Below are 52,115 nucleotides of genomic sequence, written 5' to 3'. Positions count from 1 at the left end.
TCTGTAATCAACTGATTCTCAAAACATCCCCCCTGCCCCCCCTCAAGGGGGGAGTTAGTAAGTGGTAGAGGTTCAATAAGTTATAGAAGGGAAATTTTCTAATTTAATAAACAAATTAGACCATCTCAACGCCCTTAAAGCTCCCCCTTTGGAGGGGGGTTGGGGGGAGGTTTTTACAAATAATTGTTTATCAGTTACTTGCAATTTCAATAGCAACCTAAAAACAACTTGCGAAACTTAAATAATATTTTAACTATTGATTTGAATAACTAATTACTGATGAGTAATCGTTGTTTAATTCCCTAAAAATATTTGATATTTTTCAAGAAAGTTAGTTGTTTTTTCGTATTTATCACTTTTTTGCATTTATGAAACCGTATAAAAACAGGATAATATAGTAAAAAAGTAAAGTTAGTAGAAAATAACTTTAAAAACTGATGAAAGTGTATATTTGTGGTTGTGTAGTTAAATATAATTTAAAAAGTTCTTTTTTTCTCTTTGTTTTTTGTAATTTTGCCTTTGTTAAAATAGTTGATATATGAGAACTAAAGTGATGTATCTTTTGCTCCTATTTTTAGGGGCTTTGCAAGTGTCCTTCGCTCAGGAGAAGACAGTCTCAGGAGTGGTGAAGGACGAGAACTTAGAACCTATGTTAGGTGCCTCTGTCATTGTCAAAGGTACTACCAAAGGGGTTTCTACCGATGAGAACGGAGCCTACTCCCTCAAAGTAAAAGATGGGGATGTGTTGGAGTTCACGGCTGTCGGGTACAAAACGCAAGACCACAAAGTAACGGGTAAAACCCGCAAGATAGATGTGGCCTTGCTCTTGGATGTAGAAGAAATTGACGAGTTCGTATTCGTTGGTTTCGGACAGAAACAAGCCGTAAAGGAGGCCACAGGTTCCATAGGAAAAGTGGATAATGTCTCCAACAGTGCGGCAGGTTCTGTGGATAAAGCCCTTTCTGGGAAAATCGCAGGGGTACAAGGAGGGGTGACCACAGGACAACCTGGAGGTGCCGCCAATATTCGTATCCGTGGTTTGGCCTCTATCAATGGACGTACCAATCCTATCTATATCATAGACGGGGTACGTGTCAGCCAAGGACAACTATCCTCTGCGGCTACTTCTTCCAACATCTTGGCCAACCTCAACGATGAGGATATAGAAAGTGTAACTGTTCTTAAGGATGCCGTTTCTACTGCCGCCTATGGTGCCGATGCAGGAGCAGGGGTGATTATCATCACTACCAAGTCTGGTAAAAAAGGAGAAGCCAAGTACAGTTTCAATAGCGAAGTGGGTATGGTCTCTCGTGCTCTTACAGGAGAGAAAAACCTCACTACAGCCGAATGGCTTAACATGATTTATGATGCCTATCTCAATTCAGAAGAAGGAGCTGCACTCTTCCCTAATAATAATAAGGAAGCTCTCTTGGCTAAACTTGCTGCTGGACAATTGGCAACTGCAAAATTGGGTAAAACTGTTCAGGGATTGTACAATAAGAGAGATATAAGTACCGACTGGCGTAAGGAAACAGAAAATAGCTTTGCGCTTCTTCAGAAAGTAAATGGTACCGTATCAGGCGGGAATGATAGGTTCGACTATTATTCATCTTTGGGCTATTACAAACAAGATGGGATCGTAAAACAAACAGGGTTCCAACGTGTAACCAATAGTAACAAGATCACCTATCGTGCCAATGATCGCCTTACCTTGGCTACTGATCTCCAGCTTTCCTATGGGCAAACTCTTTCCCAGCCTGATGGGGGAAAATTTGGTAACTCTATCTTAGGACAGTATCTGCTACAACCTACCGACCGTGCTTACAACCCTGACGGGACACTTTATTTGGGAGGAAGTAATAGAAAAATGTCTAATGGGCTTCAGAATAGTGTGGCAAACCAACAGATGAACTATATAGAAACCCAGACAGCTAGAGCATTTGGAAATTTTCAAGCAGATTATAAGATCCTAAAGAACCTTACTTACAAATTTGTCTTTGCTCCTGAGTTTATCAATATCATGGAAGATAAATACTATAACCCACTTCATGGAGATGGATATAGTAATGGGGGAATTAGCGAATGGTATGCTACTCGTTATTTTAACTTTAACGTACAGAACATACTCTCCTATGACTTTAAGTATAAGGAAAAGAACAATTTCTATGTAAACCTAATCCAAGAAGCCTATAAGTCAGATTATAGAAGAGTTGCTGCTGAGTCACATAATGTAGGCCCTAGTGGACTGACTACCTTGTCTAACTTTATTAAGCCTGTAAGTACTTCAGGGTCTAGAGTGGTAAGCTCTCGTGGTGGATATGCAGTAACTGCCCACTATGACTATGATAAGTTTTTCCTCTTTGATATCTCTGGGCGCCAAGACCGTATCTCTAACTTTTGGGATGACAACAAGACAGGCTACTTTGGCTCTGTAGGGGTAGGGCTTGACTTTGCTCGCTTGGAAGCGGTTAAAAAGTGGAAAAAAGTATCTCAATTGAAACTCTCTACCTCCTATGGTTCTGTAGGTAATATGGTGGACGTATCCCCTTATGCAGTCCACGCTTATCTTTCAAACTACAATGACCAAGTAGGAGGCTACATCAGTGGAGTAGATAACAAGGATCTTCGTTGGGAAACCCTTTCTCCTTTTAACTTAGGCTTGGATATGGGCTTCTTAAAGGATCGTATCACCTTCTCAGTGGCTTACTTCCACAAGAAAACTTCCGATATGATCTTTGCCGTGCCACTCTCTAGAGCACAAGGAAATACCAGTGTGTATAAGAACATAGGAGAGATGGTTAACAAAGGGGTAGAACTAACCTTCAATACCAAAATTGTAGATAACGAAGGCGATGGTTTCAGATGGAACTTAGGAGCCAACTTCACTTCTCTAAAGAACGAAGTAACCAAGCTCTACGGTGGTAAGGATGTGATCTCAGGCAGCCGTATCATGCGTGAAGGAGAAGCCGCTAGAACTTTCTATATGAAGAAATGGGCAGGGGTAGATCCTCAAAATGGAGACCCACTATGGTATGTCAATGGAGAAGGCGGAGAAACTACCAATGATTACAATAAGGCCGGATATGGCCTGCAAGGAAGTGCTATGCCTACCTACTATGGTGGGGTGGATACCAAGCTCTCTTACAAGAACTTTACCCTTTCGGCTGATCTTACCTATTCAGGAGGAAATAAAATCGTAGATACTTTTGCTTCCTATGTCAATAGCGATGGTGGTTTATTGAGTTCTTATCCAGGAAATGGCTCTCAAGTGGGTAACTATTGGACACCTGAGAACAAAAATGCAAGAGACCCTAAACCTATATTGGGTAAAGGGAATAGAAATGCTACTAGCTTCTCTACCCGTTACCAATACAAGGGGGATTTCGTAAGATTGCAGACTGTTAGATTCTCTTATAGAGTGAAACCAGAGTTCTTGGATGGTACTTATCTTAAGGGATTGGAATTCTATGTGTTGGGTAACAATGTATGGACACATAATTTTGACAAGAACTATAAGGGAGACCCAGATTTGAATATCGGTGGAGAAACCTCTTTTACCCTTCCAACCTTGAGAACCTATAGCTTTGGTGTAAATGTTAATCTATAAAATACTAGAGAAATGAAAAAAATTATATATACCTCTCTTTTTCTTACAGGCGGTTTGCTGCTTACCTCATGCCGTAAGGACTTTACAGAGACCCAATTTTTCCAATCCAAACAAGCAGAACCCCTTAAAACTGTAGAGGAAGCCTCTTCCTTTGTCAATGGTACCTATGCCCAGATGAGAGTAAAGGAGTATTTAGGGGCTTATTACTTGGCCTATGGCGAAGTACGTTCTGATGAGATATATAATGATACAGGTGTAGGCCGCTTTAGAGCAGAGAGCCTTTATACAATGGATGCTAATAACGGAAATGCACGAGATACTTGGACAACAATCTATGGAGTGATTGCCAATATCAACAATGTGATCAATGCACCTGATAACCTTTCCTCTCAAAAAGCAGGAGGAGGGGCAGCTAATCCCAGTGAAGTTAAGGCTATAAAAGCACAAGCTTATGCGATTCGTGGTATGGCGTTCTTTGACCTACTTCGCCTCTATGGACAGAAGTATACAGGAGGTACCCTTGGCGTACCACTGCCCTTGCAGTACAACGCTTTGGCTAACACCACTCGTCCTACTATAGAGCAGACAGAAGCACAAATAGAGGCAGACTTTAACATGGCTATACAATTATTCCAAGAAGCTGCTACAGCACAGCGAAAAACGCTTGCAGGCTTGGTAAATACCACTGATAAGACCAAACTGTCTCCTATGGCGGTAAAGGCCTACCAGTCACGTTTTTACCTCTACAAAGGCGATTGGGATAAGGTAGCTACCCTTTCCAAGGAAATTATAGACTCACGCAAATATGAAGTAGTACCTGCAGCAGACCTATCAGCTTCCTTTGTAAAACCCAATACCAGCAATAGTATCTTTGAATTGGCTGTAGGAGTGAGTGGCTCTCTTGGTGCTTCAGGATATGGATACTTATTCAATAGTGGAGGCTATGGAACGCTCTTACCTACCGATTATGCACTAAGCCTCTTTGATAATGCAGATGCCAGAAGAAATCTCTTTGCAGGGAATAGTAGAGTTGGTTATTTCTTGAATGGGAAGTTCTCCGACCTACAATCCCAATCTAATCTAAAACTCGTACGCTATGAAGAGGTTTTGCTCAACGCTGCCGAGGCTTACCTTAACAAAGGAGACCAAACTACAGCACTTACCTACTATAATCGGCTCAGAGCACAAAGAGGATTTACAGCAGCACCAGCAACCTCTCTTACCCTTGAGGAACTCAAGAAAGAAAGACTAAGAGAACTCTTAGGTGAGGGCTTCCGCTATTGGGACTTACTCCGCTGGGGAGATGCTGTACCTCAATATGAAATCACAGGAGCGGTGGATCCTGCTAAGAATAGGACGGTACCTAATAAGGCTTTTGCTTTCCCTATTCCTCAAGCAGAGCGCAATAGTGAGTACAGCAATGTCCCTCAGAATGATGGATACTAAACGAAAAAGCAATCCCTTTATACTTTAGTTCGGAAAACTGTTCCATACAATGGAACAGTTTTCTCCTTTTTTTGAATATGTATTAAATATCAGATATTTTTTCTATGGATAAGTAACCCTGTAGAAATTATTGTTTTCATATTTAAAAATAGCTACTTTCTATTGTGTAAGAGATTAACAATCAGTCAGTTAAGTGTTAAGTAAATAAGAGTGGTATTTTATTTTTTATCTTGTAATTATTAATAGATTAAAAATCTATTTTTTTAAATAAATGCAAAAGATAATTCTGTTTAGAATATTTTTTGTAATTTTGCAGCGTCTTTAAAATAGTTGATATATGAGAATTAAAAAAGTTGCTTATCTGCTGCTCTTATTCTTAGGAGTATGTCAGTTGTCCCTCGCTCAGGAGCGTACTGTCTCTGGGGTGGTGAAGGACGAAAATCAAGAACCCCTATTCGGTGCCTCTGTTATCGTTAAGGGTTCTACCAAAGGGGTCTCTACCGATGAGAACGGTACTTACTCCCTCAAGGTAAAAGAGGGGGAAGTTTTGGAGTTCTCTTCCATCGGGTACAAGACCCAAGACCATAAGGTAACGGGTAAGACCCGAAAATTGGATGTGGCCTTACTCTTGGACGTAGAAGAGATTGACGAGTTTGTCTTCGTCGGTTTCGGTCAGAAACAAGCGGTGAAGGAGGCCACAGGTTCCATAGGAAAAGTGGATAATGTCTCCAACAGTGCGGCTGCCTCTGTAGATAAAGCCCTTTCGGGTAAGGTAGCAGGGGTGCAAGGAGGGGTTACCTCTGGACAACCTGGGGGTAATGCCAACCTACGTATTCGTGGACAGGCCTCTGTCAATGGGCGTAACAACCCTATCTATATCATTGACGGGGTACGTGTGAACCAAGGAAATCACTCCCAAGGAGATACTTTCTCTACCAACGTGCTAGCCAACCTCAACGACGATGATATAGAGAGTGTAACTGTCCTCAAGGATGCCGTTTCTACAGCCGTATATGGGGCAGATGCTGGTACAGGGGTGATTATTATCACTACCAAATCAGGTAAAAAAGGTGATGCTAAGTACAATCTAAGCAGTGAAGTAGGTCTGGTCTCTCGTGCTTCAGCAGGAGAAGAACTCCTTACCACAACCCAGTGGCTTAGTATCCTATATGATTCCTATCTTAACTCTGAAGAAGGAGCGGCTGCTTTTCCCAACAATGACAAAACAGCGCTCTTGGCTGCTCTTAATGCAGGTACTCTGACAGGAGATATAGGGGAGTCCTTGCAAGAGCTTTACAATAACAGACATATCAATACTGACTGGCGAAAAATCACCGAGAATGCTGCTGCTCTTATGCAGAAAATCAATGCTTCTGTATCGGGAGGAAATGAAAAGTTAAGCTACTACTCCTCTGTAGGATATTATAACCAAGATGGTATCGTGAAATCAACAGGATTTCACCGTGTAACTAACTCTAACCGAATCAATTATAAAGCAAGTGATCGCCTTACGTTGGCTACCGATATTCAGCTCTCTTATGGGCAAACCGTAACCCAGCTTGATGGGGCTAACTATGGAAACCCTATCTTAGGGCAATACCTCTTGCAGCCTATTGATAGAGCTTATAATCCCGATGGTACTTACAACTATGGGGTTAATGGGGAATTGAGGAATGGACTCCACAATGTGGCTGCCCTACAAGGCATCAACCAGTATAAGGCTGAAACAGTCAGAGGCTTTGGTAACTTCCAAGCCGATTACAAGATTTGGGACAACCTTACTTATAAGTTTGTTTTCGCCCCTGAGTATATAGACCTTACCCAAAAGAGTTACCTCTCTCCCTTACATGGTGATGGGAAAGAAACCAGAGGAGAAAGTACTTGGTATACCACTCGTATCTTTAGCTTCAACGTACAGAACATTCTCTCCTATGATTTTAAGATCAAGGATAAGAACAATTTCTCTGTGAATCTGATCCAAGAGGCTTACCGTACCGATAAGCAAGTCTTAGGAGCTAAAGCACAACAGGTAGGTTCCGATAAGCTCAAATCTTTGTACAACTTTATCTCTCCTGTAGCTACTACAGGTACTGACAATGTGGATTCTCGTGGCGGTTATGCACTCACTGCTCACTATGACTATGATAAGTTCTTCCTACTTGACCTCTCTGGCCGTCAAGACCGTGTGTCCAACTTCTGGACAGATAACCAGACAGGTTACTTTGGTTCTGTAGGGGTAGGGGTGGATTTTGCCCGTTTGGAAGCACTCAAACAATGGAAGAAGATATCCCAATTGAAACTCTCAGCCTCCTATGGACAAGTAGGTAACTTGGTGGATGTTTCTCCTTATGCGCTATACCGATATAGTTACAACTATAACAATGCCCCAGGGGCTTATCCTGTAGGGGTAAATAATAAGGACTTGCGTTGGGAAACACTCTCTCCTCTCAATATTGGTTTTGACTTAGGGTTGTTCAAGGACAGAATTACCTTGTCTGTGGCTTACTTTAATAAGCAAACCAAGGATATGATCTTTGCCTCTCCACTTTCTATTGCTCAAGGGGCTTATGATGAAAAGACAGAGGATGCAGTAAGATTCATCAATATAGGGGAAATGGTCAACAAAGGACTTGAATTTACGCTCAATGCCAAAATACTTGAAAGCGAAAACGGACTTAACTGGAGCCTTGGTGGAAATATCAGTACACTAAAGAATGAGGTTACCAAGATGTATGATGAGAATGATATCATCACAGGTCGTCGTATTATCCGTAAGGGAGAAGCAGTGAACTCTTTCTACCTTAAGAAATGGGCAGGTGCCAATCCTGAAAACGGAAATCCTCGCTGGTATATCAATGGAGAAGGAGGAGCGACCACAGAAAACTATAATGAGGCTCACGAAGCTATACAAGGTAGCGCCATTCCTACCCTATATGGTGGATTTGATACCAAGCTCTCTTATGAGAACTGGACACTCTTGGCACAATTCTCTTATGGTTTTGGGAACAAAATCTATGATGCTTTAGGCCAATTCGGACGTAGCGATGGTAGAATTACCCATATCTACCCAGGTTACAAGTCTCAGTATAACAACTATTGGACACCTGAGAACCGCAACTCCGACCATCCAAAACCTATATGGGGTGAAAATACAGGTTCTACAGCTGTTTCCTCACGCTTCTTATACAAAGGCGACTACTTGCGCTTACAGACTGTAAAGCTCTCTTACAAACTCAAAACTGAATGGTTAGAGAAGACATATTTCAAGGGCTTAGAGTTCTATGCCTTAGGCGACAACCTTTGGACACATAACTTTGATAAGAACTTCAAGGGAGACCCTGACTATTCAGTAGGAGGACAAACAGCATTTGGACTTCCTTCCCTTAGAACCGTAAGTTTTGGAGTAAATGTTAACCTATAATACTGATTTACAATGAGAAAAATTATATATACCCTCCTTTCTCTTACTACAGGCTTTGCACTGACCTCCTGCAGTAAGGACTTTACAGAAACCCAATTTCACCAAGGGGAACAAATGGCACCGCTCAGCTCCGTAGAGCAGCTTACCTCTTTTGTCAACGGGACTTATGTGAAAATGCGTGATGTCAATTACTTAGGCACCTACTATCGCGCCTATGGGGAAGTACGCTCCGATGAGATGTACAACACCGAGAAGACGGGTCGTCTCTTAGGGGTCTCTACTTATACGATGAAGACGACCGAACAAGAGGCAGAAAGTACTTGGAAGGCTATCTATAGGGTAATTGGAAATGCCAATATTGCTATCAATGCAGCTGATAACCTCACTTGGGGAGGCAGCAACGACCCCGTAGAAACAGCCAATGAGATTAAGCGACTCAAAGGGCAAGCCTATACCATACGTGCCTTAGCGCTTTTTGACTTGCTTCGCCTCTATGGTCAGCAATATGCTGGGGGTACTCTAGGGGTGCCTATACCATTGCAGTACGATCCTAATGCCAGCTCTACTCGTGCCACTGTAGCACAGACAGAGGCACAGATAGAAAGCGACCTTAATCGAGCCAATGCCTTATTTGAGGCCATAGGAGATGTGGTAGAGCAGACCAGTTCATCCGAGAAAAACTATATTTCTCCCTTGGCGCTCAAGGCCATCGCTTCTCGTTACTACCTCTACAAAGGCGATTATGCCAAAGTAGCTGAACTCTCCGAAGAGATTATCTCTTCAGGAAAGTATGCCGTAGCGGCCAAAGATGATTTGCAAGGAACTTTCTCCAAACCCGATGCGGAAAATAGCGTCTTTGAACTTACCGTAGGTACTACCAGCTCTTTGAGCTCTGATTCTTATGACTTTTTAGTACACTACTCCCCAGGTTATGCACAATTGGCAGTATCTGAGCAGGCAGTAAATCTTTATGAAGCAGGAGATGTGAGAAAGAATCTGATTACCTCAGGTAGATTAGGAGGACAAACTAAGTATTTTCTTAATAATAAGTTCTATGGTACACAAGGAAGTAATAATATCAAGGTCATTCGTTACGAAGAGGTCTTACTCAATGCCATAGAAGCCCATCTCAATACCGATGACCCAGCAGGTACAGGTCATAAGACCAAGAGGTATTACAACACGCTCCGCCACGAAAGAGGCCTTTCGGATGTTAGTGCTGTAACCTTAGACGATCTTAAGAAAGAGCGTGTAAGAGAGCTCGTAGGTGAAGGACAACGCTATTGGGATTTGCTCCGCTGGGGAGCAGCTATTCCGCAGCTTAACAGTGCAGGCAATGTTGTCCGAAGCCGAAATATAGGAGATAAGCTACTGGCATTCCCTATACCTAAGTCTGAAGTAGATAGTCCTAACAGTGGCGGAGTGTCTCAAAACGAAGGATATTAAACGTTATACATTTCTTATATCATTCATCATTCTTCAAAAAACCGTTCCCTATAGGGGAGCGGTTTTTTTCTTAAATAAGAGCGGTTGATTTTTTATCAAAGAAAAACATTTTTATAGGTTTTTCTTTGATTTTTTTTTCTTACCTTTGACGGCTAAAAAATGTCTCTTCTCCAATAGTGAGAGAAGAGACCCAATAGCCGACAATAGTATATATTTATTTAACATAGATAAAAGGTTTTACGATGGGATTTTTTGATTTCTTAACAGAAGAGATAGCCATTGACTTAGGGACAGCAAACACACTTATTATTCACAAGGATAAGGTGGTAGTGGATAGCCCTTCCATAGTGGCTCGTGATTTAAGCACTAATAAGATTATTGCAGTAGGTAGAGAAGCACAACTGATGCAGGGAAAGACCTACGAACGTATCAAGACCGTTCGCCCGCTTAAGGATGGGGTTATTGCCGACTTCGACGCCTCCGAACAGATGATTAATGCTTTCATCAGAAGTATTCCGCCGCTTAAAAGGCGCTTCTTCTCTCCTTCGCTTAAGATAGTGGTATGTATCCCTTCAGGTATTACCGAGGTGGAAATGCGTGCTGTACGAGAATCTTGTGAAAGGGTCAATGGTAAGGAGATCTTTCTTATCTATGAGCCTATGGCCGCTGCCATTGGGATAGGCCTAGATATCATGCAGGCCAAAGGTAATATGATTATTGATATAGGGGGCGGTACGGCCGAGATTGCGGTGATTTCCTTAGGAGGCATTGTTTGTGATAAGTCTGTAAAGATTGCAGGGGATGTCTTTACCAACGATATCATCTACTACATGCGTACCCGTCATAACCTTTATATAGGGGAGACAACAGCTGAGAATATCAAGATCAACACAGGCGCAGCTATTGAAGATATAGATTCTCCACCTGATCCTATGCTTGTACAAGGGCGCGACCTACTTACAGGAAAGCCCAAGCAGGTAGAAATCTCCCATCGTGAAGTGGCCAAAGCCTTGGACAAATCTATCCTGCGTATAGAGGACGCTATTATGGAAACACTTTCCCAGACGCCACCAGAGCTCGCCGCCGATATCTACAATACAGGTATTTATATGGCAGGAGGAGGCTCCATGCTTCGTGGGCTTGATAAGCGTATTTCTATGCGTACCGACTTGCCTGTATATGTAGCCGAAGATCCACTACGTGCTGTGGTAAGAGGAACAGGAATTACACTCAAAAATATAGAGAAGTTCAAAACTATCTTGATGAAATAGATGCGGCTGATTTTATTGTTTTTTAAGCGACAAAAAGATTTCCTGCTTTTCCTGCTTTTATTTGCTTTTTCTTTTTCCTTTGTGCTCGGAGGGAATTCTTTCCAGCAGTCCAAGTTCCTATATATAGCCTCCGATGTAGTAGGGGATATCTATCTCTTGCGCAGTGGGGTACAGGAGTATTTCTCTCTCAAGCAGCAGAACGAACAGTTGACCAAAGAGAACAAACAGTTGCACGAACAGTTGCTCAGAGAGCGCGCCCAGAAGTTGGAACAGCTTTCTAAGGATCCTATACTGTTGTACTCCCCAGAGCAATATGCCGTCTATAGGGCGGAGGTGATTAAGAATAGTTGTCATCTGTCCAAGAACTATTTGATAATAGACAAAGGACTACGCGATAGTATCCGTGAGGATATGGGAGTGGTTTCTCCCAGAGGAATTGTAGGAATCATAGACAAGGCAACCACGCGGTATGCCTCGGTGCAGTCTGTCCTTAATACACGTTCTAAAATCAGTGCAACTCATAAGAAATCGGGCTATTATGGTACCCTCTCTTGGGATGGGAAAGACCCTACCATAGTGCAACTGACCGATATACCTAGCCTAGCACCTATTTCTGTAGGTGACTCCATTGTTACCGCAGGTCATTCGAGTATATTCCCCAAAGGGATTCCTATAGGGCGTGTACTTAGTGTCAATGCCAATACACGGGATAACTCCCTACTCTCCCAAGTGAAGTTGTTTACCGATATGCAACAGCTGCAACATGTGTATATTATCAAAAACAAAGACCAAGTCCCTATCCAACAATTAGAAGAACAGATACAAGAGCAAGCCAATGAATAGTTTGTCTTATATTTTACAGCTCATAGGCTGGGTACTTTTGCAAGGCATACTGCTGAACAACATGAACCTGTTCGGGTATGCCAATCCTGCTTTATACCTGCTTTTCTTTATGACCTATCCTGCGGTAGCCGATAGGGCACTTTTGCTGCTATTGGCCGCCCTCTCTGGTCTTGCTATAGATGCACTCTCCAACACTAGTGGACTTTATAGTTGTGCGACCCTTTGTGTGGTCTTTCTTCGTCCTTTGCTCATTCGCTTGTTCTTCGGGCAGAGTTTTGAAGACCAACCGGTCAATCTGTTACAAGTAAGCTCTACCCTGCGAGTGCTTTATGTACTTTCTTTCTCGCTAATCTTTCATCTGATTTTCTCTCTATTAGATACCTTCCAGTGGCAGCTATGGCTCTATTGCTTGAAAAAGACCTTGATCAATGTAGCCTTTACTACCATTGTTTGTCTATTAGTAGCACTGCTTGTCTCAAGTCGTAAAGAAGTGAAGTATTAATACATTAAAGATCAATCCCATGTTAGCCAAATTCAAAGTATCCAATTTTAAAAGTTTTCAAGATGATTTTCAGTGGGATCTTACCTCTAGGGAAGATAGATATGATTTCAATGAAAATTGTATAAAGAATCATCTTGTTCGCAGTGCTATTGTATATGGTAAGAATGGAGTAGGAAAATCTAACTTGGGTTTTGCTATTTTTGATATAGTGGAGCATCTGACCGATAAGAGAAAGAGCGAATTGGATTATAACCATTACATGAATGCCTATAGCAAAGAAAATTATGTAGCATTCTATTACGAATTTGTGATTGATGATATAAAAATAGTGTATAAATACAGGAAAAAGGACTATAAAACCATTATCTATGAAGAATTGTTAATGGATAATGTATGTTTAGCTTATATTGATAGGCAAAAAAGTAATAAAGCACTTGTAAGGTTTAAAGGAGCGGAGACTTTAAATACTGATTTGGCTGATAACTATGAAATATCTGTGCTGAAATATGTAAAGAATAATGCGGTATTAGAGGAAAATGTGATAAATACAGTGTTCAAAAAGTTTTTACTCTTTGTAGATAGAATGCTATTCTTCCGTACGCTCAGAGATACTAACTATATAGGCCTTGAGACAAAAGAAGGTTCTATAACAGAAGATATAATCAAAAGGAATAATGTAGCTGATTTTCAAAATTTTTTAAATAGAGCAGGAATAGAATGCAAATTGAAGGTAGTCAATACGCTAAATAAGCAAGTGTTAGCTTTTGATTTTGAAAATAAGAGTATTCCTTTCTGGGATATAGCTTCCACAGGAACAGAATCTTTGGCCTTATTCTATCTTTGGTTTCAGGATATACGAGAGCAAGGGAAGGTCTCTTTCCTATTTGTAGATGAGTTTGATGCTTTTTATCATTTTGAGCTTTCCAAACTCATTGTAGAAGAACTTAAAAACACACAGGTACAGTTTGTTCTTACCACTCACAACACCTCTATAATGACCAATGATTTATTACGTCCTGATTGTTATTTTCTAATGGATAAGCGGTCAATTGTTTCTTTAGCCAATGCTACAGACAAGGAACTGAGAGAAGCGCATAATCTTGAAAAAATCTACAAAAGTAATGGATTCCACATCGCATAAAATTCTTTTTGTAATGGAGGGAGCCAAAGAGGAAGTTGTAGTAAAGAGTCTTCAGGAAAACTTCTTTGTAGGCAGAACAATGATTACTTGTGTATTTGGTACAGTAATCTACGCACTATATAATGAGATAAAGCAAGACGCTTCTTTAGATGTTTTTTCTATTTTGAAAAAGCGTATAAGGGACTTAAAGGATTATAACCGAGATACTTTCTCTGAAATTTATCTCTTCTTTGATTATGATGCACATGCCTCCAATGCTTCTCCTGTTAAGCTGGAGGCACTACTGAAAACCTTTGATAATGAGACAGAAAACGGCAAGCTCTATATCAGTTATCCTATGTTAGAGGCACTGAAGCATTACAATAATTGGCAGGATTTCAAAGATAAAATAGCAGCGTGTACACCTGATTATAAAAGGATAGTCAATAAAGAATGTGCTCAGAAGTATATTGATTTTAAGACCTATAACAAAGAGACATGGAAAGCACTTATCATGGCACATCTTTGTAAGATGAATTATATAGTGTTAGGCCTTTATCAGTATCCTATAAAATATTTCTCCCAATTACTTATTTTTGAGAAGCAAAAAGAAAAATATGCCATAACTCAAAAGAAAGTAGGTGTACTGAGTGCGATACCTATTTTCCTGTATGAGTATTATGGTATAGAGAAAACCAAAACAATTATTCTCTAAACATTCCTTGTTTTTTTCGTATTATTTTTGTAACTTTGCGCTCCCAATGAAAAAGAGGAAGCTACATATTCGTATCTTTGCTTTTTTACTGCTATTGAGCATGTTAAAAATAGCTTTTCCTGTCGGTGAATTTTTCCATAATCACCACTCAGGAAAGGAATTATGTACCTATGCACATGGTAAAAAGTGCGAACATGATACCCATATCTCGCAGGCGGAAAAGCATCACGACTGCATGTTTTTCCAGTTGCACCAAAGTTTCGTCTTTACTACTTTTGTCTATCATCTTCTATCAACGAATGATGCCCTTGTGTTTTTCTTAAAAGAAGAAAAAACACAATCTTCTTCTATTCAACTCCTCTTAAGAGGCCCTCCTTTTTATAATGTTTAATGATTCAATGATTAGTGATTAATAACCAAGTTTTCGTTAGGCTATTAATCATAGGGCATTATTGACCTTAATCATTAATCATTATTGACCTTAATCATTATTGGCATTAATCATTAATCATTATGAAAAAGCTATTAAGTCTTTTTCTATTAGCCATGGGCTTTTCCCTCTATGGGCAAGAGACCCTCAGCCTAATAGTAGAAGACAAAGCAGGGCAGCCCTTGCCCAGTGCGGTTGTCCATTTCGTAGGAAAGCACTTTGTAAGTGATACCAAAGGTAGGGTGAATATTCCCAATTTAGCCAAAGGGAAATATCCTATCAAGGTGAATTACTTAGGTTTTTTGGACTACGAGGCAATCGTTGCCATTCCTGCTGTTAATCCTTATAAAGTGGTCATGCAGGAGGAAGTCAATCAGCTTGCAGGAACAACCCTTATTGGACATGTAGCCAAACCTGTAACAGCCTCTGTGGCTATAGATAAGCCCAAGCTCCAACAGAAATCAGGCGAGGAGTTAGCCAAAGTACTCACTACAGTGGCGGGGGTTTCCATGATACAAACGGGAGCTACTATAGCCAAACCTGTTATTCATGGGCTACATAGTAACCGTATTTTGATTCTCAACAACGAGGTGCGCCAAGAAGGACAGCAATGGGGGGCTGACCATGCCCCTGAGATAGACCCTGCTGTAGCCGATAAGATTACGGTGATCAAGGGTGCCGATGCGGTGCGTTATGGCTCCGATGCCTTGGGAGGCGTAGTGGTGATTGCACCAAACCAGCTTCCTTATGGTGATGGGCTACATGGGCAGCTCTCTCCTTCCTTTGCCTCCAATGGACGAAAGTCGGCCACAACCCTCAAGCTGGAAAGTGGGCTGCCTGGGCTGCTCCACTGGGCATGGCGTGTGCAGGGAACGCTCAAGCGTTCGGGTGATGTACACACAGCCGATTATATGCTGAACAATACCGCTGCTGCCGAGGCCAACTTTTCCGCAGCTATAGGTATGCGACAGGAAGCAGGTAGTACCGAGTTGTTCTATAGTCGATATGAGAATGAGAGTGGTGTCTTTTATGGATCACATATAGGCAACTTGGATGACCTATTAGCACGCTTTGAAATTGGTCGGCCACTTACCACCTATCCTTTTTCCTATAGTATAGAAGCTCCTAAGCAGAAAGTTATACATCATCTGCTCAAGGCTAAGGCTTACTATTTTCTTCCTTTCGGAGGAAAACTCACAGCCCAATATGCTTTCCAAAAGGATATTCGACAGGAATTCAGTGTGCGCCGATTGGATAGAACGCGTATTCCAGCCCTTAATATGTGGTTAACTACCCATCTGGCGGAGGTCTTTTGGGAGAATATAGATACCCAACATTGGAAAACTTTGGTAGGAGGTAGTTTTTCCTTACAAGATAACTATAACCAACCTGGAACGGGAGTGGTACCTGTGATTCCCAACTTTGCTTCAGTGGGCTATGGGGCTTTTGCAATAGAGAAGTATCATAAGGACAATTGGAATGCTGAGGCGGGTTTGCGTTATGACTATAAGTACCTCAGTGCCGATGGCTATGATATGTATTCCCAACGCTATGGGGGCGAACATGATTTTCATAATATCACCTATAGCTTAGGGGGAGCATGGCAGGCAACTCCTCACATGGCACTCAGTAGCAACATAGGCGTGGCCTGGAGAGCACCTCAGGTCAACGAACTCTATAGCAGTGGCTTGCATCACGGAGCGGGGACTTATAATCTGGGTGAGGCCTCACTGAGTCCTGAAACAGGCGCCAAATGGATTACCTCTCTAAGCTATACCCACCCAGAGAGAGGTATATATCTTACAGCCGATGCCTATGTACAGCTCATTAAGAACTATATCTATGACTATCCTACAGGGGAGACACGCACCTTGTTCTCTGGGGTATATCCTATATTCCAGTATACCCAAGCCGATGCCCTCTTCCGTGGAGTTGATATAGATGCTTCACTAAGGCTTGCTCAGTGGGGAGCGTTCGCTCAGCGTCTTTCCTATGGACTACGGGGGGCGGTAGTCTTTGCCAATGAGCTAAAGACAGATAGGTATTTCCCTTTTATACCTGCCCCACGCCTGAGCCAGTCTTTGGAATGGAAAGCCCAACCCAAAGGCTTATTTCAGACTTTGGAAGCAAGTATAGGCCATACCTTTGTAGCCAAGCAGACGCGCTTTGAGCCTTCTCAGGAACTGGTAGCCACCACCCCCGATGCCTATCATCTCTTTGAGGCAGCCATAGGAGGTACCATAGCCATAGCAGAGCAGCAGACCCTCTCGGTACGGCTCTCCTGTGAAAACCTTTTCAATCAGCTATATAAGGAATACACCAATCGTTTCCGCTATTACGCCCACGACTTAGGGCGCAATGTATATCTGAGGTTGAATTATAATTTTTAATTTAGAAATAAAATGAAAAGAATATTACATTATTTAAAAGCTATTAGTCTGGTAACTTTACTATGTTTTGTTATGGATAGTTGTAGTAAAGATAACACCAAACCTGCCCCTCCTACTGATGAAACAAAGGATAGAGGACATGAAATGCCTGATAGGGTACAGTTTGTTATTACAGATTTGACTACAAAACAAGTACAAGAACGTATAGCAGACAAATCACCCAAAGGAATAGTGTATAATATAACGGAACCTATCAAATGGCAAATAGGACATCAGTACCGTTTTGAAATAGTGTATTACAACAATGGTTCACGGATGAATCATGAGTTTGTAAATGATCAAATGGCACCAATTCACCAACACTTCTTTCAGTTATACCAGGGTAACTACCCCAAAAATGAAGAAGGAAGAACAGCTATGGTAACCGCTATGAACAAAATGGTAAGTTATCAGTATCAAGATACGGATCCGGAAAATGCTAACTATGGAGAACAAGGAGTAACTTTACGTTTGCGTAAGTGGGATGGAAAGAATCCAAAGCAACCCGACCCAATTGGACTAAAAGGGGTCTTTTATATCAAGGATGAAGCTACAACTGGAGACTATCAATTACGTATCAAGTTGGCTCACTTCCTTATAGCTAATAAACTTAATCCTAAAACGCAAGAGGAACGTCCTTATAATATAGTGGAGTATTCTAATGCCTTTCAATTAGACTCGGATATGACACTTCCTATTCAAATCATACATTAAATTATAAACCCTTTAAATATTAAGAACGATGAAAAAAGTATATCACATCTTAAAAATCAGTTTGTTTCTGCTATTTGTAGTAGTAACACTAAATGCTTGTAATAAAGAAGAAAGCACAACCAATACGTCAGATCTTGCATGGAGCAAGCTTGAAGTACGTTTTACCAAAGGACATTCTCATGGATATTTTCATGGGAATCCTGATTATCCTGTAAAATATCTTAAAACAGTACAACGTTTCTATTTTGAGAACAAAAATGGGGTAATAACACCCGCTGCTGATAACCCTACTGCTATTCGTTGGGAAGGGGCTAATGTACAAGAAGACCATCATGATGATGGCGATGAAGAAGATCATGATCATGATCACCACCACCACCATAGTACAGGAGTGAGCTTATATGGTATAGAACTTATTTTCTATGATAAAGATGGTAAGCGTGTTAATACACAACTAAGTACAGGCGAAGCTCCTAAACACTATCAATTCTTCTTTAAGGCAGATAATTTTGCAGCTATAGCAGATAATACTACAGTACCTACCCAAGCAGAGGCACTTGATTACAAATATCGAGATACCAATCCTGAAGATCTCTATATTAAAGGAGGAAAAAATATTGATAAGAATCCCAATGCTCCTAAAGGAGTGCTTAGAGACGAAAAAATAGGTCTAAAAGGCTTCTTTGAGGTTAAAAGAACCTATATAAATTTTGATTTACATATTATATTAGGTTATTTTGATTCTAAACCAGCTGATCTAAGTTATAATATAGTACCTGCTAATAAAAAATTAGATATAAAAATTCCTATCCATATCTATACAGATATTCTGCAGGAAGATAAATTAGTGCAAGATGCTATGCGTGAGTTTGGAGCAACTAAGGAGGAAATAGAAAAAGACCAAAATGATATTTTAGCCTCTGATCTTTCTCCTGAAAGTAGTGGTACCTTCTTATAAATAGACTCAAAAGGATAAAAGTACAGAGTATATATTGTAGGGGCGAATGACAATTCGCCCTTACTGTTTTTAGTCCTAACTCTAAAAGACCAAATACTAATCATTAATCAGTTATTAAAGAATCTTAATTTTATTCATAAATAAAACTTAAACTTAGCTACTAATTCATTTTTTTATTTTACTTTTGCGAAAAATTCGGTATGAAAGGAATTATTTTAGCAGGAGGTTCAGGCACAAGGCTTTACCCTATCACCAAAGGGGTTTCCAAGCAGTTGCTACCTATCTATGATAAACCTATGATTTACTATCCGTTATCGGTGCTTATGCTCTCTGGTATTAGAGATATACTCATTATAACTACCCCTGAGGATGCCGCAGCTTTCCATCGTTTGCTTGGAGACGGAAGTCAATGGGGACTTAATCTTTCTTATGCTGTACAGCCTTCACCTGATGGTTTGGCGCAGGCCTTTATCATCGGAGAGGAATTTATCGCAGGGGATGATGTGTGCTTGATCTTAGGAGATAATATCTTCTATGGACAGTCCTTTTCTCAAATGCTCTCTCAGGCAGTAGTCAATGTGCAAGAGGAGCAAAAGGCAACCGTCTTTGGCTATTATGTAAAAGATCCTGAGCGCTATGGCGTGGCTGACTTTGATGCGGAAGGTAATGTTCTTTCAATAGAAGAAAAACCTAAAGATCCAAAGTCCAATTATGCTATTGTAGGCCTATATTTCTATCCTAACAAAGTGGTAGAGGTAGCCAAACAGATAAGGCCTTCTGCACGAGGAGAATTGGAGATTACTTCAGTAAACCAAGCATTCCTCCAAGCAAAAGAACTTAAAGTGCAACTCCTGGGTCGTGGTTTTGCTTGGCTGGACACAGGTACACATGATTCTCTGACCGAGGCAACCAACTTTGTAGAGACCTTGGAAAAACGACAAGGATTGAAAATCTCTTGTTTGGAAGAGATTGCTTACCGAAAAGGTTGGATTAGTAAGGAAAAGCTCAAGGAACTGGCCCAGGAGCTCTCTAAGAATGGTTATGGGCAGTATTTGTTAGACTTAGTAAAATAAATCTAAATAGCTAAAAATGAATATTATACAGACAGATATAGAAGGAGTTGTTATCATAGAACCCAAAGTCTTTGCCGATGAGAGGGGCTATTTCTTTGAATCTTTCTCTCAGCAAAGATTTATAGAAAACGTGTGTAGTACCACCTTTGTGCAAGACAACGAATCCAAATCTACCTATGGGGTACTTAGAGGCTTGCACTTTCAAAAGCCACCTTATGCACAGTCTAAACTTGTTAGAGTAGTTAGTGGTGCCGTATGGGATGTAGCAGTAGATATACGCGAAGGGTCGCCTACCTTTGGGCGTTATGTAGGGGTAGAGCTTACAGGGGAGAACAAGAGACAGTTCTTTATACCGCGCGGTTTTGCTCATGGTTTTGTAGTGCTAAGTCCAGAGGCAGTTTTCCAATATAAGTGTGATGCTTATTATGCACCCGCCCATGAGGGTAGTGTTCTTTGGAGCGATGCGACTATTGCCATAGATTGGAAAATTCCAACAAAAGATATCATTCTGTCTGAAAAAGACAAGCAAAGTCCTCTTCTAAAGGGAGCTTGGTTATTTGATTACAAAGAAAAATTATATTAAAACATATATGAAAAATATACTCATCACAGGAGCAAGTGGACAACTTGCTATGGAAATTCACCAAGAATTACCTAAGTCCGCTACAAATCACTATATTTTTACCACAAGAAATGAGTTGGACGTAACCAATGTAGACAAGATCAATGCTTTCTTTAAAAAGCATAACATAGAGCTTGTGATCAATTGCGCTGCTTATACCAATGTCAATGGTTCTGAGATAGATAAAGAAACAGCCAACTTGGTCAATCACTTGGCTGTAAAAAATATCGCCCAAGCGTGTACAGAACACAAGAGCGCTTGTATTCACCTCTCTACCGATTATGTATTTGCAGGAGATAAGAATACCCCTTATACAGAAACCGATGCCACTTCTCCTCTAGGAGCTTATGGACAAACGAAGTTATTGGGAGAGAGTGCGTTGCAACATTCCGATATTGATTTCTTAATCCTAAGAACCTCTTGGCTTTACTCTGCCTTTGGAAACAATTTTGTAAAAAATATCTTGCGTATCAGCAAAGAACGCAAAGAACTCAAAGTGGTATTTGATCAGGTAAGTACACCTACTTATGCCAAAGACTTAGCACGCTTTATTATCTTTGTGATTGAAAATAAGCTATATAGGGGCAGACAAGATGTATATCACTTCTCTAATGAAGGGGTGTGCTCTTGGTACGATTTTGCTGTAGAAATACTCAAGCTTGCCGGTAGCGATTGCAAGGTAATTCCTTGTAGAACAGAAGATTTCCCAACACCTGCAGCGCGTCCTGCCTATTCTGTATTGGATAAAAACAAACTCAAAACGGATTTCAATTTCTTCATTCCTTACTGGAGAGATTCTTTAATATCCTTGATGTCTCAAAATACCTCATTAATATAATATGAAGCATATTTTAATCACTGGCGGAGCAGGCTTTATCGGGGCTAACTTCGTAGTGTATTTTGCACAGAAATATCCCGATTATCATTTGGTAAATTTAGACAAACTCACTTATGCAGGGGATTTGGCTAACCTTACCGAGGTAGAACATGCTCCTAACTATACTTTTGTAAAGGGGGATATCTGTGATAGAAAACTCATAGAGTCTCTCTTTAAGCAATATGATTTCCAAGGAGTGATTCACTTTGCAGCCGAATCACATGTGGATAACTCTATTGCTAATCCTGATGCATTTATCACCACCAATATACATGGGACTTTTACCCTCTTGGATGTAGCACGGCACCACTGGATGGAGGCTCCTTTTGTAGTCAAAGAAGCCTACAAAGGGGCGCGTTTTCACCATATCTCTACCGATGAGGTATATGGTACTTTGGGGGAGATAGGTCTCTTTACCGAGACAACTCCTTATGCGCCTAATTCACCTTATAGTGCCTCCAAAGCCTCTTCGGACATGATTGTCAGGGCTTACTTCCATACTTATGGTATGAATGTAACTACTTCCAATTGCTCTAATAACTATGGGCCTAAGCAGCATAAGGAAAAACTGATTCCTACTATTATTCGCAAGGCCCTACAGGGAGAAGCTATTCCTATCTATGGAGATGGAAAGAATGTGCGCGACTGGCTTTATGTCTTAGACCATTGTACAGGGATAGACTTAGTCTTCCACAAAGGAAGAGCAGGGGAGACCTATAATATAGGCGGGCGCAACGAACGTGATAACCTCTTTATTGCAGGGCATATCTGTGAATTGTTAGATCAAAAACGCCCCTTGGCAGAAGGCAAGTCTTACAAAGACCTGATTACCTTTGTCAAAGACCGTGCGGGACACGACCGTCGCTATGCTATTGATGCTACCAAACTCGAAACCGAACTTGGCTGGCGTGCTCAGGAAAACTTTGAAACAGGGATTGTCAAGACCATTGATTGGTACCTCTCTTATTTTAAGGATTTGCTATAGCCACAGTGGCTTTTTTATTATGAAAGATATTGTCAAAGGCTACTTATGTGCCTTTATCTCGGCATTTACCTATGGACTGATTCCGCTTTTTATGATTCCTATCAAGAAAGCGGAAGCATTCTCGGTAGATGCCACTCTTTTTTACCGCTTCCTAATCGCCAGCGGATCTATTCTCTTATTTCTTTTCTATCAGAAGGAAAGGCTTCGTATAAGTTTTCGTGAAGGACTTATTATGAGTGTCTTGGGCTTGCTCTATGCGCTTTCAGCAGAGTTTCTATTCTTAGCTTATGACTACCTCAGCCCAGGGATTGCTTCTACTATCTTTTTCTGTTATCCGATTATTGTAGCTTTGGTATTAGTGCTCTTCTATAAGGAGAGGATTACCTTGCCAACAATACTCTCTCTACTCTTGGTAGTGGTCGGGGTAGGAGTGCTGAGTATCAAGGAGGGGGCTGTTATCAACTATATAGGGTTGGGTATCTCTTTGCTTGGTGCTTTGGTATATGCGCTTTATATCTTAATTATCAATAAGGTACGTATAGAAGCCTCAGGAGTGAAAGTCTCTTTCTATTCCATGTTGTTTTCTTCGCTGTATTTCTTAGTCAAAGCGCTTATCTTGGGAAGAAGCATTGCGATTCCTTCCTTATCCTTAGCAGGAGACATTACTTTATTTGCCCTTGTTACTACGTCCCTTTCCTTAGTAGCCTTAGTGTATGCAGTACGCTATATAGGCTCTACTCCTACGGCGATTATGGGGGCCTTTGAGCCTATTGTGGCGGTACTTATCAGTGTGGGACTCTTCGGAGAAGCACTTACCTCCTCCTTGGTGATAGGCGGTGTGGTTATCATCACTGGGGTACTGATAGATATTGTCTTTAGAAAGCATTAAATAAGGCACTAACATTCTTCTGGATAAAAAGTCCAACCTTTTAGTTTCTCCTTCTTATACTTCTTCATAAAAGCTTCCTCTACCCATATGCTACGAAGGCTATCCTTGTTATAGAAAAAAGTGCCTTCTTTAGAGTGATTCGTGATATGTAGTAACTTGTGCTCTGTTTCTATAAGGGTATTATTGGAATATATCTTCGCAGGCACCCACTCAAATGTCCCTGAACACTGTTTTTCAAAGAAATCCATAGCTCTTTTGTTTAGCAAATAGATATAGACTTTATCAATGGATATACAATCCCATTTGGCAGCAATAGCTTCGAAGTCAGTAAAGTCAATCCGAATGTTCAAGTGTATAGGTTCAGGATCTTCGAACATAATATAATCGGCAATAGAACCTTTTACAGACTGAAAAGCACCGTATGCTCTACTTGGGTAATTGTTGGAAGTGCTTATGGTATATAGCATTTTTCTAGGTATTTGATTGTTAATGAGAGTTATATTGTATAGTATACTCAATAATCTATCTGTTCTGTGTTTTTAAAATGGTGTCCATATCTTTTTCAGTTAATTCAATAACACCTTATGAGGTGTATGTAACAGTACTTTTATAAGTATGCTTTCATTTATAAGATTTTGTAAAAAAAATAGACGTTAGAGAATAGTGTTATTTATGTTATAATATTTTTGATTCTATTTGCTGTATATTACCAAGTATAAGCTACGAACTTACGCTATCATAAGAGTCTTTAAGTTCTTGTTCTAATTTGTGAATTGTGTTTAAGTAAATCTCTATAGAATAATCACTCATTTTTGTTGTATTTATATGGTTTTCTAAGATAGTTAATAACTCTTTTGTTACTTGGAGAGGAATTTTTTCTTTAGTAGATAATACTTTTTTTACTTCTGTATGAAAATTTTCAATTGATTTCTTTTTAGGGCTTATATTAGGTATCGAAATCAAATAGTTCCATCTTCCCTTCCAAGAGCTATATTGAGGGAAAGAGGAAATGTTTAATGATACATAGTAATTTACCTTTTTGAGAGTGGTAGATTCCTTAAAGAAATTAAAAACCTTGTCAGAAGGATATAGCTTATATCGCCAAACCATATTCCCTATACTTGATATAATATTAATTAGCATACATGTATTGGTTGAGAATGTTTTCCCTATGGCAACTAAGTGTTCCGCCAAAATAGCGTCTGTTAGTATGGGAATGTAGAATGTAGAAAACTCTTTTCTTGGGAATCTTTCAAAAGCAGACGTTATTTTTTCCAAATCCTCCTCATTATATGATTTCCAAAGGTATAATTTATCCCTTAAGTCTTCTAATATCTTTATTTTCTGTTGCATAAAAGTTACTTTTTGATTGATATAGTCATTCAAAATATTCGTCAAATTCACTCATATTTCTCTGTATTTAAAAGAGGAACGCCGATAATAGAAAGGATTATCGGCGTTGTAAATTATTAATCATTAGTCATTAGTCATTAACTAAGGAAATCAATGATGTCGCTAGCAATCATGGTACTTTTCTTGGTATTCCTTACATAGGTATCGGCGGCTTTTCCGTGGATATATACTCCCACAATAGCGGCATTGAGTGGTGTATATCCCTGAGATAGAAGCCCCGTGATGACCCCTGTAAGCACATCACCACTACCTGCGGTGGCAAGGGCAGGGTTTCCGGTGGAGTTCACCCAGAAGTGCTCCCCATCGGTAATCATGGTGAAAGCTCCTTTGAGCACCAAGATGATTTTGTGTTTCTTGGCAAACTCTTTGGCTTTTGCTTGGCGGTCAAGGTCATCAGACCATTTGCCAATGAGGCGTTCCAATTCCTTGGGGTGTGGAGTGAGGATCGCATTTTTAGGGAGTGCACGCTGTAGGTCTTCGCTGGAAGCAACAAGATTAAGTGCATCGGCATCAATAACAAATGGTACATTAGGGAATGTTCTAAGCAGGGCGGCTAAAGTTCCCTGTGCATAGGCGGAAGTCCCCATACCTATACCTATACCTATAGCATTGGGAGAGAAAGGAATATCAGTAGGGGCAAGTTCTTCTTCTTGGGAGGAGGTCAGCACCATAGCCTCTGGTAGGGCAGTTTGTGCGATTTGATAGCCACACTTAGGCAACAGTAGGGTGAGCAGGCCTGCACCACTACGTAGGGTGGCCTTGCCACTAAGTACAGCGGAGCCTATCTTGCCATAGCTGCCTCCTACGATAAGGGCATGGCCATAGGTGCCTTTGTTGGTAAAGCGGTGGCGGGTACGTAGTAGGCGCTTGAGTTCTTTCTCCGTAGTATAGTCGTATTCGGTATTGACTTCCTTGAGATAATCAAAGGAGAGGGGCAGTGGTAGTACTTCCCAATAGGGGATATAGCGTCCTGTTTGTGGAAGAAGGAAGGGGAGCTTGGGCGCAAAGAAAGTTAGTACCACATGAGGAGTTACAAATACATCTTTGTCTTCTCTATCACCGCCTAAGAAGAGACCTGAAGGTACATCTATACTGATGATGAGTCCTTTTTGGCGGTTGATTTCTTCAAAAACGCGTTGTACCCAAGGGGAAACCTTACGAGAGAGACCTATACCAAAGATAGCATCAATGGTGATAGGCTGGGTACCATTGTATTTGTTAGCGACAAAGTCTTCAAAGCCCTTAGCGGGTTTGCCCTTGATGGGTTGGAAGTGTTTGTCGTTGGCTTGTAGATAGTCTTCGGAGGTTGTAGGCTGGGAGACGGAGGTGATTTCTACCTGAGGGAAATTTTCCTTAAGCAGTTCTAAGTTTTTGGTAAAGTCAGCCGAATGAATTTCGCTAAAAGGAACAATAGTTACTTTTACTTTTTTACCAGCTTGCGAAAGTAGGCGTGCCAGCGCTAGGCCATCGCCGCCATTATTGCCTACCCCTGCATAGATATGGTAAGGGTTATCATTGGGAAGGTTTTTCTTGATCCATGCCATAAGGTTATTGGCGACTCTTTCCATCTGATCCCAAGAGGTAATTTGTTGTTCCTCAATAGTGTGCTCGTCCGCAGCGCGCATTTGCTCATTAGTAAGTATTTTCATAAGTGAATTATTTAAAGAATTAGTAAAATGTTCTTTGTCAAAGGGTTAAGTAATCGATATCTCTAAAATAAGATAGGATCGCTTCCTTGAGTAGCACTTGTTGTTCCTGCTCTGTCAAGCTCAGGTGATCCTTTACTCTTTTATAAAAAGGCCAACCTTCCTTGTCTTTGTACTCCAAAAAGTAATATCCAAAAGGAGCTAGTACGCAGCAAGTGGCTATATGAATAAGGTTGATTTTGTCCTCCTTGGAGAAGACCTCATGAGGTTTTCCAAGTTCTTGAATACCAATCAAATAGAGGATTCTATCTATATCTAACTGCATAGGCAGAGAGAAGTCCTCCTTGAGCTTTTGGGTGAGGATTTCCCACTGCTGACTAAGTGTTTTTTCAGTTGTCACAGGGTTGTTCTAAGGGAGAGCAAATATACTAATTTTTATGCAATTTAAAGATATGAACAGTTTTTATAATTTTGTTAAAAACTTTTACTTATTGATAATCAATTGGTTAAAGGTGTATGTGAAATTATTTTTTATCTATTGTTGGTGTTTTCAATTTTTTTTTATAATTTTGTAGTTCAGTTTAGAACATAGAAAAAGAAGAACATGAAAAAAATTGTTACAAGTATAGCTGTTATTAGTTTGCTCGCTGCTTGTGGCGAAAAAGCTGCTGAGGGGAAGGTTGATTATGCAGTACTCTCTGGTAAAGTTTCCTCTGTAGATGCCAAAGGGGAAAACCAAAAATTACTTCTATTACAGAATGATGAGGTTGTAAAGGAGATTCCTGTACAGGCCGATGGTACTTTCCGTGATACCATTCGCGAAATCGGAGACAATCATTTCTACTATCTTGTAGAGAATCCTGCAGTACAGACGCCTCTCTATCTGGCCAATGGTACCAATATGGAGCTTACGCTTAACGAAGAAGTGAGCAAGACCATGGTGTCTGGTAGCCAGACTAAGCAGACCCAATATTTAATAGAGCGTAATAGCTTTATTAATGACCGAATCAATGGGGCTGATTCCAACCTCTTTGGGCAAAAACCACAAGAATTTAAGGAAAATGTCAAGGCTTTCTTTGCAGAACTTGACAAAAAACTAAAGGCTTACGGCTTTGACGAAGAGTTTGTAAAGAACCAAGAGAAATGGACAAACTACAAGTTCGTAGAATACCTAACTATATTCCCTACTTATCACAGATATACCTCTGGCAATGAAGCTATTTTGCCTGATGATTTCTATGCAGAAAGAGATGGTATTGACTATGACAATGCTGAAGAGTTCCGCACTATAGATACTTATCGTGATTTAGTGCGTAGTAAATTCTATACCATTATTAATAATCCTAATGATGCAGAGAATATAAAGAAATTTATCTCTGAGGTGAATGCTTTGAAATCCGACAATATCCGTGCTGATTTGGCTAAGGGGACTTTTCAATTAATCTCACCTAATAGTACAGTGAACAAGGAAATATTTGATTTTATCAATAAGAATGTAACTGATGAAAAGGTGAAAGAAGCTGCCAAAAAAGCCTATGATGTAGCTACCAAGCTAACCTCAGGCAGTCCTTCTCCTAAGTTCTCTAACTATGAAAACTTCAACGGAGGTACTACCTCTTTGGACGATTTCAAAGGTAAAGTAACTTATATAGATATATGGGCTACTTGGTGCTTACCTTGTCGTGGAGAAATTCCTGCTCTTAAGGAATTAGAAAAGAAATTCCATGGCAAAGATGTTGCTTTTGTAAGCATTTCTATAGATCAGAACAAAGATGAATGGAAAGAGTTCGTTAAGAGCGAAGACCTAAAAGGGGTACAACTTTTTGCTGAAAATGCTTTTGAGTCTCAGTTTATCCAAGACTATGGTATCCGCCAAATTCCTACTTTTATTATCATAGACAAAGAAGGTAAAATCGTTAATGCTGATGCACCACGTCCTTCAAGCGATGAGATCACAGGTCTCTTAGAAGGATTATTGAAAAAGTAATAGACATAATTTTTATACCTAATAAGAAGGCTGTCCTCCAAGGGCAGTCTTTTTTTTCGGAGAAAAGTAAAAAGTAAAAAAGGTAAATAATGTGAGTTCGATATAACGAAAGCTCCCACAGATTTTCACGGATTTCACAGATTTTCTATGTTTGTGTAATTGTGCTGTTGTGATTTTCACAGATTTTTATAAGGCCAAAGGCCTTATTTATCCGTGGAAATTAAGGAGTTATACTTAGTTGTTGTATCATTCTCTCCGTGAAAATCCGTGGAATCTGTGGGAGAAAAATATAATTTTGCTTACGTCGAACTCACGTTAAATAGGTTCAGTATTCTAGTGAGGTATCTAAACTCCTGTATTCCTCTACTTCTAATAGTTAAAAAACATCTAAATTTTTGCTTATGCAAAAACATTGCGCAGCGACATCGTATCTTTGCACACGTAAAACAAAGAACTCATGTTTGAAAAACAGCTAATCTCTCAGGCTTTTCCTTCTTATCTGAATCAAGATGCCGCCATATTGGTCGATTTCCTTATCAAAAGAGAAGCTTGCTTTGAAGAAGTCTTAGCAGAAGAGAGGGTAGTACTCAAGGGTGAGCGTCTTATCATTCCTAAGAGAGTGTATTTTGGTCAATACCATACACAATCTCTTACTTATTTGCAGGAGATGATGCTCAATTGCTTGTATCTGTGTCATCATAATGGTTTCCTTAGGGAAGCCTATCTTAGGAAGGTTTTGCAAGCAAAAGAGGATTTTACCTTACCCTATATAGCTTTGTTATTCGGTGACTATGTGTATGAAATATTAGAGGTACTTGCGAAAAGTCTTTCCAATAAGAATAAGGAAAAACTCAGGAACTTTTTGACTGAAAACCCTCTTTTCAAAAAACGGATAGAGAGTCGTATGGTTAGCTATTGGGATTGTTATTATAGAGCGCTTTACCCCAACCTAAAAGAATATATAGGATATCAACTTTTGAAAATTACTAACTCAAGTTTCGTAAGTTAGTTGACAATATGGATGCTAGAAAATTACATGGTATACGAATCTTTTACTTTTTACCTTATTACTTTTTACTTTATATAACATGGAAGATAAAACTTTACTCAAAAAACGTATAGATTGGTTTTGTAGGAACAAAATCAATGCCTTTTCCCCAACCATTTCTCCAGCACCTAAGTCAGTGGAGCGCAATGAGATAGAGAGTCTTTATGAGGGGCTATTATGGTTTGTCCGCAATGGCATACATGAGGTGGTCATTGAGAAAAAATACATGGGTTCCTATTGTGATATTTACCTACATAAGCACTTGGAAGATAGCTATTTGGTAAGTAGGAATGGGTATAAAATCACTTATTTGGACAGGGAAAAATGGCTTGCTGCCTTACGTCCCTTGCATGCTCGTCTTTCTTGGGAGGGAGTGACGCTAAGGATTATCCAATCAGAGCTGATGCCTTGGTCAGTCTTAGGGAAAGGCCTTATAAACAACGAGTTTGCAGCTTATTATATCTCTCATGAGATACATGCCAATTATTTGGAACAGAGTTCTTTGTATGACAAGCTCCATAAGATACAGCAGACTCCTGAGTATCAGGCTTTCGTCTTAGATGCTAAGGTGCTTTCTGACAAGGAGTTGAAGGAGAAATATCCCAACCATATCATTCGCCAATACCAGTCAGTACGTGATTTCAAGTTCTTGGATTTGCCGCACTACCAGCAGCAAATAGCGCTTTTTAAGCGGCAATTGGATATCTTTGGTAAGGAAGCCGAACTTTTCTTCAAGCCTTTCAATATCCTAAAGGAGGTACACAGTGATGGTACGGAGCACTTTGTTAATGACAATCTTAGTTTCCGTCAGGTCAATGATGATGAATGCTTACATTACCTTTTCACTGATGAGGCAGACTTTCAGGCTAAGTACCCAGAGATACGTGCTTGGGTGGACAAGGTCAATCAGAGTGACGAGGAGGGAGTGGTCATTAAGCCACGTACGGCTTTCCTCCCTAGCATGCCTCCTGCTTTTAAGGTACGTAATAATGATTACCTAACCTTAGTCTATGGGGTGGATTTCCAAGATAGACTACAAGAGCAGATCGCCAAGAGAAACATCAAAGGGAAGCTCCGTTGTTCTATCAATGACTGGGCAATCAATGCCAAGCTACTGGCTATTCCTTATAGTGAGTTACATGAGGAAAACTACGAACTGAAAAACTTAGTGCTTGACCGTATATTAGGTGAAGAAATAGAAAACCAATTAGATAGCAGACTATGAGTACCAAAAATAATCCCCATTACTTTCCTAAACTCCTTATTCTGGTGGGAGCACCAGGGTCAGGTAAATCTACCTTCGCGCGCTACTTTATCCGTACCGAGGACAATTGGGTACGGGTCAATCGTGATGATTTCCGCCTAATGCAGTTTGGCGATACTCTTATGTCGCCTTTCTATGAGGAACGTATTACCAAGATGGTAGAGGCTTCCGTTATTACACTTCTGAAACATCATACCAATGTGATTATAGATGCGACCAACTGTTCTTTGCGTACCCTTGAAGATATGATACATGCCTACACCGAGTATGCTGATATTTCTTTCAAAGTCTTTGATCTCTCGGTGGAGGAGCTAGTCAAGCGTTGTGATAAGCGTTGCGAACAAACGGGTAAGTTTATCCCCAAGAGTGCTATAGAAAAGCATGTAACCCAATTGCAATATACCAAGGAAAAGTTTGATTTTAAGTCGATTCCCCGAGCAGTGAAGGAGGCTACTCTTACTTATGCCACGCAGGATAGCTCTTTGCCCAAGGCCATAATTTGTGACTTGGACGGTACGCTTTCCTTGCTCAATGGTCGAGACCCTTATGATGCTTCCTCAGCTGATGAAGATGGGCTTAATGCCCCTGTAGCAAGTGTACTTGCTATGGCCAAAGCACAGGGTTACAAGGTGATCCTCCTTTCAGGGCGAGAGCAGCTCTACAGAGAGCCTACCGAGCGTTTTCTTTTGAAACACCAAATCGCCTATGACCTACTACTCATGCGTACGACCAATGATTATAGAAAGGACAATGTGATCAAAAAAGAACTTTTCCAACAGGAAATAGCGGGTAAGTACTTCATAGAGTTCCTTTTAGATGACCGCAACCAAGTCGTGGATATGTGGCGCAAGGACTTACACCTGCCTTGTTTTCAGGTGAATTATGGGGATTTTTGATAGTAATTAGTGACCTGTTTAGAATTATAAAATATTAAAATACAAATAAATAAGATGAAAAAAATCATTACAAGCCTAACAATAATAGGCCTAGTAGTTGCTTGTGGTAAAAAGACTGAGCAACCTAAAGCTGATTATGCCGTGATCTCAGGAAAGGTATCGGTTACTGAAAACGAGAAATTACAGCTTGTCCACAATAACGAGGTGATTAAGGACATTGCTATAGCTCCTGATGGTACTTTCCGTGATACCATACGCGCAATAACCGACAATCATGCTTATTATCTCTTTGAGAACCCAGCATTGTTAGTACCACTTTATTTAGATAAAGGAACCCAAATAGAATTCACACTCAACCAAGATCTCTCCAAGGTTACTCTCTCTGGTACTCAAGCTGATCAAACCCAGTACTTTATAGAGAGAGAACTCTTTGTCAATGATAAAATATTCCGTTCCGATGGTGCCCTATTCAAGCAAGAACCACAGACTTTTAAGGAAAGCCTTAAAAAGTTCTTTGCTGAACTCGAAACCAAGTTGAAGAGCTATAACTTTGATGAGGATTTTGTGAAAAACCAGCAAAAATGGATCCAATATAAGTATATAGGGGCACTAACGGATTATCCTAGTTCGCATGAGTCCTTCTCAGGCAACCAACCCTCTCTACCTCAGGATTTTTTTGCCGAGAGAGACCAAGTAGATTTTGATAATGCTAAAGAATATGAGACCGACGAGGCTTATAGGGATTTGGTACAAGGTAAATATTATTCTCAGCTAAGTGATGCCTCCGATCCAGAACAAGTAGGAAACTTTATAAAACTTGTATCAGCGCTTAAGTCCGAAAATATTCGTGCCGATTTTGCCAAAGAATTGGCTACCCTAATTCTCCCAGGCAATACCAAAAACAAAGAGGTATTGGATTTTGTAGTTGCCAATGTAAAGGATGAAAAAGTAGCTAAGGAGGCGCAAGAGACTTATGACAAGATTACAAGGCTCGCTGTAGGCGCACCCTCTCCTGTTTTTACAGGCTATGAAAATATCAATGGAGGTACCTCTTCACTCTCTGATTTCAAAGGAAAACTAGTATATGTAGATGTATGGGCTACCTGGTGCCGCCCTTGTTTGGCTGAAATTCCTGCACTAAAGGCTTTACATGACAAGCTCAAAGGGAAGAATATTGAGTTTGTAAGTATCTCTATAGACGAGGACAAAGAGGCTTGGCGTAAGGCCGTAAAGGAAAAACAGCTCAAGGGAGTACAACTCATAGCCGACAAAGCTTTTGATTCTCAGTTTATTCGTGACTATGCGATCAACCAAATTCCTACCTTCCTTATCATAGACAAGCAGGGTCATATTGTCAATCCCAATGCCCCCCGCCCCTCTGACCCTGATATAGAGAAAATTTTGACAGATAAAAAGTAAAGGGTAAATAATGTAAATCAATAACTAAAATATAATTTACTAACTTTTTAACACGCAGTAAATTGCGTTTCTATGCTAACGCTGGCTAAGACAATTTTTTGCTTAGTATAGTCTTCCGTAGAGACGCAATTTATTGCGTCTTAACTAACCCCTAACCTCTAATCATTATTCACTAATCCCTAATCTTTATTCATAACCTCTAATCACTAAATTTAACATTCTAAAAGGTTATAATTAAATAAAAAATTGTACATTTGCCTCGTCTTAAAATCACAACCATGTCCTTAACGCTCATAGCTGCCTTAGACCTTGACAATGGTATAGGCAAGGAAAACCAACTACTATGGCACTTGCCTGATGATTTTCAGCACTTTAAGCACCTCACCATGGGTCATTGTGTGATTATGGGGCGTAAGACCTTGGAGTCCCTCCCTAAGTTGCTGCCAAAGCGTACTCATATTGTACTCTCTCGAGATAAGAATTATCATAGGGAGCATTGTATAGTAGTATCCTCTATGGAGCAGGCAATTGCCATAGCACAGGAGCAGGACGAACAGCCCTTTGTAATAGGCGGGGGAGAGGTATATAAGCTAGCGATGCCTTATGCAACAACCCTTGAACTCACACATGTACAAGCACACTTTCAGGCAGATACTTTCTTCCCTGAGATTGACCCACAACGCTGGCAATGCGTAAGACGGGACTTTCACCCTCAGGACGAAAGACATGCCTATGATTTTTATTTTGAAACCTATAAACTTTTATAAGATGAAAAAGCTATTACTAACGCTTTTGGTGCTTCTCTCTGCTCGTATGGGAGCACAAATAACCTCCGAAAACTTGGGTTCCAAGGATATGGATGGTACTCGTAAAGTAACTGTCGTACTGCCCGACGGCTATGACAAACGTGAAAAATATCCACTCTTTGTGGTGCTCAATGCTAGCCGACTTCTGGAGCCTACGGTAACAAGCTTTCGCTATTTCTCTCGTACCGGAGAGGTGCCTCCCTCTATCATTGTAGGAATCTATAACGATGAAGACGATGTAACTGTACCTGAAGAAACAGGGGTACCCTTTAATGATACAGCGGTCTTCTTTGAGTTTGTCGGACAAACAGTCATTCCTCGTGTGCAAAGCAAATACTCCACCAATGACTTTAGAGGAATCATTGCCGATGGCGAAGCGGCCAACTTTATTAACTACTACTTGCTCAAGGAAAATTCGCTTTTTAACGCTTATATCTCCCTCTCTCCCAATATGATGGAGAAAATAACCAACTCTATTCCAGAACAATTGGCTTCCTTCAAGACACCTATCTTCTACTATCTCGGTTGGACACAAGACGAGGACAATGCAACCTTGAAGAAGATAACCGACTTAGACAAGCTTATGAGTGTCAAGAAGTTAGATCGTAGTTTCTATTTCTCTCAACCCTTTCCCAAAATCACCACCAGTACCGTTTCTATTATGGGAATCTCTGAGGCCTTGAACCTCTTCTTTGAGGAATACCGCCCTATCTCCATGCGAGAATATGCAGAAAAGGTACTCAAGGTACAGAACAATACCACCCAGTATTTGCAAGATAAATATAAGAAAATAAAGGATTTATATGGTATAGACAAGGAGCCACTCTTGGATGATGTCAAGGCGATCTATGCCGCTATTCTTAAGAATGCCGATTTCGAATCCATTCCTATATTAGTCAAGTATATCAAGCCTTATTATAAGGATACTGCCTTACCTGACTACTTAGAGGGGGATTACTACTTGCGTATTCAAGAACCACAGAAGGCATTCCGTTCTCTTCAGCGTGCTTATGGGGCTAAGGAAATAGACTTTGTAACCAAAGAACTCGTTAGCCAGACCCTCGAAAAGCTCCAAAAGGACTATCGAGGTAGTCTAAAAACCAAAAAAGGTGATGTCGTTGTAAAGGAGCAACCTCAAGAGCAACCTGCTGATACAGAGAGTAATAGTACAGAAACACCTGCCGAAGGACAGCAATAAGTTAGGCAAAGAGGAAATTTGTTCAAAATAAATTTGGTGTATATCCAAAAATGTTATATCTTTGCACCTCAAATTAAATAAAAAGTTTTTATGAATCATTACGAAACTGTTTTCATTTTGAATCCCGTTTTATCTGAAGCACAGATAAAGGAAGCAGTTGAGAAATTTGAAAATTTCTTAACCTCAAAGGGTGCTGAAATGGTAGCAAAAGAAGATTGGGGCTTAAAGAAATTGGCCTATTCCATTCAAAACAAAAAGAGTGGATTTTATCACTTATTTGAATTCAAAGCACCTGGCGATATTATCGAGAGCTTTGAAGTAGAATTCCGCCGCGATGAGCGCGTGATGCGTTACCTCACCGTGAAGCTCGAAAAAGAAGCAATCGCTTGGGCTGAGAAAAGAAGAGCAAAGTTGAACAGTAAAAAAGCCTAAAACATGTCTATCGAACAACAAGCAAAAGGAAAAAAAGAGGGAGATATCAGATATCTAACCCCACTGAATATAGATACCAACAAAAACAAAAAATATTGCCGTTTCAAAAAGTTAGGTATCAAATATATTGATTACAAAGACCCTGATTTCTTATTGAAATTTATTAACGAACAAGGTAAGTTGTTGCCTCGTCGTATCACTGGTACTTCTCTGAAGTTTCAACGAAAGATCGCAGTAGCCGTTAAGCGTGCTCGCCACTTAGCTCTATTGCCTTATGTAGCCGATTTGTTAAAATAATTAATTCAAGGAATCAATGGAAATTATACTTAAAAATGATGTCCCTAACCTAGGGTTTAAGGACGATATAGTAACCGTGAAGAACGGATATGGGCGTAATTATCTTATTCCTCAAGGCCTTGCTCAGCTGGCTACTCCTTCTGCTAAAAAGGTGTTGGCTGAGAACTTAAAACAAAGAGCTTTCAAGGAAAAGAAAATTATTGAAGATGCTAAGCAATTGGCTAAGGCTCTCCAACAGTTAGAAATAAAAATTGCTGCTAAAGTAGGTGCAGGTAACAAATTGTTTGGTTCTGTAAACCACGATGACCTTGCAGAAGAACTCCTTAAGGCTGGACACCAAGTAGATAAGAAATATATCTATATCGCTGGGGGTAATATCAAGCAAACAGGTAAGTACGAGGCCTCTGTACGTTTGCACAGAGAGGTAATCGTTGCACTACCTTTTGAAATAGTAGCCGAAAATAACTAAAGTTTTATTCATAGATTTTGGATTTAAAGCGAAAACCATCTCCTTGTGAGATGGTTTTTTTATATAACCTATTGCTATGACGCTTTTTTCTGTTTTTAAGGATATAGGAGCGTTCTTATTTCCTCGTTATTGCTTGGGCTGTGGCCAAATAATCAGCCGCCAAGAACAATTCCTATGTGTGACTTGCCGCCATGAGCTTAGGCAAACCCACTTTCACTTACTCCCTGATGAGCGTAACCCTATGATTAGGAAGTTCTTCGGGAGGGTAGTGGTACAGAAAGCCTCTGCCTTACTCTATTATGATAAGGGAGCCGTCTCCCAGCGACTGATACATGCCCTCAAGTACCATGATAGGGAGCAGGTAGGTCTTTGGCTGGGACAGTGGTACGCTACAGAGCTGGTGGCCAATGGCTATTTCTCACAAGTGGAGCTGGCCCTGCCTGTTCCTCTACACCCTAAGAAAAAGAAAAAAAGAGGTTACAATCAAGTAACACTCTTTGGTAGTACGCTTGCCGATGCCTTGCAAGTGACTTATCGTGAGGATCTTTTGCTCAAACAAACGTATAATTCGGCTCAGGCCAAAAAACACTGGTTGGAGCGACAAAGAACCTCTGCCGAGACCTTTGTACTTACTGACCCCAAAGCCGTTGCAGGCAAGCATGTGCTTATTATAGATGATATAGTTACCACCGGCGCCACCCTCGCCCAGTGTGCAGCCTTGCTTATAAAGGCAGGAGCAAAGGTGAGTTTTGCCTGTATGGCCTATAGCAATGATGAGTAACTAACTAAGTAACAATTCTTTGTAATCCTTATAAGAATTGGGAATACTCTTTTTATGACAAGTACTCAAATCTACTTCAGGGACAGGAAAAGAAGGAATTACTTGGCGGATCACTTGGTCAAACTTCTTAGGGCTGGCGGTACTTAGTACGGTGCCGTATTGGGAAGGAAGTAGGGTTTTTTGCAAAGCTAAGTGTCCCACTGCCGAATGAGGATCAAGGATATAGCCTAGGGTATTATGTATATAAGCGATTTCGTCCAAAGTTTCTTTGTCAGAGATCACCACAGCAGTAATCATCTTGCGAATGGCCTCAAGGCTATGTCCAAAAAGCTCTTGGATACGTACAAAGTTGCTCGGATCCCCCACGTCCATGGCATTGGAGAGGGTTGCAACTGAGGCTTTGGCCTGATAGCTTCCTGTTTGTAAGTATTGGGCAAAGGTATCATTGGCATTGTTGGCGGCTACAAACTTGCTTACAGGTAGTCCCATAGCGTGAGCATATAGGCCGGCGGTGAGGTTACCAAAGTTTCCACTGGGGACAGCCACCACCCAATCCTTGCCGTCTAAGAGGTCTTTTACCTGCTTGTAAGCAAAGAAGTAGTAAAGCATCTGAGGGAGAAAGCGAGCAACATTGATAGAGTTGGCACTGCTCAGCACGCGTTCTGCCTTGAGAGATGCATCGGAAAGGGCTTGCTTTACAAGGGCTTGGCAGTCATCAAAAGTACCCTCTACCTCTACCGCTTGTATATTGGCGCCTAAGGAGGTCATTTGGTATTCTTGGAAAGGGCTTACTTTTCCTTTGGGGAAGAGGATGACCACTCTTACTCCCTCCACTTTGTAAAAGCCATTGGCCACGGCACTCCCCGTATCACCAGAGGTAGCCACCACTACTGTAGTGGGGTTGTCCTTATCGGAGAATTTGCCTAAGCAACGCGCCATAAAGCGTGCTCCTACGTCCTTGAAAGCCATGGTAGGCCCATGGAATAGTTCCAATACAGAGGTATTACTTAAGAGTTCCTTTACAGGCGTATCAAAGACAAACACCTCTTCCAAAACCTTTTGGAGTTCTTCTTTGGAAAAACTGTCATTGACATAGGGGTAAAGCGCCTCTGTAGCGATTTCTATATTGTTTTTTTGAGTAATTTCCTCAAAGAAAGAAGTGGGTAGGGAGGGAATATGTTCGGGAACAAAAAGTCCTTTGTCCTTTCCCAATCCTCTTAGGGTAGCTTCCTTGAAGGAGACGATTTCGTCCTTATGCTTGATATTGTAATAGTTCATGTGCAATGTGTTTGGTGTGGTTCTGATATTTTTCTATGATTAGCCAGCAAAGTCGTCCAACATATCTAATGAAGGGACAAAGAAGAGGGTACCTGTTTGGGCAGTACTGAAATCCAACAAGCGATCGTAATTACCCACGGGGTCGCCTACAAACATGTTAGTAAGCATTTTCTCTACAGTACTGAAGGTGTTTGCATAGCAAATAAAGTAAGTACCCATCTGGTGGCTCGCAGGGTCATGGAAAGGCATATTGTCTCTGACTACTTTTAGGTCGTCCCCCACATTGGCAAGCGCAGAATGGGCATTGGAAGGCTTGGTATCATCGTCCATCTCTATATCCATCTCTTTGCTGCGACCTATGACTTTTTCTTGTTCGCTTACAGGGAGCGCATGCCATGCGCTCATATCATGTACATATTTTTGGACAAATAGGTAGCTGCCTCCTTGATAATCAGGATCTTCTTCACCTACTACGGCAAATTGTTCTCTTTCTTCACCTTGAGGATTTTCAGTACCATCTACAAAACCGATGATAGCACGTCCGTCCCAATACCTGAACCCTTGTACATTGACTACACAGTCGGCTATAGGCTGCATCACCTCAGTAATAACGGCGGCCATGTCATAAGCCAAACTGGGGTTATGTGCGCGAATATGAAAATGTAGGTCACCTTCGGTGGCTACCGCTGTATGCTTGCTGCCTTTGATAGGTTGAAAATCTTTGAGTTCCTTAGGTAGGGGGGTAGGTAAGCCCAAAGTAAGCCACCCGATATGGCTAATACCAATAGTTACACTTGCACGGGCTTCAGGGAAGCGATCGGCTACCGAGTTGTTGAGGTTTCCTACCAAACCACATACCTTGGAGAAAGCAGCCTTGAGTTGAGCTTTGTCCGCCTCTTTTTTGAATGTCCATACCAAGAATATGGTATTATTATTAGGCAAATCAGTTACGTTCTGATAATTCTTCATACTTTTATTCTGTATAAGATTTTAATTAATAGCAAGTTACGCTATCTATTTCAGATTGTTTTCTTTAAGGCACAAAGATAAGATATTTCTTTGGGCTTTGCAAAGAGTTTTTGCCCTTGTTTTAGGAAGATAGGTTATATACTGCGTACCAAATATAATAGGATATTTCCATTGATTTTCTTAAAAAGATATTTGATGCTATATCCCCCTACAACATCCTCTTCCATAAAACTGATACTTATCTGGAAAGAATCTTCCGATAGGAAAGAAAAGTCAATAAGGGTAGTTTTTTCCTTATTCCAACACTTAAATTCTTTCTCTTTGACAATCTCCTCTATGCTTAATTTTTCAAAAAGGGCTATATACTTCTTAGGAAATAATTTGTGGTAGATTTTTATAAAGTCTTCTCTGACAATGGGTTTGTCTTCTGTTGTAAAGTCATCTCTATAGACGATATCTCCGTATAACATTTCATAAAGCGGTCCTTCGTCTTTGAGAGGATAATGTATCATAGTATCGGCTATCTTTGTGACCTGTCCTTGTGATAAGCACACCTGAAGTTCTTTCAGAAAAGAGGAGAGTTCTGTATCATTAATCTTTTCTTCCTTTTCTGTGTTTTTGATTATTCTTTGGGTATGTCTATTAGATGCTTCTTCAGTATTTAAGATAGTAGTGTTATTATCTTTATCAAAGGTTACTCTTTGCTGGCAGCCCAAAAAGAAAGGCATAAGGAAAAGGTATAGGTACATTGTCATATTCTTATAGGAAAACTTAGTTGATATTGATTTCAGGGGTCGTTACCTTCAAGTCATAACGCTTTTTCTGGTAGATATAGAAAGTTTGTATCTCAAAATAATAGGTTCCATAGGATAAATAAGGAAAATAAGTACTAATACTGCTCTGAGGTGCTATCTTTATGGTGTTATTTTTGGTATTTCCTAAATAAAAATAATCCTCAAGGCACTCATAGCAGCTATACAATACCTCTTCAGTATAGTGTTTTCCCTCTTTCCTAAAGCCCAAGATATGAGTACTTGCTTCTTTGCTTTCTTTTTTCAGTTTAGAAAAGAGCTGTATGGTATCCATAGTGGCATTCCTAATCTCCATAAGGGGTGTGTGCTCTTGTACTCTTAGTGTTACTTTCAAAAAAAGTTCATTTTGACTATATATAAAAGCAGGAAAGCAGAGGAAGTAAAACAGAATACTAAGGAGTTTCATAAAAAATCATTTCTTTTGTCTGTTTTTATGGGAGATTTGAAATAATTCGTTGTATTTTCTCTCTATATCATCTTTTATATTTTCCCAACTTTCATTTATAAGGCTAATAACTTTATTATTTCTTTCTTTTTCATTATTTGCATCTTCAAAATATATTAGAGACCTTTTTGCCATTTCCAAATTATCAATATTATATTTTCTTTGATAGTCATCAAAGATCTCTTTTAAGGTAAATTCTTTTAATAATTCATGTAAATCATAAAAATCTTTACGAGAACCTCTGTTGGTTATGGCGCTAATTTTCATAGCACTGATATCAGATTTTGAGGCTAAGCGAATCCCCTTTATTGTTTCTACCTCGAAAAAAGGGAAAGGATATTCAATGATATCGACTTTTACCTCACCTATGTACAGGAAAATACCTATTTTATTAATACTAATAATCTCAGCAGTAGGGAAAACCTTTTTAATCATATTTGAGATCGCCATATTTTCTTCTATATTAGGAGAAGGATTATATCTAAATATATCTAAGTCTATTGATATTCTGTGTTCATACCTTAGAGCCAGATTAGTTCCTCCAACCAAACAATATTCGGAAAGTTCCTCTAATGACATTAATTTCTTAAGTAACTCTATTTGAGATTTTCCTACAGCCTTATTGTCTTTTATCTCCATAGTTGTATAATTTTTCGTAATAATTTATACATACATCATCGGTTTCAGTAGATTTTTCCACAGCTTCTTTTATCTCCTTCAAAGAAAAGTTGTCTTCTATAAAATGGATTTCCCTATCTGTTCCTCTCATCATAATTCTACCGATGATAAAGATTTTATCTTTCTCTAAATCTAAATCTTCAAAAGAACAATCCCAAAAAACTCTTGGATTTATATTTTTTCTGAATTTTTTTTCTAAATCTTTATTCATAAATTTTTATTTTTTTAATCTATTTTAATTTGTACAGAAGTAAAATATTAATTTCCTTGTGCCATTCCATACATAGCTATTAGTGGAATACAAAGTAATTCATAAGATAGGCGCCAAAAAGCACAATGGCTATTGAAATATTATATTTCCAAAAAAACTCTTATTGAATCACCTATCATTAGTTATAGACCTTTTATGGATAAATAGAAGCATCAAACAGCATATAATCAAGCTAAAAATGAGAGATGTAAAAAGTCCTATGGTCATATCATTTATATTTCCCATGACGTTAGCGCCTATTATATTTTGTTGGCTATTAGATTTTAATCCATAGTAGCTATAAAATATAACTGATAATTGTAGGACAATGTATATACAAGCAAAAATAGGGATAGACTTATTTTTTCTCTCAACTATGGTTCCCTTGTTTCTAAAAAGAATATATCCCCCCAATAAAGAGATGATTAAAGCATTGACTATTGAAAAAACGGCAACTTTATCAACAAAATTGTATATTACATCTGTAGTTGTGGAGCCAACATTGTCTTCTATTTGGAATTTTAGGGATACATAACACCCCATAAGATACATAATATCAAATACAATAAAGAGCAACAACCCCAATATAATTAGTATTTTGATGATATTTTTCTTCATAGTAATTCTTATTGCGTCTTAACGAATGAGACTATACCATCATTTCCTACTATTAATTAGCATTACTGTCCTTTAGCTTCCAGATTGCCTCAAAGTAATCACGGGTATTGGAAAGGCGCGGAATCTTATGTTGGCCTCCTAACTTGCCGTTTTCTTTAAGCCAATCGTGAAAGAGGTTCTTTCGGGCAATGTGTATCTTGGGCATAGCAAGGGTCATATCGTTATAGCGCTTGGCCTCGTAATCGGAGTTAAGTGCTTTTAGTTCAGTGTCCAAGGTGCGGGTGAAGGCTTCTATATCCTCAGGGGCGGTTTCGAACTCAATGATCCACTCGTGTCCGCCGCTCTTGTTGCCTTGCATGAAGATAGGTGCCACGGTGTATTCTATTACGCTACAATGATGCTCATGGCAGGCTCTTTTGAGCGCTTCCTCGGTATTTTCTATGATAAGCTCTTCCCCAAATACATTGATATGGTGCTTGGTGCGTCCTGTAATCTTGATACGATAGGGCGAGGTGGAGGTAAAGCGTACCGTATCACCTATCTGGTAACGCCAAAGTCCTGCATTGGTGGTGATCACCATGGCGTAGTTCTTACCTATCTCTACCTCCCATAGGGGAATAGCCTTTTGGGAAGGGGTACCAAAGCTGTCCATAGGGATAAACTCATAGAATATACCATAGTCCAGCATCAGCAGCATTTCGTCACTGTTATTTCTGTCCTGTATGGCAAAGAAACCCTCGGAGGCGTTGTAGGTCTCATAATAACGGAAACTATCGGAGGGAATAAGTTGCTTATATTGGTCTCGGTAAGGGACAAAGCTCACCCCGCCGTGGAAATATACCTCTAAGTTTTTCCATATCTCTAATATGTTTTCTTTGCCTGTATAGGCAAGCGCTTGTCGAAGGAGCACCATCATCCACGAGGGGACACCTACCAGGCTGGTTACATTCTCACGAGAGGATTCCGCTATAATAGCCTTCATCTTGGCTTCCCACTCGCTCATTAGGGATACTTTGGTGGAGGGGGTACAGCTGAACTCTGCCCAGAAAGGGAGGTTGTCTATGAGTATGGCTGACAAGTCGCCAAAGATAGTTCCGTTTTCCTCATATAACTCCTTACTGCCCCCAAGGCGTAGGCTCTTTCCTGTAAAGAGGTTGGAGTCGGGGTTGTTATTCAGGTATAAGCAAAGCATATCCTTGCCTGCCTTATAGTGGCAATACTCAAGCGCTTCCTCACTTACAGGGATAAACTTGCTTTTGGCATTGGTCGTACCGCTACTCTTGGCAAACCATTTGATAGGAGTACGCCAAAAAAGGTTCTCCTCCCCACGACGGGCACGCTCTATCATGGGTTCTATATCCTCATAGATAGAGATGGGGATACGTGCGGCAAAATCCTCATAGTTACGAATGGAAATAAAGTCGTATTGCTTGCCCATCTCGGTACTCTGTGCGGCTTCTAAGAGCTTGGCACATACGTTTTCTTGTACTTCATGAGGGCGTTTGATGAATTCTTCTATCTGGTCTATACGCTTGCGCAAGAACCAAGAAGCAATGGAATGGATAATCGTTAAAGCCATATTTTCTAAAAAAGATGTTCGGAGTTTGGTTTATTTTTACTACTTTTGTCAATCATTATAGCGGACGTAAAAGTACAAAAAATATGAATACCTACCAAACGGTTTTAAGAAAAATGCGAACCGAGGCACAAACGCCTGTACAATATTATCTTTCTTTAGAGGAAGGAGAGCTACCCATGAACGACCTATTAGGACAACAGCTCACCCTGCGCTTTGCGGGTTACCACTGTTTGCACTGTGGGCAACCCAAGGAGATCTACAGGCAGGGACTCTGTAAGAAATGTTTTTTTGAAGCCCCAGAGGTGGGGGAGTGGATCATCCGCCCAGAGCTGAGCAAGGCACATCTGGGTATAGAGGACAGGGATTTGGCTTACGAACAGCAGGTACAGCTACAACCGCACTTGCTTTACTTGGCCAACTCCAGTGAGGTGAAAGTAGGCGTTACCCGCAAAACACAGATGCCTACCCGCTGGATAGACCAAGGCGCTCATGAGGCCTTGGTAATGTTGGAGGTACCCAACCGCTACTTGGCAGGGATAGGGGAGGTCGCCCTCAAAGCGCATATCTCCGATAAGACCAATTGGCGTAAGATGCTTACCAATACCGTCCAAGTAGTGGATCTCAATATGATCAAACAAGGCTTAAAGGCGTTTCTACCCCAAGAGACCTTGTCTTACTTCAGTGAAGAAGTACCTATCTATCATATCAACTATCCCGTCCTTAGGTATCCTACCAAAGTGACAAGCCTCACCATGCCCAAGACCCTACAGTATCAGGGCAGGCTTATGGGAATCAAAGGGCAATACCTCCTCTTTGAGGATAATACCGTCTTCAATGTACGCGGACACGAGGGGTTTGTTGTGGAAATTAGTTTTTCTTAAATTATATTCGGTTGTTTTCCTCCTCACTTATTTCTTTTCCTTTGTATTTGCTTTGGGTAGTGTTGAAGTTATAGCTTATCCCTATCTTGAAACTAAAATTACTGTAGCTATAGGCGGTACTGTTACTGATGTATGAGTTTTGTATACGGGCATGTCGGTTCAGCCCATTATAAAAGTCGGAGGCTACAGCATATACAGAAAGTGATTGGTGGAAGAATGCACGTGCTACTCCTACAAATACACCACTTACAGGCTTGTATATGTAGTAGGCTTCTTGCATAGATCCTTTGCTCTTATAGAGAAGCATAACTAAAAAAAGCCAATTCTCTGAAGGGGTGATTTGGTTCATCCATTCTACTGAAAAAAGGCCTTCACTTTTGTAAAACACCTTATCAGCAAAAGGCTTTTCATAGGTAAGGGTAAGTTTAGGCATCCACTTTCCTATTTGTTTTTGAGCATTAAGTGCACATTTCAGTAGGCTAAAATCGTCATAATTACGAAGGATTTCTTCTACTGCATCGGAGTTGATAGAAGAGAGTTGGTAATCGGCATAAATTCCCTTGTGAATATGGGAATAAGTAACGGAAGCTGATACAGGGCCATAAGTGGCCAGCGTATTCCACTCATCAGTGAGTTGAGGTGTAATATAAGGGTTTCCGCGATTGTACAGGAAAGAAGAAACATAGCTATTGTAGTCACTGAGATCATGGAAGGCAGGGCGCTTAATCTTGCGCGCATAGCTGAAAGTTATTTGAGTTTTCTCCCAAGGGAAAGCTACCGATACATTAGGCAACCAATCTCGATAGGTCTTACTTTTCGCTTCGCTTTTCTGCTCGTTTTCATAATAATCAAAATCAGCATACTCATAGCGTGTGCCAAGTTTTAGATTTACCTTTTTGATAGGATAGGAAAAACTAAGAAAAGCATCCGAACGAGTTTCGTTATTTTTAGCATTGAAGGCAGAAAGTACATTGTCTTGGTAATTCTCAGTGCGGTGTAGGTTACTTACCTCAACACCATAGCCAATAGTCCCTTTGCCTAACTGTTGAAAGAAAGTGGTCTTGAGCCCCCACCAATTAGAAATCACATCGGAATGCGTGTGTACGTTGCGAGAGGTTGTATTAAGGAGGTTGTGCTCGACAATGTCTGAAGTATTATCAGAACGCAGACCGATATAATCCACATCAGTTTGCATTTTTAGCACATCAGTGAGTTTGCCTTCGTAATAGGCATTGACACTGAGTTTTTTGTCTTGCTCAAATTGGTCATACTCATTACGTCCCTGAGCAGTAAGCAATTGGTTCTTATAAGTGGTCGTTTCTTGAGTGCTAAAGTTATGTCCGCTGAAAGGTATAATACTCCCTCTTATGCTCATACCCAGAGAGTGTTCTTCAGAGAATTCGTGTGCAAATCCTATCTTTGTTTTAATGTTTTTGTGCTGATTTTGACGGGTTTCATCATTGAGTACTCGCCACTGGTTATTTTGGGTAAATACTTGTAAATCCTGAGCTACATTATAGTCTTCTTGGTTAAAATGATTATCATTACTTATGCTTGTAAACCAGTCGGTTTTCCCTTTACGATAATTGAGGCTTAGCCAAGTTTCATCCATTATGCCTTTTTTGAAGAAATAGAAGGTGTTTTCAGCTGCCCCACTAAGTCCATCTCCTGGTTTCTTTTTGAGTATGATGTAGATAACAGCGCCTACTGTATTATCGTACTCTGCGCCTGGTTGGGTTTCCATCTCTATACGCTCAATATCTTTTGGAGATAGCTGATACACCTCATCAAGGTTACGCACCCTGCGATTATTAATATAGAAGATGGGATTCCCCTTGCCAAAAACCTCAAAACCACTGCCTGTATAGGAAGTACTAACCCCAGGTAGAAAGTTCAATAGCATATCGGTAGTGGGCAATTTTTGCAAGGTAGATTGTGCTACATTGGTACTAATGCGAGTGCCTTTCTGTTCCAAAATAGGACGGCGGCGGGCAGTAACAACCACAGCATCTAATTCATTAGAAGTGGGAATTAGAACAATCGTACCTAAATTACTACTTGTAGGAGACAATACTTCCTCTTGGTATTCCAAATGTGTGATTTTAATAAGCACCTTTTTGCTATTAGCGGGATTGGGTAGTTCAAAAGAACCATGTCCATTGCTGATAACTCCCTTTACTAAGGTAGAATCAGGGAGCGACATCAGGATAATATTTGCATCACTGATGGGCTTCTGATCGGGGTTGACCAATGTACCTCTAAAAGTAGTCTGTGCAGCAGTAGTGGCACTAATGACTAAGAATAGTAATAGGATAATATTTTTCATCTTTGCAAGTTTTATGGTTAATGAAGATGGTTGTTAATTCTTTATCACAAAAGTACAACAAAATTAGATATTATGTGGCGTGTATAATGTTAAAAAAAACAAACTTTTCGAGAAACTTGAATATAAACACTAATAATTTTTTGTGATTTCCAGCTTTAGGACTTCCATCCAATTGAACGTAAGCTAAGTCTAATTTCTTCTTGCTTAATAAATTCAACTATATTCACAGAAAGTTGCCATTTTACCCCATTTGTTCAAGTAGTAATAGGACATTATTGCTCTTAAATTCTCTTTTTCCTACACTTAAAAAAGAAATAATCCATTTATTTATTGTATCTTTGCCCAAAGTTACTGAGTTTTAGCGACTTCTTTTTTAGTGAAAAATTTAAAATTTCCATACAATAATGGAAGACCAGTTTATTATGTGCTATGAAAAGGAATATTATAATATTTTTTATAGTTTATATCTGTAGTGGATGTAGCTATTATAGCTTATATTTTGATAGGAATTATTATAGGATAGCAACAGAAGAAGAAGGAGTGGATGGCATTCGTCCTATTTTACCTCGCTTTCGTTTAGCAAAACCCGAACCTTATCAATTAAAATCTGAAGACCTAATTGATACAAATGTCATCTATACAAGAAAAGATATGTTTAATGACCTTGATTTTTTACGTTTTTTTGCGAATGGACGGGTAAGTTCAGGTTATTTAGAAGGGGATAGTTTACAATATAATAAATTAAAGTTGAGCACTATAGGTTATTATCGTATGCGAACCTCAACAGAATTAGAAATGCAGGAATTTATACCTTACAATTACACTCATGCTTCTTATGAATATAGTCGTGGGATTATTAGAGGAGATACTATTTTTATGTTTTCAGATCCACCCAAAAATAAAAAATTACCAGAACCATTTATAAAACCTAAATTACCCAAAGAACATAGTAATTGTATTTTTTACATCAAGCAAAAAGTAGATACCCTTACAGGCACTCCTGACTGGTAAAACAAAAATATTTACCTAACAAATATTTACCTATATATCTCTTATGTCGAACTCACGTTAATTTATATATCGATATGCAACATTACAAAACAATAAAAGAGCTTATCAAAGATTACAAGCAATTGCCTTACCCTGGTATAATTTATATCGAAGGAGAAAAAAAGGACAATTATCAAGAGGCAGCATTTTGGGTTTTATCAAGTAATGAGGATAAAGAACAAAATTCAGTTGAAACTAAGTACGGAGAAGTTCCCGAATCATTAGCCCAATTTGAAGTAGCTTACTTTTCAGGAGTAGGAATTTTTCAAGACATTATAGACAATAAGCTTGAACATAATGAATTGCTAACTACCGAGGATACAGACGTCCTTTTAGGAGCTATTGAGCATTACTTTGAGTATGATGATTTTCAGGATTAAGGAACGAGTAACACAGAATTAGTCTACCAATTATAGAGCAAGTCTATCAAAATACAAAAACTAATATGCAAACAGATAAGTTTAACACAGTACACGAGTTAGTCGAATGTATTAATGATTATTGGTATGAATATATTTCTGAAGGGTTTAATTTCTTGAAGAAAGAAATACACTTTATAGCCGATTTCTTTCCTTTTATAGATGTAGGAGTATTACCCTTTTCAATTACCGAGTATGTTCAAAAACAATTATCCTACCTTGAATTAACCTATAATGACTTTGAAATAAAAGCAACAGCATTGAAAAAGGATTTCTTTGCGAATCTTAGTAAATACAGGGGGCATATAGATGAGAAAACAAGAGAACAACATTTAGTAAATTTACTATTATGTTTCTTTTCTAACCATGTAGAAGAAGAAGAGTCTATTCTATACTATGTTCTTGATGATCTCCTATTTTTTAAAGTCCCCGAAGAGTTTATAATAGAGAAACTACATCAATATTTTACTGATATTATACATGTCATAGATCATAAAGAATGAAATATTAAGTACATTGTTAAGCTTCCAACGCTTTACCAATCCATAAAAGACATTTTATAAGTATGAAAATAGAAGCAATTAACAAAGGGAGTGAAGCAAAAGCCCTTGCTTTTCAGGAGTTTTTAGGCTTTACCTTACCCGATGATTATTTTAATTTTTTAGCCCAAAATGACGGAGCTATCATTGATGAAGCCTATTTCTATGTAAAGGATATAGAGGAATACATTATGTTTGAGCTTTTCTATGATATAAAAGAATGTATAGAAACCTATGAAGAGTTCCATGAGGATTTTCCTGAAAAAAGTCTTGTTATCGGGACAGATCCAGGAGGAGGGATGCTCCTTTTAGTAACCACAGACGTGGGTGATTTCTCCAAAGGGATTTATTTCTATGACCATTCTCACTTTTTTGAGGCTTCCAATAGTGATTGCAATACCTACTTTGTATGCGATACATTCAGCGAGTTTATAACCATTTTAGAGCATACCACTCTGCCACAATAAGTAACATTCTTAGATACAATAAATATGGACATATATCAATTAATTGATGATTCTTCTTATAAATCTTATAAACTAATAGGAGGTACTTCAAAGCTTATTACCTTTAAAGGACAATCCTTAATAGATTCTTGGGAAGAATTAGAAGGAGAAGTCTATAAAAACTTCGACAACAAAGGGAAAAAAGACGGTTTTGACACTCGTGTAGCTGGAGCTTTTTTAGTAATGGAGAAAGAAAAGGCAATACTTTTTACCCAAAGAATTAATGTGAAAGCAGAATTATTACCTTTCAAATTTATCAATGTAAAAAAGGATTTTGTTTTTATCAATATCCAAAATATAATAGAAGGAATAAATAATGAAGGGGTAAGTCATTTAAAGAGAATGGAATTATACAGAAACAAAGATTTGTATTTTTATGAAGAGGCTTCTAAGAATATACTATTTAGGGATGCTACTTCAGAAACGAAATTATTTTGCACTCAAGAGTTGGAAAACATTCTTAATGAGTTGGATATCAAAGGGCTTGCTCTTGAAAAAGTAGGTAAAGTAGCGCCTATACCATCTTTCCCTAAGGAAAGGAATATTTTCAACAAGTAGCATCAAATTAAAATGACAGAAGAAGCGCGAACAGAAGCATTCTTGGAATATAAAGAATATAAGGAATATATACAACGTGAATTTCAATATATCACTAAGGATAATATACTGTTTTGGAATTTGTGGAATATATCCTATCCGTTTGATGTGTTAGCTACTTATAAAGAGGCATATCCAGAGGAATACACTCTATTTAGTGAGATGTATTTTTCTTGTTGGGAAATGTCATATCAGGTAGATGAGAAAAGGGAAGTGTTAGTGTCTGTTTTTGAACAAACCTATCCTTTTGTGATAGATGAGCAAGGAGAAATTATAAATCCTAAGAATATCTTACAGCAAAAATACGAAAGTTATGATGATGAAATATTGCCTGAACTGTGTATTCTTCTCTTAATAGGTCGCTTTGATGAGATTTACAGAGGGATAAAACAAAAGGCAGAAAGGTATGGAGAGCGTGCTATCAATGCGCCAATGGAAGTCATTTCTTCTATCATCGCCTCGTACAAATGGGGGTATCTTTTCGATAATATGGATAAGAGTGTTGTCAGAGATGAAGTCAATGCCCAAATGAAATTAGTAAAAACACTACAAACATCCCGTCTTTTTTCTTTAGAAGATAGGAATATTTTTAGAAATAAGTAATAGTCTGTGAGAAAGCAAAGGAACGTTCGGTAAACACCTGTTAAAGAGTAATTTATCTAAATAGAAATGGATATATTAGAAATAGAGAAAATAATAAAAAACTTTTTAGACTTTAGCTTTATAGGGCTTTCTTTTAAACTTCCCGTTTATACAGAAGGTGATTTTTATATTATAGGAGTTGATTACGAGGATAAAATAGGGGTTAGTCATAGCAACCACTCTGTTTATTCCCTATCAGAGAGTATTCTTTTTATAAATTCGTCCTTGAACCAACTCTTTGATTGCTTGCTGTTTTTTACTGAAAACTTTGATTTTCAAGAAGAATACAGTGATACATTACGGTTGAAAAAGCTAAAAACTATAAAAAGCCACTTTTTTAAAATAGACACTCCATGTTTGGAGCCAAATACTTGGTGGAGTTATATCTTAGAACAAGTAGAGGAGGGGATATTATAGTGTTACAAGCGCTATTTATTTAGATACATGCTACATAATGAAGAACTTTGTTTGGCTATCAGAGGTAGGAAAAATTCTATAAAAATATTTAATATGAATCTGGAAGAAATTGACAAATATATAAAGTGGAAAGACAGATGGTCTAAGAAAGATAATATTGACATGTATCAATATATAAGCTTTAATATCCATCCTGATGATATTTTAATCATAGGTAAATTACTATTTCCTGAGATTATAGAAATTGAGGATTGTATTTTTCTAAAAGATAATTTTGATGACTTTCTTTATAAGAATCTCAAGAAAAGATATAACAATAGTAGAGAAATAGAATTTGAGATAAATAAATTAAAGTTATATGATTTATTTGCTCATTGTACGGATACTATAGATGATAAATTATTTAGAAAGATAGGTGAATTCATACAATTTTCTTGGAATATTTATTTTAAACATAAATTTCCTAATAAAAATATAGTGATAGAATACATAAGTGATCCCTATAACTATGGTGATGTATTGTCCTTCTATGTAGAAAAGCAGAAGTAGTTATCAATCCAACAACGGGTAAAATTGTATCTATTAATCAACTTCAACTAAAAAAGGAAAAAGATTATGCAAAGAGTGAAATTAACGATAAAACAATATTATTTTTTGCAAGATTTAATAAAACAATCTATAATTACTAACGTTTTCTATAAGGATAATCATATAGTCATTATTGAGTTATCTGAAGATGATATGGATAAAATAAGAGATTTAGCATTAGATTATCTTGATATATATGGCTTTGATAAAGATTATGAACTGACAGAATCAGGAATATTGGCAGAGGAACTGGTAGACAAATTGTATACTTAGTCTTCATGATGACATGAATTTTAATGAGCTGATAGAAGAATAGAAGAAAAGCTGGACAAGTGTATGTAACTAAAAGTAAAGCAAGAGGGTGTAAATCATTATGATAATAGATGTTTATAAAAATATTCTAACTATATCTATAAAAGAGACATATATAGACCAATTTTATAATTTTTAGCCCAAAGTCAATGAGAAATATTCTATCGTAGTTCCTTTTGATTTTAATGATTACAATGATTTATCT

Annotated in this window: 52 protein-coding genes and 1 pseudogene (1 of these 53 only partly in view); 40 read left to right on the top strand and 13 right to left on the bottom strand. The window is 39.2% G+C overall.

All coding sequences use genetic code 11. The features are described from left to right. Window positions 1-538 precede the first annotated feature (538 nt). The 18 genes from HMPREF1154_RS06220 to HMPREF1154_RS06135 all read left to right on the top strand — a co-directional run bounded on the left by HMPREF1154_RS06220 (window position 539) and on the right by HMPREF1154_RS06135 (window position 23,348). On the top strand, window positions 539-3,607 hold the full coding sequence (locus HMPREF1154_RS06220) for a SusC/RagA family TonB-linked outer membrane protein (protein WP_034567008.1): 3,069 nt from the start codon (window positions 539-541) through the stop codon (window positions 3,605-3,607). Between the two features lie 12 nt (window positions 3,608-3,619). Continuing rightward, window positions 3,620-5,053 carry a RagB/SusD family nutrient uptake outer membrane protein gene (locus HMPREF1154_RS06215; RefSeq protein WP_009641722.1) on the top strand — a complete coding sequence of 478 codons (1,434 nt, stop codon included), beginning with the start codon at window positions 3,620-3,622 and terminating at the stop codon, window positions 5,051-5,053. 337 nt (window positions 5,054-5,390) lie between these two features. Next, window positions 5,391-8,474 (top strand): SusC/RagA family TonB-linked outer membrane protein, encoded by a 3,084-nt coding sequence (locus HMPREF1154_RS06210; protein ID WP_009641715.1) that lies wholly within the window; start codon window positions 5,391-5,393, stop codon window positions 8,472-8,474. Window positions 8,475-8,486: 12 nt separating this feature from the next. Continuing rightward, window positions 8,487-9,920, top strand: coding sequence for a RagB/SusD family nutrient uptake outer membrane protein (locus tag HMPREF1154_RS06205; protein WP_009641650.1), 1,434 nt, complete (start codon window positions 8,487-8,489; stop codon window positions 9,918-9,920). A 242-nt stretch (window positions 9,921-10,162) separates the two neighbouring features. After that, entirely contained in the window at window positions 10,163-11,191 is a 1,029-nt protein-coding gene (locus HMPREF1154_RS06200) for a rod shape-determining protein (protein ID WP_009641709.1), read from the top strand. Next, window positions 11,192-12,034 (top strand): rod shape-determining protein MreC, encoded by an 843-nt coding sequence (gene mreC / locus HMPREF1154_RS06195; RefSeq protein WP_009641701.1) that lies wholly within the window; start codon window positions 11,192-11,194, stop codon window positions 12,032-12,034. Then, window positions 12,027-12,536 carry a hypothetical protein gene (locus HMPREF1154_RS06190; protein WP_009641714.1) on the top strand — a complete coding sequence of 170 codons (510 nt, stop codon included), beginning with the start codon at window positions 12,027-12,029 and terminating at the stop codon, window positions 12,534-12,536. The genes mreC and HMPREF1154_RS06190 overlap by 8 nt, the downstream gene beginning before the upstream one ends. Before the next feature lie 19 nt (window positions 12,537-12,555). Beyond that, window positions 12,556-13,677 carry an AAA family ATPase gene (locus HMPREF1154_RS06185; protein ID WP_009641719.1) on the top strand — a complete coding sequence of 374 codons (1,122 nt, stop codon included), beginning with the start codon at window positions 12,556-12,558 and terminating at the stop codon, window positions 13,675-13,677. Beyond that, window positions 13,658-14,371 carry a hypothetical protein gene (locus HMPREF1154_RS06180; RefSeq protein WP_157231246.1) on the top strand — a complete coding sequence of 238 codons (714 nt, stop codon included), beginning with the start codon at window positions 13,658-13,660 and terminating at the stop codon, window positions 14,369-14,371. Before HMPREF1154_RS06185 ends, HMPREF1154_RS06180 begins: the two co-directional genes overlap by 20 nt. Before the next feature lie 100 nt (window positions 14,372-14,471). Next, window positions 14,472-14,762 carry a hypothetical protein gene (locus HMPREF1154_RS06175; protein WP_034567012.1) on the top strand — a complete coding sequence of 97 codons (291 nt, stop codon included), beginning with the start codon at window positions 14,472-14,474 and terminating at the stop codon, window positions 14,760-14,762. A 122-nt stretch (window positions 14,763-14,884) separates the two neighbouring features. Continuing rightward, on the top strand, window positions 14,885-17,191 hold the full coding sequence (locus tag HMPREF1154_RS06170) for a TonB-dependent receptor (RefSeq protein ID WP_009641652.1): 2,307 nt from the start codon (window positions 14,885-14,887) through the stop codon (window positions 17,189-17,191). Between the two features lie 12 nt (window positions 17,192-17,203). After that, a complete protein-coding gene (locus HMPREF1154_RS06165; protein WP_009641634.1) occupies window positions 17,204-17,944 on the top strand; it encodes a hypothetical protein in 741 nt (246 codons plus the stop codon). 28 nt (window positions 17,945-17,972) lie between these two features. Further along, complete coding sequence (locus tag HMPREF1154_RS06160; RefSeq protein WP_009641646.1) at window positions 17,973-18,902, top strand: hypothetical protein; 930 nt, start codon at window positions 17,973-17,975, stop codon at window positions 18,900-18,902. 200 nt (window positions 18,903-19,102) lie between these two features. Then, complete coding sequence (rfbA, locus tag HMPREF1154_RS06155) at window positions 19,103-19,975, top strand: glucose-1-phosphate thymidylyltransferase RfbA (protein WP_009641639.1); 873 nt, start codon at window positions 19,103-19,105, stop codon at window positions 19,973-19,975. A gap of 16 nt (window positions 19,976-19,991) precedes the next feature. Beyond that, window positions 19,992-20,558, top strand: a complete 567-nt coding sequence (gene rfbC / locus HMPREF1154_RS06150; protein ID WP_009641638.1) for a dTDP-4-dehydrorhamnose 3,5-epimerase — start codon at window positions 19,992-19,994, stop codon at window positions 20,556-20,558. Window positions 20,559-20,565: 7 nt separating this feature from the next. Next, window positions 20,566-21,435, top strand: coding sequence for a dTDP-4-dehydrorhamnose reductase (rfbD, locus tag HMPREF1154_RS06145; RefSeq protein ID WP_009641711.1), 870 nt, complete (start codon window positions 20,566-20,568; stop codon window positions 21,433-21,435). A gap of 1 nt (window position 21,436) precedes the next feature. After that, window positions 21,437-22,459, top strand: a complete 1,023-nt coding sequence (rfbB, locus tag HMPREF1154_RS06140) for a dTDP-glucose 4,6-dehydratase (RefSeq protein WP_009641661.1) — start codon at window positions 21,437-21,439, stop codon at window positions 22,457-22,459. Window positions 22,460-22,478: 19 nt separating this feature from the next. Beyond that, window positions 22,479-23,348, top strand: a complete 870-nt coding sequence (locus HMPREF1154_RS06135; RefSeq protein ID WP_009641702.1) for a DMT family transporter — start codon at window positions 22,479-22,481, stop codon at window positions 23,346-23,348. A gap of 8 nt (window positions 23,349-23,356) precedes the next feature. Here the strand turns inward: HMPREF1154_RS06135 and HMPREF1154_RS06130 are convergent, their stop codons facing one another. From HMPREF1154_RS06130 to HMPREF1154_RS06115, 4 genes are all read right to left on the bottom strand, one after another. Then, on the bottom strand, window positions 23,357-23,815 hold the full coding sequence (locus tag HMPREF1154_RS06130) for a hypothetical protein (RefSeq protein ID WP_009641716.1): 459 nt from the start codon (window positions 23,813-23,815) through the stop codon (window positions 23,357-23,359). 253 nt (window positions 23,816-24,068) lie between these two features. Continuing rightward, complete coding sequence (locus tag HMPREF1154_RS06125; protein WP_034567006.1) at window positions 24,069-24,701, bottom strand: hypothetical protein; 633 nt, start codon at window positions 24,699-24,701, stop codon at window positions 24,069-24,071. A gap of 137 nt (window positions 24,702-24,838) precedes the next feature. Then, on the bottom strand, window positions 24,839-26,410 hold the full coding sequence (locus HMPREF1154_RS06120; protein ID WP_009641703.1) for an NAD(P)H-hydrate dehydratase: 1,572 nt from the start codon (window positions 26,408-26,410) through the stop codon (window positions 24,839-24,841). 37 nt (window positions 26,411-26,447) lie between these two features. Further along, complete coding sequence (locus HMPREF1154_RS06115) at window positions 26,448-26,807, bottom strand: hypothetical protein (protein WP_009641685.1); 360 nt, start codon at window positions 26,805-26,807, stop codon at window positions 26,448-26,450. Between the two features lie 204 nt (window positions 26,808-27,011). On the opposite strand from HMPREF1154_RS06115, the gene HMPREF1154_RS06110 reads away from it, so the two are divergent. The 11 genes from HMPREF1154_RS06110 (at window position 27,012) to HMPREF1154_RS06060 (ending at window position 37,004) form a co-directional block, all read left to right on the top strand. After that, the gene (locus tag HMPREF1154_RS06110; RefSeq protein WP_009641664.1) at window positions 27,012-28,394 is read left to right on the top strand and encodes a TlpA family protein disulfide reductase; all 1,383 of its coding nucleotides are present in this window, start codon (window positions 27,012-27,014) and stop codon (window positions 28,392-28,394) included. Between the two features lie 457 nt (window positions 28,395-28,851). After that, window positions 28,852-29,403 carry a hypothetical protein gene (locus HMPREF1154_RS06105; protein ID WP_009641640.1) on the top strand — a complete coding sequence of 184 codons (552 nt, stop codon included), beginning with the start codon at window positions 28,852-28,854 and terminating at the stop codon, window positions 29,401-29,403. A gap of 79 nt (window positions 29,404-29,482) precedes the next feature. Next, window positions 29,483-30,667, top strand: coding sequence for a hypothetical protein (locus HMPREF1154_RS06100; protein ID WP_009641644.1), 1,185 nt, complete (start codon window positions 29,483-29,485; stop codon window positions 30,665-30,667). Beyond that, the gene (locus tag HMPREF1154_RS06095) at window positions 30,664-31,602 is read left to right on the top strand and encodes a phosphatase domain-containing protein (RefSeq protein ID WP_009641671.1); all 939 of its coding nucleotides are present in this window, start codon (window positions 30,664-30,666) and stop codon (window positions 31,600-31,602) included. The genes HMPREF1154_RS06100 and HMPREF1154_RS06095 overlap by 4 nt, the downstream gene beginning before the upstream one ends. 54 nt (window positions 31,603-31,656) lie before the next feature. After that, window positions 31,657-33,021 (top strand): TlpA family protein disulfide reductase, encoded by a 1,365-nt coding sequence (locus HMPREF1154_RS06090; RefSeq protein WP_009641691.1) that lies wholly within the window; start codon window positions 31,657-31,659, stop codon window positions 33,019-33,021. 278 nt (window positions 33,022-33,299) lie between these two features. Continuing rightward, window positions 33,300-33,788 carry a dihydrofolate reductase gene (locus HMPREF1154_RS06085; RefSeq protein WP_009641684.1) on the top strand — a complete coding sequence of 163 codons (489 nt, stop codon included), beginning with the start codon at window positions 33,300-33,302 and terminating at the stop codon, window positions 33,786-33,788. 1 nt (window position 33,789) lies between these two features. Further along, window positions 33,790-35,025, top strand: a complete 1,236-nt coding sequence (locus HMPREF1154_RS06080; RefSeq protein WP_009641698.1) for an alpha/beta hydrolase — start codon at window positions 33,790-33,792, stop codon at window positions 35,023-35,025. 90 nt (window positions 35,026-35,115) lie between these two features. After that, window positions 35,116-35,457 (top strand): 30S ribosomal protein S6, encoded by a 342-nt coding sequence (gene rpsF, locus HMPREF1154_RS06075; RefSeq protein WP_009641717.1) that lies wholly within the window; start codon window positions 35,116-35,118, stop codon window positions 35,455-35,457. A gap of 3 nt (window positions 35,458-35,460) precedes the next feature. After that, a complete protein-coding gene (rpsR, locus tag HMPREF1154_RS06070) occupies window positions 35,461-35,754 on the top strand; it encodes a 30S ribosomal protein S18 (RefSeq protein WP_002670530.1) in 294 nt (97 codons plus the stop codon). Between the two features lie 16 nt (window positions 35,755-35,770). After that, window positions 35,771-36,223 (top strand): 50S ribosomal protein L9, encoded by a 453-nt coding sequence (gene rplI, locus HMPREF1154_RS06065; protein WP_009641694.1) that lies wholly within the window; start codon window positions 35,771-35,773, stop codon window positions 36,221-36,223. Between the two features lie 76 nt (window positions 36,224-36,299). Further along, complete coding sequence (locus HMPREF1154_RS06060) at window positions 36,300-37,004, top strand: ComF family protein (RefSeq protein WP_009641708.1); 705 nt, start codon at window positions 36,300-36,302, stop codon at window positions 37,002-37,004. Here the strand turns inward: HMPREF1154_RS06060 and thrC are convergent, their stop codons facing one another. The 8 genes from thrC to HMPREF1154_RS06020 all read right to left on the bottom strand — a co-directional run bounded on the left by thrC (window position 37,005) and on the right by HMPREF1154_RS06020 (window position 43,633). After that, window positions 37,005-38,282, bottom strand: a complete 1,278-nt coding sequence (thrC, locus tag HMPREF1154_RS06055; RefSeq protein ID WP_009641660.1) for a threonine synthase — start codon at window positions 38,280-38,282, stop codon at window positions 37,005-37,007. Between the two features lie 39 nt (window positions 38,283-38,321). Further along, the gene (locus HMPREF1154_RS06050) at window positions 38,322-39,251 is read right to left on the bottom strand and encodes a Dyp-type peroxidase (RefSeq protein ID WP_009641686.1); all 930 of its coding nucleotides are present in this window, start codon (window positions 39,249-39,251) and stop codon (window positions 38,322-38,324) included. Between the two features lie 134 nt (window positions 39,252-39,385). Beyond that, window positions 39,386-40,000, bottom strand: a complete 615-nt coding sequence (locus tag HMPREF1154_RS06045; RefSeq protein WP_009641707.1) for a hypothetical protein — start codon at window positions 39,998-40,000, stop codon at window positions 39,386-39,388. A gap of 22 nt (window positions 40,001-40,022) precedes the next feature. Further along, entirely contained in the window at window positions 40,023-40,397 is a 375-nt protein-coding gene (locus HMPREF1154_RS06040) for a hypothetical protein (RefSeq protein ID WP_157231245.1), read from the bottom strand. Between the two features lie 78 nt (window positions 40,398-40,475). Next, entirely contained in the window at window positions 40,476-41,147 is a 672-nt protein-coding gene (locus HMPREF1154_RS06035; protein WP_009641729.1) for a nucleotidyl transferase AbiEii/AbiGii toxin family protein, read from the bottom strand. Further along, window positions 41,128-41,397 (bottom strand): DUF6922 domain-containing protein, encoded by a 270-nt coding sequence (locus HMPREF1154_RS06030; protein WP_009641675.1) that lies wholly within the window; start codon window positions 41,395-41,397, stop codon window positions 41,128-41,130. The genes HMPREF1154_RS06035 and HMPREF1154_RS06030 overlap by 20 nt, the downstream gene beginning before the upstream one ends. Before the next feature lie 168 nt (window positions 41,398-41,565). Continuing rightward, the gene (locus tag HMPREF1154_RS06025) at window positions 41,566-42,054 is read right to left on the bottom strand and encodes a hypothetical protein (RefSeq protein ID WP_009641731.1); all 489 of its coding nucleotides are present in this window, start codon (window positions 42,052-42,054) and stop codon (window positions 41,566-41,568) included. Between the two features lie 52 nt (window positions 42,055-42,106). Beyond that, on the bottom strand, window positions 42,107-43,633 hold the full coding sequence (locus HMPREF1154_RS06020; protein ID WP_009641692.1) for a GH3 auxin-responsive promoter family protein: 1,527 nt from the start codon (window positions 43,631-43,633) through the stop codon (window positions 42,107-42,109). A gap of 83 nt (window positions 43,634-43,716) precedes the next feature. On the opposite strand from HMPREF1154_RS06020, the gene HMPREF1154_RS06015 reads away from it, so the two are divergent. Then, on the top strand, window positions 43,717-44,514 hold the full coding sequence (locus HMPREF1154_RS06015) for a DUF2797 domain-containing protein (protein WP_034567005.1): 798 nt from the start codon (window positions 43,717-43,719) through the stop codon (window positions 44,512-44,514). 1 nt (window position 44,515) lies between these two features. Here HMPREF1154_RS06015 and HMPREF1154_RS06010 read toward each other — a convergent pair whose 3' ends face one another. Then, a complete protein-coding gene (locus tag HMPREF1154_RS06010; protein ID WP_009641666.1) occupies window positions 44,516-46,840 on the bottom strand; it encodes a TonB-dependent receptor domain-containing protein in 2,325 nt (774 codons plus the stop codon). Between the two features lie 429 nt (window positions 46,841-47,269). On the opposite strand from HMPREF1154_RS06010, the gene HMPREF1154_RS06005 reads away from it, so the two are divergent. The 10 genes and pseudogenes from HMPREF1154_RS06005 to imm9 form a co-directional block, all read left to right on the top strand. Further along, window positions 47,270-47,851, top strand: coding sequence for a hypothetical protein (locus HMPREF1154_RS06005; protein WP_009641669.1), 582 nt, complete (start codon window positions 47,270-47,272; stop codon window positions 47,849-47,851). Window positions 47,852-47,925: 74 nt separating this feature from the next. Beyond that, the gene (locus HMPREF1154_RS06000; protein WP_009641710.1) at window positions 47,926-48,270 is read left to right on the top strand and encodes a hypothetical protein; all 345 of its coding nucleotides are present in this window, start codon (window positions 47,926-47,928) and stop codon (window positions 48,268-48,270) included. Between the two features lie 65 nt (window positions 48,271-48,335). Continuing rightward, entirely contained in the window at window positions 48,336-48,812 is a 477-nt protein-coding gene (locus tag HMPREF1154_RS05995; protein WP_009641721.1) for a hypothetical protein, read from the top strand. Window positions 48,813-48,874: 62 nt separating this feature from the next. Then, window positions 48,875-49,315 (top strand): SMI1/KNR4 family protein, encoded by a 441-nt coding sequence (locus tag HMPREF1154_RS05990; RefSeq protein WP_009641672.1) that lies wholly within the window; start codon window positions 48,875-48,877, stop codon window positions 49,313-49,315. Window positions 49,316-49,339: 24 nt separating this feature from the next. Next, window positions 49,340-49,912 carry a hypothetical protein gene (locus HMPREF1154_RS05985; protein ID WP_009641653.1) on the top strand — a complete coding sequence of 191 codons (573 nt, stop codon included), beginning with the start codon at window positions 49,340-49,342 and terminating at the stop codon, window positions 49,910-49,912. 12 nt (window positions 49,913-49,924) lie between these two features. Next, entirely contained in the window at window positions 49,925-50,554 is a 630-nt protein-coding gene (locus tag HMPREF1154_RS05980; protein ID WP_009641695.1) for a hypothetical protein, read from the top strand. 66 nt (window positions 50,555-50,620) lie between these two features. After that, entirely contained in the window at window positions 50,621-51,010 is a 390-nt protein-coding gene (locus HMPREF1154_RS05975) for an SUKH-4 immunity domain protein (protein ID WP_009641718.1), read from the top strand. A 93-nt stretch (window positions 51,011-51,103) separates the two neighbouring features. After that, window positions 51,104-51,559 (top strand): hypothetical protein, encoded by a 456-nt coding sequence (locus HMPREF1154_RS05970; protein WP_009641658.1) that lies wholly within the window; start codon window positions 51,104-51,106, stop codon window positions 51,557-51,559. 66 nt (window positions 51,560-51,625) lie between these two features. Continuing rightward, window positions 51,626-51,871 carry a hypothetical protein gene (locus HMPREF1154_RS05965; protein ID WP_034567002.1) on the top strand — a complete coding sequence of 82 codons (246 nt, stop codon included), beginning with the start codon at window positions 51,626-51,628 and terminating at the stop codon, window positions 51,869-51,871. Window positions 51,872-52,067: 196 nt separating this feature from the next. Then, window positions 52,068-52,115 (top strand): annotated as a pseudogene (gene imm9 / locus HMPREF1154_RS13865) (Imm9 family immunity protein); its annotated part runs 93 nt beyond the window's last position; the annotation flags it as partial.

The sequence above is a fragment of the Capnocytophaga sp. CM59 genome (genome assembly GCF_000293175.1).
Lineage (GTDB): Bacteria > Bacteroidota > Bacteroidia > Flavobacteriales > Flavobacteriaceae > Capnocytophaga > Capnocytophaga granulosa.
The sequence above is the reverse complement of the archived record's forward strand: the minus strand, read 5'-3'. Positions and strand labels throughout refer to the sequence as shown.

Bases quoted from the DNA above. Each gene is read 5' to 3' on its own strand.
- HMPREF1154_RS06220 (WP_034567008.1), top strand. From the start codon at position 539: ATGAGAACTAAAGTGATGTATCTTTTGCTCCTATTTTTAGGGGCTTTG.
- HMPREF1154_RS06215 (WP_009641722.1), top strand. From the start codon at position 3,620: ATGAAAAAAATTATATATACCTCTCTTTTTCTTACAGGCGGTTTGCTG.
- HMPREF1154_RS06210 (WP_009641715.1), top strand. From the start codon at position 5,391: ATGAGAATTAAAAAAGTTGCTTATCTGCTGCTCTTATTCTTAGGAGTA.
- HMPREF1154_RS06205 (WP_009641650.1), top strand. From the start codon at position 8,487: ATGAGAAAAATTATATATACCCTCCTTTCTCTTACTACAGGCTTTGCA.
- HMPREF1154_RS06200 (WP_009641709.1), top strand. From the start codon at position 10,163: ATGGGATTTTTTGATTTCTTAACAGAAGAGATAGCCATTGACTTAGGG.
- mreC (WP_009641701.1), top strand. From the start codon at position 11,192: ATGCGGCTGATTTTATTGTTTTTTAAGCGACAAAAAGATTTCCTGCTT.
- HMPREF1154_RS06190 (WP_009641714.1), top strand. From the start codon at position 12,027: ATGAATAGTTTGTCTTATATTTTACAGCTCATAGGCTGGGTACTTTTG.
- HMPREF1154_RS06185 (WP_009641719.1), top strand. From the start codon at position 12,556: ATGTTAGCCAAATTCAAAGTATCCAATTTTAAAAGTTTTCAAGATGAT.
- HMPREF1154_RS06180 (WP_157231246.1), top strand. From the start codon at position 13,658: ATGGATTCCACATCGCATAAAATTCTTTTTGTAATGGAGGGAGCCAAA.
- HMPREF1154_RS06175 (WP_034567012.1), top strand. From the start codon at position 14,472: ATGTTAAAAATAGCTTTTCCTGTCGGTGAATTTTTCCATAATCACCAC.
- HMPREF1154_RS06170 (WP_009641652.1), top strand. From the start codon at position 14,885: ATGAAAAAGCTATTAAGTCTTTTTCTATTAGCCATGGGCTTTTCCCTC.
- HMPREF1154_RS06165 (WP_009641634.1), top strand. From the start codon at position 17,204: ATGAAAAGAATATTACATTATTTAAAAGCTATTAGTCTGGTAACTTTA.
- HMPREF1154_RS06160 (WP_009641646.1), top strand. From the start codon at position 17,973: ATGAAAAAAGTATATCACATCTTAAAAATCAGTTTGTTTCTGCTATTT.
- rfbA (WP_009641639.1), top strand. From the start codon at position 19,103: ATGAAAGGAATTATTTTAGCAGGAGGTTCAGGCACAAGGCTTTACCCT.
- rfbC (WP_009641638.1), top strand. From the start codon at position 19,992: ATGAATATTATACAGACAGATATAGAAGGAGTTGTTATCATAGAACCC.
- rfbD (WP_009641711.1), top strand. From the start codon at position 20,566: ATGAAAAATATACTCATCACAGGAGCAAGTGGACAACTTGCTATGGAA.
- rfbB (WP_009641661.1), top strand. From the start codon at position 21,437: ATGAAGCATATTTTAATCACTGGCGGAGCAGGCTTTATCGGGGCTAAC.
- HMPREF1154_RS06135 (WP_009641702.1), top strand. From the start codon at position 22,479: ATGAAAGATATTGTCAAAGGCTACTTATGTGCCTTTATCTCGGCATTT.
- HMPREF1154_RS06130 (WP_009641716.1), bottom strand. From the start codon at position 23,815: ATGCTATATACCATAAGCACTTCCAACAATTACCCAAGTAGAGCATAC.
- HMPREF1154_RS06125 (WP_034567006.1), bottom strand. From the start codon at position 24,701: ATGCAACAGAAAATAAAGATATTAGAAGACTTAAGGGATAAATTATAC.
- HMPREF1154_RS06120 (WP_009641703.1), bottom strand. From the start codon at position 26,410: ATGAAAATACTTACTAATGAGCAAATGCGCGCTGCGGACGAGCACACT.
- HMPREF1154_RS06110 (WP_009641664.1), top strand. From the start codon at position 27,012: ATGAAAAAAATTGTTACAAGTATAGCTGTTATTAGTTTGCTCGCTGCT.
- HMPREF1154_RS06105 (WP_009641640.1), top strand. From the start codon at position 28,852: ATGTTTGAAAAACAGCTAATCTCTCAGGCTTTTCCTTCTTATCTGAAT.
- HMPREF1154_RS06100 (WP_009641644.1), top strand. From the start codon at position 29,483: ATGGAAGATAAAACTTTACTCAAAAAACGTATAGATTGGTTTTGTAGG.
- HMPREF1154_RS06095 (WP_009641671.1), top strand. From the start codon at position 30,664: ATGAGTACCAAAAATAATCCCCATTACTTTCCTAAACTCCTTATTCTG.
- HMPREF1154_RS06090 (WP_009641691.1), top strand. From the start codon at position 31,657: ATGAAAAAAATCATTACAAGCCTAACAATAATAGGCCTAGTAGTTGCT.
- HMPREF1154_RS06085 (WP_009641684.1), top strand. From the start codon at position 33,300: ATGTCCTTAACGCTCATAGCTGCCTTAGACCTTGACAATGGTATAGGC.
- HMPREF1154_RS06080 (WP_009641698.1), top strand. From the start codon at position 33,790: ATGAAAAAGCTATTACTAACGCTTTTGGTGCTTCTCTCTGCTCGTATG.
- rpsF (WP_009641717.1), top strand. From the start codon at position 35,116: ATGAATCATTACGAAACTGTTTTCATTTTGAATCCCGTTTTATCTGAA.
- rpsR (WP_002670530.1), top strand. From the start codon at position 35,461: ATGTCTATCGAACAACAAGCAAAAGGAAAAAAAGAGGGAGATATCAGA.
- rplI (WP_009641694.1), top strand. From the start codon at position 35,771: ATGGAAATTATACTTAAAAATGATGTCCCTAACCTAGGGTTTAAGGAC.
- HMPREF1154_RS06060 (WP_009641708.1), top strand. From the start codon at position 36,300: ATGACGCTTTTTTCTGTTTTTAAGGATATAGGAGCGTTCTTATTTCCT.
- thrC (WP_009641660.1), bottom strand. From the start codon at position 38,282: ATGAACTATTACAATATCAAGCATAAGGACGAAATCGTCTCCTTCAAG.
- HMPREF1154_RS06050 (WP_009641686.1), bottom strand. From the start codon at position 39,251: ATGAAGAATTATCAGAACGTAACTGATTTGCCTAATAATAATACCATA.
- HMPREF1154_RS06045 (WP_009641707.1), bottom strand. From the start codon at position 40,000: ATGTACCTATACCTTTTCCTTATGCCTTTCTTTTTGGGCTGCCAGCAA.
- HMPREF1154_RS06035 (WP_009641729.1), bottom strand. From the start codon at position 41,147: ATGGAGATAAAAGACAATAAGGCTGTAGGAAAATCTCAAATAGAGTTA.
- HMPREF1154_RS06030 (WP_009641675.1), bottom strand. From the start codon at position 41,397: ATGAATAAAGATTTAGAAAAAAAATTCAGAAAAAATATAAATCCAAGA.
- HMPREF1154_RS06025 (WP_009641731.1), bottom strand. From the start codon at position 42,054: ATGAAGAAAAATATCATCAAAATACTAATTATATTGGGGTTGTTGCTC.
- HMPREF1154_RS06020 (WP_009641692.1), bottom strand. From the start codon at position 43,633: ATGGCTTTAACGATTATCCATTCCATTGCTTCTTGGTTCTTGCGCAAG.
- HMPREF1154_RS06015 (WP_034567005.1), top strand. From the start codon at position 43,717: ATGAATACCTACCAAACGGTTTTAAGAAAAATGCGAACCGAGGCACAA.
- HMPREF1154_RS06010 (WP_009641666.1), bottom strand. From the start codon at position 46,840: ATGAAAAATATTATCCTATTACTATTCTTAGTCATTAGTGCCACTACT.
- HMPREF1154_RS06005 (WP_009641669.1), top strand. From the start codon at position 47,270: ATGAAAAGGAATATTATAATATTTTTTATAGTTTATATCTGTAGTGGA.
- HMPREF1154_RS06000 (WP_009641710.1), top strand. From the start codon at position 47,926: ATGCAACATTACAAAACAATAAAAGAGCTTATCAAAGATTACAAGCAA.
- HMPREF1154_RS05995 (WP_009641721.1), top strand. From the start codon at position 48,336: ATGCAAACAGATAAGTTTAACACAGTACACGAGTTAGTCGAATGTATT.
- HMPREF1154_RS05990 (WP_009641672.1), top strand. From the start codon at position 48,875: ATGAAAATAGAAGCAATTAACAAAGGGAGTGAAGCAAAAGCCCTTGCT.
- HMPREF1154_RS05985 (WP_009641653.1), top strand. From the start codon at position 49,340: ATGGACATATATCAATTAATTGATGATTCTTCTTATAAATCTTATAAA.
- HMPREF1154_RS05980 (WP_009641695.1), top strand. From the start codon at position 49,925: ATGACAGAAGAAGCGCGAACAGAAGCATTCTTGGAATATAAAGAATAT.
- HMPREF1154_RS05975 (WP_009641718.1), top strand. From the start codon at position 50,621: ATGGATATATTAGAAATAGAGAAAATAATAAAAAACTTTTTAGACTTT.
- HMPREF1154_RS05970 (WP_009641658.1), top strand. From the start codon at position 51,104: ATGAATCTGGAAGAAATTGACAAATATATAAAGTGGAAAGACAGATGG.
- HMPREF1154_RS05965 (WP_034567002.1), top strand. From the start codon at position 51,626: ATGCAAAGAGTGAAATTAACGATAAAACAATATTATTTTTTGCAAGAT.